The organism is Candidatus Desulfosporosinus nitrosoreducens (genome assembly GCF_030954495.1).
Lineage (GTDB): Bacteria > Bacillota > Desulfitobacteriia > Desulfitobacteriales > Desulfitobacteriaceae > Desulfosporosinus > Desulfosporosinus nitrosoreducens.
Genome location: NZ_JAVHUW010000083.1, coordinates 1 through 57671, shown reverse-complemented (window position 1 = coordinate 57671; position 57671 = coordinate 1). Strand labels below are relative to the sequence as shown.

57 protein-coding genes (1 of these 57 running past the window's edge) are annotated in these 57671 nt (G+C 46.6%); 11 read left to right on the top strand and 46 right to left on the bottom strand.

Annotated features, from left to right (window positions below; all coding sequences use genetic code 11):
- The 10 genes from REC12_RS24505 to REC12_RS24460 all read right to left on the bottom strand — a co-directional run.
- Positions 1-388 carry the 5' portion of a zinc dependent phospholipase C family protein gene (locus REC12_RS24505; protein ID WP_308898753.1) on the bottom strand. The gene continues 596 nt to the left of window position 1, outside the view, so the window shows 388 of its 984 coding nt (coding positions 1-388); its start codon is at positions 386-388; the stop codon falls past the left edge of the window.
- 128 nt (positions 389-516) lie between these two features.
- Entirely contained in the window at positions 517-1926 is a 1410-nt protein-coding gene (locus tag REC12_RS24500; protein ID WP_308898752.1) for a sodium:solute symporter family protein, read from the bottom strand.
- A gap of 85 nt (positions 1927-2011) precedes the next feature.
- Positions 2012-2878, bottom strand: a complete 867-nt coding sequence (locus tag REC12_RS24495; protein WP_308898751.1) for a CoA-transferase subunit beta — start codon at positions 2876-2878, stop codon at positions 2012-2014.
- Between the two features lie 15 nt (positions 2879-2893).
- Complete coding sequence (locus REC12_RS24490) at positions 2894-4009, bottom strand: CoA transferase subunit A (protein WP_308898749.1); 1116 nt, start codon at positions 4007-4009, stop codon at positions 2894-2896.
- 18 nt (positions 4010-4027) lie between these two features.
- Positions 4028-4267: a hypothetical protein gene (locus tag REC12_RS24485; RefSeq protein WP_308898747.1), complete on the bottom strand. Its 240-nt coding sequence runs from the start codon at positions 4265-4267 to the stop codon at positions 4028-4030.
- A 28-nt stretch (positions 4268-4295) separates the two neighbouring features.
- Positions 4296-4601 carry a hypothetical protein gene (locus REC12_RS24480; RefSeq protein WP_308898745.1) on the bottom strand — a complete coding sequence of 102 codons (306 nt, stop codon included), beginning with the start codon at positions 4599-4601 and terminating at the stop codon, positions 4296-4298.
- A gap of 359 nt (positions 4602-4960) precedes the next feature.
- On the bottom strand, positions 4961-5779 hold the full coding sequence (locus REC12_RS24475) for a biotin--[acetyl-CoA-carboxylase] ligase (protein WP_308898744.1): 819 nt from the start codon (positions 5777-5779) through the stop codon (positions 4961-4963).
- A 124-nt stretch (positions 5780-5903) separates the two neighbouring features.
- Positions 5904-7646 carry an acyl-CoA carboxylase subunit beta gene (locus REC12_RS24470; RefSeq protein ID WP_308898742.1) on the bottom strand — a complete coding sequence of 581 codons (1743 nt, stop codon included), beginning with the start codon at positions 7644-7646 and terminating at the stop codon, positions 5904-5906.
- 47 nt (positions 7647-7693) lie between these two features.
- Complete coding sequence (locus tag REC12_RS24465; RefSeq protein ID WP_308898740.1) at positions 7694-8851, bottom strand: acyl-CoA dehydrogenase family protein; 1158 nt, start codon at positions 8849-8851, stop codon at positions 7694-7696.
- 65 nt (positions 8852-8916) lie between these two features.
- The gene (locus REC12_RS24460; protein WP_308898738.1) at positions 8917-9126 is read right to left on the bottom strand and encodes a biotin/lipoyl-containing protein; all 210 of its coding nucleotides are present in this window, start codon (positions 9124-9126) and stop codon (positions 8917-8919) included.
- Between the two features lie 357 nt (positions 9127-9483).
- Here REC12_RS24460 and REC12_RS24455 point away from each other — a divergent pair, with 357 nt between their 5' ends.
- The 3 genes from REC12_RS24455 to REC12_RS24445 are packed head-to-tail and all read left to right on the top strand — an operon-like array spanning position 9484 to position 11235.
- Positions 9484-10608 (top strand): sodium ion-translocating decarboxylase subunit beta, encoded by a 1125-nt coding sequence (locus REC12_RS24455; RefSeq protein ID WP_308898736.1) that lies wholly within the window; start codon positions 9484-9486, stop codon positions 10606-10608.
- Positions 10608-10787, top strand: a complete 180-nt coding sequence (locus REC12_RS24450; RefSeq protein ID WP_308898735.1) for a hypothetical protein — start codon at positions 10608-10610, stop codon at positions 10785-10787. The genes REC12_RS24455 and REC12_RS24450 overlap by 1 nt, the downstream gene beginning before the upstream one ends.
- Positions 10788-10839: 52 nt before the next feature.
- Positions 10840-11235, top strand: a complete 396-nt coding sequence (locus REC12_RS24445) for a PaaI family thioesterase (RefSeq protein WP_308898734.1) — start codon at positions 10840-10842, stop codon at positions 11233-11235.
- Positions 11236-11462: 227 nt separating this feature from the next.
- On the opposite strand, the gene REC12_RS24440 is transcribed toward REC12_RS24445, so the two are convergent.
- From REC12_RS24440 to REC12_RS24385, 12 genes are all read right to left on the bottom strand, one after another.
- Positions 11463-13508 carry a sigma 54-interacting transcriptional regulator gene (locus REC12_RS24440; protein WP_308898731.1) on the bottom strand — a complete coding sequence of 682 codons (2046 nt, stop codon included), beginning with the start codon at positions 13506-13508 and terminating at the stop codon, positions 11463-11465.
- 415 nt (positions 13509-13923) lie between these two features.
- Positions 13924-16878 (bottom strand): PEP/pyruvate-binding domain-containing protein, encoded by a 2955-nt coding sequence (locus REC12_RS24435; RefSeq protein WP_308898729.1) that lies wholly within the window; start codon positions 16876-16878, stop codon positions 13924-13926.
- Positions 16879-17381: 503 nt separating this feature from the next.
- Positions 17382-18719, bottom strand: coding sequence for an NADP-specific glutamate dehydrogenase (gdhA, locus tag REC12_RS24430; RefSeq protein WP_308898727.1), 1338 nt, complete (start codon positions 18717-18719; stop codon positions 17382-17384).
- A gap of 438 nt (positions 18720-19157) precedes the next feature.
- Positions 19158-19487: a branched-chain amino acid transport AzlD family protein gene (locus REC12_RS24425; RefSeq protein WP_308898726.1), complete on the bottom strand. Its 330-nt coding sequence runs from the start codon at positions 19485-19487 to the stop codon at positions 19158-19160.
- A 46-nt stretch (positions 19488-19533) separates the two neighbouring features.
- Positions 19534-20247 (bottom strand): AzlC family ABC transporter permease, encoded by a 714-nt coding sequence (locus REC12_RS24420; protein ID WP_308898723.1) that lies wholly within the window; start codon positions 20245-20247, stop codon positions 19534-19536.
- The gene (aroA, locus tag REC12_RS24415; protein WP_308898722.1) at positions 20244-21530 is read right to left on the bottom strand and encodes a 3-phosphoshikimate 1-carboxyvinyltransferase; all 1287 of its coding nucleotides are present in this window, start codon (positions 21528-21530) and stop codon (positions 20244-20246) included. Before aroA ends, REC12_RS24420 begins: the two co-directional genes overlap by 4 nt.
- Positions 21531-21635: 105 nt before the next feature.
- Entirely contained in the window at positions 21636-22529 is an 894-nt protein-coding gene (locus REC12_RS24410) for a prephenate dehydrogenase (RefSeq protein ID WP_308898721.1), read from the bottom strand.
- The gene (aroF, locus tag REC12_RS24405) at positions 22523-23554 is read right to left on the bottom strand and encodes a 3-deoxy-7-phosphoheptulonate synthase (RefSeq protein ID WP_308898719.1); all 1032 of its coding nucleotides are present in this window, start codon (positions 23552-23554) and stop codon (positions 22523-22525) included. Before aroF ends, REC12_RS24410 begins: the two co-directional genes overlap by 7 nt.
- Before the next feature lie 351 nt (positions 23555-23905).
- Positions 23906-24271: a chorismate mutase gene (aroH, locus tag REC12_RS24400; RefSeq protein WP_308898718.1), complete on the bottom strand. Its 366-nt coding sequence runs from the start codon at positions 24269-24271 to the stop codon at positions 23906-23908.
- Positions 24272-24284: 13 nt separating this feature from the next.
- Positions 24285-24701 (bottom strand): HutP family protein, encoded by a 417-nt coding sequence (locus tag REC12_RS24395; protein ID WP_308898716.1) that lies wholly within the window; start codon positions 24699-24701, stop codon positions 24285-24287.
- A gap of 128 nt (positions 24702-24829) precedes the next feature.
- Positions 24830-25297: a hypothetical protein gene (locus REC12_RS24390; RefSeq protein WP_308898714.1), complete on the bottom strand. Its 468-nt coding sequence runs from the start codon at positions 25295-25297 to the stop codon at positions 24830-24832.
- A gap of 41 nt (positions 25298-25338) precedes the next feature.
- Positions 25339-26598, bottom strand: coding sequence for a BaiN/RdsA family NAD(P)/FAD-dependent oxidoreductase (locus REC12_RS24385; protein WP_308898712.1), 1260 nt, complete (start codon positions 26596-26598; stop codon positions 25339-25341).
- A 166-nt stretch (positions 26599-26764) separates the two neighbouring features.
- Here REC12_RS24385 and REC12_RS24380 point away from each other — a divergent pair, with 166 nt between their 5' ends.
- Both REC12_RS24380 and REC12_RS24375 read left to right on the top strand, forming a co-directional pair.
- Complete coding sequence (locus REC12_RS24380; RefSeq protein WP_308898710.1) at positions 26765-27034, top strand: carboxymuconolactone decarboxylase family protein; 270 nt, start codon at positions 26765-26767, stop codon at positions 27032-27034.
- A 15-nt stretch (positions 27035-27049) separates the two neighbouring features.
- The gene (locus tag REC12_RS24375; protein ID WP_308898709.1) at positions 27050-27940 is read left to right on the top strand and encodes a phosphatase PAP2 family protein; all 891 of its coding nucleotides are present in this window, start codon (positions 27050-27052) and stop codon (positions 27938-27940) included.
- Here the strand turns inward: REC12_RS24375 and REC12_RS24370 are convergent.
- The 6 genes from REC12_RS24370 to REC12_RS24345 form a co-directional block, all read right to left on the bottom strand.
- On the bottom strand, positions 27899-28969 hold the full coding sequence (locus REC12_RS24370; RefSeq protein WP_308898708.1) for a 4Fe-4S binding protein: 1071 nt from the start codon (positions 28967-28969) through the stop codon (positions 27899-27901). The genes REC12_RS24375 and REC12_RS24370 overlap by 42 nt on opposite strands.
- Before the next feature lie 226 nt (positions 28970-29195).
- Positions 29196-29915, bottom strand: a complete 720-nt coding sequence (locus tag REC12_RS24365; protein WP_308898707.1) for a FadR/GntR family transcriptional regulator — start codon at positions 29913-29915, stop codon at positions 29196-29198.
- Positions 29916-30282: 367 nt separating this feature from the next.
- Positions 30283-31572: a (Fe-S)-binding protein gene (locus REC12_RS24360; RefSeq protein ID WP_308898705.1), complete on the bottom strand. Its 1290-nt coding sequence runs from the start codon at positions 31570-31572 to the stop codon at positions 30283-30285.
- Positions 31573-31574: 2 nt separating this feature from the next.
- Positions 31575-32963 carry an FAD-binding oxidoreductase gene (locus REC12_RS24355; RefSeq protein ID WP_308898704.1) on the bottom strand — a complete coding sequence of 463 codons (1389 nt, stop codon included), beginning with the start codon at positions 32961-32963 and terminating at the stop codon, positions 31575-31577.
- A gap of 208 nt (positions 32964-33171) precedes the next feature.
- Entirely contained in the window at positions 33172-34824 is a 1653-nt protein-coding gene (locus REC12_RS24350; RefSeq protein ID WP_308898703.1) for an L-lactate permease, read from the bottom strand.
- A gap of 856 nt (positions 34825-35680) precedes the next feature.
- A complete protein-coding gene (locus tag REC12_RS24345; RefSeq protein WP_308898701.1) occupies positions 35681-36145 on the bottom strand; it encodes a hypothetical protein in 465 nt (154 codons plus the stop codon).
- A 179-nt stretch (positions 36146-36324) separates the two neighbouring features.
- Here REC12_RS24345 and REC12_RS24340 point away from each other — a divergent pair, with 179 nt between their 5' ends.
- Positions 36325-36840 (top strand): hypothetical protein, encoded by a 516-nt coding sequence (locus REC12_RS24340; RefSeq protein ID WP_308898699.1) that lies wholly within the window; start codon positions 36325-36327, stop codon positions 36838-36840.
- Here REC12_RS24340 and REC12_RS24335 read toward each other — a convergent pair.
- The 11 genes from REC12_RS24335 to REC12_RS24285 all read right to left on the bottom strand — a co-directional run bounded on the left by REC12_RS24335 (position 36837) and on the right by REC12_RS24285 (position 44947).
- Positions 36837-37655 (bottom strand): pseudouridine synthase, encoded by an 819-nt coding sequence (locus REC12_RS24335; RefSeq protein ID WP_374214250.1) that lies wholly within the window; start codon positions 37653-37655, stop codon positions 36837-36839. The genes REC12_RS24340 and REC12_RS24335 overlap by 4 nt on opposite strands.
- 59 nt (positions 37656-37714) lie before the next feature.
- Complete coding sequence (locus REC12_RS24330) at positions 37715-39118, bottom strand: ArnT family glycosyltransferase (RefSeq protein WP_308898698.1); 1404 nt, start codon at positions 39116-39118, stop codon at positions 37715-37717.
- Positions 39103-39891 carry a glycosyltransferase gene (locus REC12_RS24325; protein ID WP_308898697.1) on the bottom strand — a complete coding sequence of 263 codons (789 nt, stop codon included), beginning with the start codon at positions 39889-39891 and terminating at the stop codon, positions 39103-39105. Before REC12_RS24325 ends, REC12_RS24330 begins: the two co-directional genes overlap by 16 nt.
- Before the next feature lie 46 nt (positions 39892-39937).
- On the bottom strand, positions 39938-40477 hold the full coding sequence (locus REC12_RS24320; protein WP_308898696.1) for a spore maturation protein: 540 nt from the start codon (positions 40475-40477) through the stop codon (positions 39938-39940).
- The gene (locus tag REC12_RS24315) at positions 40474-41055 is read right to left on the bottom strand and encodes a nucleoside recognition domain-containing protein (protein ID WP_308898694.1); all 582 of its coding nucleotides are present in this window, start codon (positions 41053-41055) and stop codon (positions 40474-40476) included. The genes REC12_RS24320 and REC12_RS24315 overlap by 4 nt, the downstream gene beginning before the upstream one ends.
- A 156-nt stretch (positions 41056-41211) precedes the next feature.
- Complete coding sequence (gene ytfJ, locus REC12_RS24310; protein ID WP_308898693.1) at positions 41212-41646, bottom strand: GerW family sporulation protein; 435 nt, start codon at positions 41644-41646, stop codon at positions 41212-41214.
- 4 nt (positions 41647-41650) lie between these two features.
- On the bottom strand, positions 41651-42295 hold the full coding sequence (locus REC12_RS24305) for a DUF2953 domain-containing protein (protein WP_308898691.1): 645 nt from the start codon (positions 42293-42295) through the stop codon (positions 41651-41653).
- Between the two features lie 113 nt (positions 42296-42408).
- Positions 42409-43059, bottom strand: a complete 651-nt coding sequence (locus REC12_RS24300) for an HAD family hydrolase (RefSeq protein WP_308898688.1) — start codon at positions 43057-43059, stop codon at positions 42409-42411.
- A 148-nt stretch (positions 43060-43207) separates the two neighbouring features.
- Entirely contained in the window at positions 43208-43849 is a 642-nt protein-coding gene (locus tag REC12_RS24295) for a tRNA-uridine aminocarboxypropyltransferase (RefSeq protein WP_308898687.1), read from the bottom strand.
- On the bottom strand, positions 43833-44405 hold the full coding sequence (locus REC12_RS24290) for a GNAT family N-acetyltransferase (protein WP_308898685.1): 573 nt from the start codon (positions 44403-44405) through the stop codon (positions 43833-43835). Before REC12_RS24290 ends, REC12_RS24295 begins: the two co-directional genes overlap by 17 nt.
- 41 nt (positions 44406-44446) lie before the next feature.
- On the bottom strand, positions 44447-44947 hold the full coding sequence (locus REC12_RS24285) for a DNA-deoxyinosine glycosylase (RefSeq protein WP_308898683.1): 501 nt from the start codon (positions 44945-44947) through the stop codon (positions 44447-44449).
- Between the two features lie 396 nt (positions 44948-45343).
- On the opposite strand from REC12_RS24285, the gene map reads away from it, so the two are divergent.
- Both map and REC12_RS24275 read left to right on the top strand, forming a co-directional pair.
- Positions 45344-46093 (top strand): type I methionyl aminopeptidase, encoded by a 750-nt coding sequence (gene map, locus REC12_RS24280; protein WP_308898682.1) that lies wholly within the window; start codon positions 45344-45346, stop codon positions 46091-46093.
- Positions 46094-46232: 139 nt separating this feature from the next.
- A complete protein-coding gene (locus REC12_RS24275; protein ID WP_308898680.1) occupies positions 46233-46772 on the top strand; it encodes a hypothetical protein in 540 nt (179 codons plus the stop codon).
- Between the two features lie 95 nt (positions 46773-46867).
- On the opposite strand, the gene REC12_RS24270 is transcribed toward REC12_RS24275, so the two are convergent.
- From REC12_RS24270 to REC12_RS24240, 7 genes are all read right to left on the bottom strand, one after another.
- On the bottom strand, positions 46868-47803 hold the full coding sequence (locus REC12_RS24270) for a P1 family peptidase (protein ID WP_308898679.1): 936 nt from the start codon (positions 47801-47803) through the stop codon (positions 46868-46870).
- A 479-nt stretch (positions 47804-48282) separates the two neighbouring features.
- Entirely contained in the window at positions 48283-48822 is a 540-nt protein-coding gene (locus tag REC12_RS24265; protein WP_308898677.1) for a GNAT family N-acetyltransferase, read from the bottom strand.
- 374 nt (positions 48823-49196) lie between these two features.
- Complete coding sequence (locus tag REC12_RS24260) at positions 49197-51212, bottom strand: acyltransferase family protein (RefSeq protein WP_308899169.1); 2016 nt, start codon at positions 51210-51212, stop codon at positions 49197-49199.
- Positions 51213-51700: 488 nt separating this feature from the next.
- Entirely contained in the window at positions 51701-52612 is a 912-nt protein-coding gene (locus REC12_RS24255; RefSeq protein WP_308898675.1) for a DUF4850 domain-containing protein, read from the bottom strand.
- Positions 52613-52646: 34 nt separating this feature from the next.
- Complete coding sequence (locus tag REC12_RS24250; RefSeq protein ID WP_308898673.1) at positions 52647-53186, bottom strand: GNAT family N-acetyltransferase; 540 nt, start codon at positions 53184-53186, stop codon at positions 52647-52649.
- A gap of 58 nt (positions 53187-53244) precedes the next feature.
- Positions 53245-53856, bottom strand: coding sequence for a DUF1648 domain-containing protein (locus tag REC12_RS24245; protein WP_308898672.1), 612 nt, complete (start codon positions 53854-53856; stop codon positions 53245-53247).
- A complete protein-coding gene (locus REC12_RS24240) occupies positions 53831-54757 on the bottom strand; it encodes a DUF4830 domain-containing protein (protein ID WP_308898670.1) in 927 nt (308 codons plus the stop codon). The genes REC12_RS24245 and REC12_RS24240 overlap by 26 nt, the downstream gene beginning before the upstream one ends.
- A 519-nt stretch (positions 54758-55276) precedes the next feature.
- Here REC12_RS24240 and REC12_RS24235 point away from each other — a divergent pair.
- The 3 genes from REC12_RS24235 to REC12_RS24225 all read left to right on the top strand — a co-directional run bounded on the left by REC12_RS24235 (position 55277) and on the right by REC12_RS24225 (position 56939).
- Positions 55277-56389, top strand: coding sequence for an acyltransferase family protein (locus REC12_RS24235; RefSeq protein WP_308898668.1), 1113 nt, complete (start codon positions 55277-55279; stop codon positions 56387-56389).
- A 134-nt stretch (positions 56390-56523) separates the two neighbouring features.
- A complete protein-coding gene (locus REC12_RS24230; protein ID WP_308898666.1) occupies positions 56524-56691 on the top strand; it encodes a hypothetical protein in 168 nt (55 codons plus the stop codon).
- Between the two features lie 2 nt (positions 56692-56693).
- The gene (locus REC12_RS24225; RefSeq protein ID WP_308898663.1) at positions 56694-56939 is read left to right on the top strand and encodes a hypothetical protein; all 246 of its coding nucleotides are present in this window, start codon (positions 56694-56696) and stop codon (positions 56937-56939) included.
- Positions 56940-57671 lie beyond the last annotated feature (732 nt).

Below are 57671 nucleotides of genomic sequence, written 5' to 3'. Positions count from 1 at the left end.
CCTTCTCCCGTTCTGCGGCAGAATTGGCAAAATAATTTCCGCTCATATAGTAAACCATCGGATGAAAGGTGCTGTCCGCCACAAAATGAGTCAGCATACCCAGCAAAAAGGCCAATAGCGCTTCCGCCTCGTTCCGGCAAAGAGCTTTTTCCATCATGGCAATAAGGGGCAGCAACGTATTTTCTCCGTCAACGCCATGAAGCTGGTTGGAGATTCGCTCAATCCTCGCTTCCGGAGGCTGAGACAAGTCATAGAAAGCGATATCATGCGCTATGGCCCCCAGATAAAAAAGAGCCGGATTGCTCACAATCATTTTTCCAAGCTGAGCGGGAATTCCCTTTTGCACAGCCGCACCGGCTATATGCCAATGAGTCAATTCCTTCGGCACAAACTCCCTCCTCACTGCTTTGAATCTATTCTATATTAAGGAAGGAATCTCCTGCTCTTTCTTTGACTACACCCTACCTGAAACTAGCGTCGTTAGGCTATACCTTCATTTCCCCAACAAACTCTAAATCACCCTTTAAGCCCTTTCTCCAAAAGCGGGGTTTTCTTAGCCGGAAAGATGAGGGAACCAATGACCAGACAGATAATGCTGGCCAGTAATCCGGCATACAGCGGGTCCATACCCTTAGGATTCAGCAGTTTCCAAAGCAAGCAGGAAGCAGGACCGATCACAAGGGCGATTAAACCGGCTTTGTAACTCACTTTATTTTTAAAGAAAATAGCTCCTAAGAGGGGCATACATACGGTACATCCTCTGAGTCCCATGGACAGGAAAGACCACTGTAAAATCAAAGACTTCAAGTTTCCGGTCACAAATAAGAGATTTATGGCTGCAACGACAACCAAAAGGCCTCTGGAAACAAACAGGATAGTCCGGTCACTCGCTTGGGGCGAGATGAATCGTTTATAGACATCCTTAGTTAACATCGTGCTGATTCCCAGAACTAAACCTGCTCCTGTTCCCACCACGGCGATTAAAAGGGTCCCTAAAACAATGCCGCTGAACCACGGAGGCAGATAGTTGATAACAAAGGTCGGTAAAGCCTCGGCAGCATTCATCTTGGGAAAGTTCATTTTCATATACAAACCTACTAATATTCCCGCTATTCCGGTAGGGGGAATTAAAATTGCGGAAATCAGTGCCCCACGCCGCGCGGTGGCTGCATCTTTACCGGCAAATAAGGCTCCGAAATAGGTTTGCGTCGATATGACGCCAACAACCAGGGAAAAACCGGCTGCAAAGTCAACCGCAAAGCCACGTCCAAATAAGCTAAAGGTTGGGAAAGCCGGGAAGTGGCTTGTTATGCCCGCTGCTCCTCCCGCCATGCTATAGGCCAAAACCCCCACAACGATCAAAGATAAGTAGAGCAGCACCAGCTTGGCAACCCCTGTCATTCCTGAACCAGCATTGCCGCCGAAAAATACATATAAGACAACTAAGATTATGGCTATAATAGACCCGGTTATCGGACTAAGCCCAAACATGGAAGTTAATAAAGCATCGGCGGCCAGAATTTGAGCAACAACATTAAGGAAAATTCCTATGGAACTGAAAACAGTCGTTATCGGTCCGGAATTCGGGCCATAAGTCTCGACCAAAAATTGGGGGATAGTTTCTTTTCCCGACTCGCGCAAAGGCTTTGCCAAAAAAAGTCCCAGCACCAAACAGCCAATCCCCGCACCTAAAGTAAACCACCAAGCGGATATTCCGAATTGAAAAGCAAGCTGAGCCGTACCAACCGTCGATGATCCGCCCACCAGAGTCCCCATGATGATACCCGCAACAAGCGGGGCCGAAGCTCTGCCTCCTCCGGCAAAATCCTCGGCGCTCTTCACACGTGTTCCAGAATAAACACCGACACCTATGACAAAAATCACTGCCAACATAACGAAGATAATATGAACTGTCGTAAGATGCATACTTTGTTCCTCCTACCTTCTTAATTTAGGCACCGCCAAAATGGGATAGAGATCCTATAATAAATGACAGGAAATAGTTGTGGCCTTAGGTTTTGCGTTTACTTTTACGTCCAAGGAACAGACGATCAGGATCTACCAGCGTTCGCAGAATCCGGAGTTCCTCAAATGTCGGAGGCTCCATTTCCCGGGCCTGCTCAATCTTGAGAGACCAACCTGTATTTTCCCGGATAAATTCCGGACTCACACCGGGATAATACATATCCAATTCCAAAATACCCGTTTCCGGATTCGGGCGCAGGATTCCCAAGTCACTGATCACCACCAAATCCCCGCCGCGAAACAGGCCGTAATCAAAGCGCGTCTCACCTTGAGGACCGCGCATTCCGCAAGGCGATGTTAAATATTCCACTCTTTCGACCATACGACGCTTCTCGTGTACCATCGAAACGATAATTTTATCCGCCAGGGAAGCAATACTATTGGCTCCGCCACTCCCTGTCAAGCGAGTTGCCGGTCCTCGTCCCTGCCCGGAAACGCCTGCGGGCCAATATCCGCCTACGGCGCTGGAATTTAAGTTTCCATACATATCACACTCGGCGGCTCCCAGCAACCCTAAGGTACAGAAGCCGCGGCAGGCAATTGTTCCAAAAGCGTCGGCAACCGTAGACAACACCGAGGCCTGATAAGCTGCACGTGTATCCGCTACGGACACAGGCAAATGTTTAATCGTCGGTCCCACGGTCCCCGCTTCAAGGATCATGGTCATGTCCGGCGCGGCGGTATGTTGGGCCAACATGCCCGCAAGCAAGGGCAGCCCGGTTCCCACAAAAATAAACGCTCCGTTGGGAATCTCCCTTTTGGTGGCAACCGCAAGCAGCTCCATTTGAGTACATTCCTCAGCTTTTAAGCCCGTGCGGTCCAGATACTCCAGATAAGATTGGTCAATGCTCATTTTTTCTTCACCTCCTTACTTAAAGCGTTCGATGGTTGGATTATAGTGATATTGCGGATCGGCTCTTAAGGAAAAGAGCTTATCCAAGCCCACAACCCGAAGCAGATAATCCCAATCATCCTTGGTTGAACCAACTGTTTCCGACCAATAGGCTTTGACTTCCGACCTTGATTTATGGTTGACTTCCTTGACATAATGTTTAAACCAGCCGTAATCATAATCATAATAATTGGGAACTGCGGAGGGATAGCAGCCGAAGGGGGCTTCCACGATAGCATGAACGGCGTGAGCAGCGATCTGATTTTTCTCCGGGCTGTGACGCAGCTCTTCAGGCGGGCAAATCCGCTCACATTCCACGATTAAGATCCGGCCGCACAATGATTGATCAATATCCGGCCCCACGAGACCCTCAAAACGCACTGTCCCATCCAGCGCCACACGTTGTGCATGTACCACACAGACCTCCGGCAAAATAGGCGGTACTAAAGCAACCTTAACTCCCGCTTTTCCTGTATAGTTGCTGGAGGCCACGCCGCCCTGGCGATAGCTATTTGTCTTGTTGCCGCAGGTGTCTTCTCCACTGCGGAATTTATGAGGTCTGAGCCCCCAGCCCTCGAAGGGATCGTCTAAGATCGCATATTTATGGGGAGGAATTCCCGGATGAATCCATTCGCCCTGTTCATTTTTTCCTCTCAGTCCGGCCTTGCCAAATACGTCATAATTGACCAAGTCACTTCCTATATCCCCTAAACAAGGCATAAAGGGCAATCCGTACCGGCCGGCTACCGTGCGCAGGGCAAAACTCCAATTGGTATAATCTTCGAGCAGTTCTATTTCGCCTTCTTCGATAGCTTTGCGCATTCCATAGGCGACGGGCATACCGCCTTCTAAGCCTAAGTAGGTGCTTTCCAGCCATTTTACTAAACCCGCTCCCGCAAGCATCTCTTCACACAAAGTTCCGCCATTCATCGTCAGATAGAGCTCCCCTACTCCTTGACGAAGGATTTCACGGGCAATAGCCATCGGCCTGCGCAGAATGGTAAAGCCGCCAAAGGCAATATGTGTTCCCGGCGGTATAAAGCGCTGGACCGCCTCTTGGGCCGACATCACTTTTGACTTCCAATCAGTCAATATGGTCCCCTCCTAAAATCAGCTCATTCCAAGCCATTGTTCCAATCTTTCGATACAATCCTCTCGCTCGAACAGATCAAGTCCGGAAACCGGCACGTCAATTGAACCATTCTGATCAATATAAATGGGCGGAATCTGCAAATCTGCGGGAATGAGGCGAAGTGTCCGCTTATTGATCCTGGCGACATCCCCCCATTGTCTGAGATGTTGTTCAAGCACGGCCAGCAAGGGTATGTTTTCCCAATAAAGCCTCAGCATAGTTCCCTCTCTTTTCCTTTTTACTTTGTTATTTGCCAACCAATTGTTGACGCTCTTCACGAAATTGTTTTAACACCAGAGTCAGCGCTGCCATGAAGTTTTGCAAAACTTCACTTTTGTGATCCCATTCTTTTTGCAGAGCTTCCAAATGAGCCGGAACTTCACCCAATTGGCCTAAAATTTCCCGGCTCTTTGGCGCTGTGTTCATGATTTGCTCCAAATTTCCCCGCACTTCTTCCAGACCACTTAAAAGAGAATTGTCACACCAAACTCTTGGCATGATTTGTTGAAAATTGGAGACTAATTTCTCAGCGACGATTGACGTATTTTCCATCGGATTCACCTCACCGTTTCCTAATATCCAATACCATTTTCTAATTCATTTATGGCCATAATTTTTTTCCTTTAAATACAAATCCATTAGAGTTAGAGTTAAGTTATCACCTCCTTTGTCTTGGCAATTCTACTTTTTAGAAGTGCAATTCCCATGCCAATTGATTGACATATTCAAATTTTCTGAAATCAACAGTTGGACTAACTCTTTGCGGCTTTTTTAGTGGTGCAAAATGCAAATCTGCATTTTCCTTAAGAACACTATTGTCAGAAGAGCTAGTCTATTGGCTTTGGTTCCCGTAATGCCTAAATGCATGGTTAAATGCATTCAGGCATTATCTCAATGAGGCATGTTCTCGGCTAGCGGCCATAATAGGAGCTGCCTAAACTTAGATCGTCTGCCAAAAATTCCTTCTCTGATCCGTCGGAAAAACTCACAATAAGCCCGCCTTTGGCGCTGATATCAACAGCCAAACCCTGCCTGAGCTCACTTTCTCCGGTAATGCTCACTTCACGCCCTAGAGTGACATTGTTAGCTAACCACATCGGCTTAAGAAATGAATGCCCCCCTTTTAAAAAACCCTCATAATGCTCATCCCAAAGCCTAATAAACTTCTCCAGGACTCTTTGACGGGAAACCTTTTGGCCGAGTTCCAACTTGAGTGATGTGCTCGTGTCCCTGCACTCCCGGGGAAGTTGATCGTAAGTCTGGTTGACATTAATTCCCACGCCCATGATAACGTACTGGGGCAGACCACTGGAAAAACTGCTTTGCGCGAGAATCCCGCAGATTTTTTTGCCATCTATAACAATGTCGTTGGGCCATTTGATTCCCACTTCACATCCCGTTGTTTGGCGGATTGCTTCCGCTACTACAACTCCGCACAGAAGGGTAAGCTGAGGAACGAGTTGAACGTCGATCTCAGGTCTTAAAACCATAGACATTAAGATTCCCTGCCCTGCCGGACATGCCCAGCGGCGTTTCATCCTGCCTCTGCCGGAGGTTTGCAGGCCGCTCAAAACGATCGTGCCTTCCCCGGCTCCTGAACGCGCTATAAGCTGGGCGATGGTATTCGTAGAGGATACTTCACGATACAGGAGCAGATCATTTCCTAAGAATCTTAGATGTTTGTACCGTGAAGCGGCTTCAACGCCAACGTCAAATTTAATGTCCAACACCCCCGCTCTCCCCTCTTGTCCAAAAATCTTGTTTTAAAAACCCGGGGCAAAATGCTAATCCGAATATTGAAAAAACCTTTCCTGCTTCTCTCCCTGGACTAAGTCCTAATAACTATCCTAATAACTATCCTCTGATAACTCTTGGCGTCAGCATTTGATGCACGGCGCAAATAGAAGCCGGATTCTGATAATAGGACCCTACAAAAGCTTCACAGTATTTGCGCAGCTTCTCAAGATCCACAATTTCATCAACCCAGCCCTTTTGAGCACAATAGGCCGGTCTGGACTTAGCGTAGTAATCCTTAATCATATCATTCATCTTCTGCATCGTCGGCTCTAAGGATTTGCCTTCGTCCTTATCTTTGACCAAACGCCTGGCATAAGATGCCGCTGCCGCTGTTTCGCCATGCATCACGTAAACTTCCGTAGTGGCGGTACCAAGAGTGAAAACGTTATTATTATTGGCTTGCGGACCACCTAACACATAATGAGCCGCTGCCGTACCTTTCCGCAAAATAATTCCCATCATCGGGAGATCGGATTGTTCTATAGAATAAATTAAAGACATGCCCAATCCCAGCATCTCGGCCTTCTCAGCGGTGTCCCCAACATCAATGCCGGTAGTGTCTTGCAGCCAAATGAGGGGAAGCCGGTCCCGACCGCAGAAGGTTACGAACTCGCTCATTTTGATGAGCCCTTCCCGGTATAACTTACCGCCGATTCCCTGATAGTCGGCGTAGTTCGGATAACCCTTGCCCAATATCCCCTGATTGTTGGCAATAAACCCGCATAAGAAGCCGTCAATTTTAGCCAATCCGCAATACACTTCAGGACCGTAGTCAGGTTTGAATTCCATATGTTCACTGTTGTCAAAGAGTCTGGCCAGTACTTCCGGCATGGGGTAAACTCTTTTCTGATTAAAGGGCACTAAACTGTAGAGATCCGAAGCCGGAAATTTCGGTTCAGCAGGCTCGGCAACTCTAAAAAATGCCGGAGCGTAAGCGGGTAGATCCTTAACGTATTTTTTAATATCGTCCAGAACTTCTTCTTCTGTGTCGCAGACATCCCGCATAAAACCGGTTCCATAATGATGAATTTCCACTCTGCCGGGAGGAGTCGCCTTAAATTTACGGGTTTCTTCAATTAAACTTGCGGCCGCCTCGTCATCGACATATCCTTTGGGGTTCATGCCGCCGACGATGCCGCCGCCGCCAACAGCCATATTGGCATTTTTGTGAGCGATCAGAACCGTAGGGCTTATGGAGTGATAACCACCCCCGGCCGGGTTCGTGCCATAGATGCCCACGATAATCGGTATTCCCAGTTTTTGCAGCTCAGCATGCCGGAAAAAGGGAGTACCGTTTCCCCTCCGGTTGGCATAAAGCTCTTCCTGTTCCATTAACTTGGCGCCGCTGCAGTTAAGCACCCACACTAAGGGCAGGCGCAGCCGCTTAGCTATATCCGTCACCCGCAGTATATTGTCAGCCTGCCCGGCAAGCCAGGCACCGGCCATCACTTTATTGTTCGAAGCTATGATCACCGTCCATTTACCGGCTATTTTGCCTAATCCGTCGATAACTCCGGTATTCCTTTCTTCGTTATGGGCGGGGTCATAAATGGTATGCAAGGGACACCAAGTGCCCGGATCTACCAAATACTCAAGGCGCTGCCATGCGCTCATTTCTCCTTTTTGGTTCAATGCTTCCGTGGACTTACCCGAATTTTTAACGCGTTCAACCTCTTTAGCGATCTCTGCTTCCACGTTTTTAATGTCCTCAATATTTTGTTGGGCAACCCGGGCTAATGGTTTGCCAATACCGGGCATTTCCTTAAAATAAGGGTGCATCGCATATCCGTAGTCTCCCATTTCCAATCCTCCTTTTAGGCGGCAACAGCCGGATCTCCCCAGCCATCCTAGCGGTTTGGCTGATAGCCAAGTTCAATTTTCGCTATAATCTGCATATGGATATTGGAAGTCCCTTCCAGAGTCTCAAACTGTTTGGCATCACGCAGCCACCTGCCGCAAGGATATTCTGTCGAATAACCATAGGAACCGTAAAGCTTCATAGCCACATTGGCGGCATGTACCGCTGCATTACAACTGAACAGCTTGGCCAGGGAAGTCGCTTGCTGGCTGGGCAGTTTCTTCTCTTTAAGCCAAGCGGCATGATAAACCAGATATTTAGCGGCCTCATCCTCAAGTTTCATTTCCGCAATCTGCTGCTGAATCATCTGATATTGACCAATTTGCCGGCCGAATTGGGTGCGTTCCTGGGCATACTGGACCGCTCCCTCCAGACAGGCCGCTGAAAGTGCCGCCGCACCGATTGCACACCCCATGCGAGTGTTATTTAACATCCACATACAGATTGGAAAACCCTTATTGACAGGCCCTAAGAGGTTTTCTTTCGGAATCACGGCGTTTTCAAAAACCAGTTCCGAGGTCGGAGCAGGCCACATACCTACTTTTTTCAAGATCGGAATTCTGGTAACGCCTGGAGTATGATTGTAATCAACGATTAAGCAGGACAGCCCCTTGGCACCCGCGCCTTTTTCAGTGACGACATAGAGCAGTCCCACATCGCAAGTGTGCCCTCCTGATATCCACATCTTAGAACCATTGACCAGGAAGTGGTCACCTTTATCCTCGGCAAAGGTTTTCATGCCGGCTACATCAGAGCCTGTATCAGCCTCGGTCATAGCAAAACTGCCGACGTGTTTGCCACTTACCAGGCCGGGAATATACTTTTGCTTTTGTTCTTCCGTACCCCATTCATTGATGGTCAGCGCCGGTCCCCAACAATTGCCGCTGACACTGAGCCTCCAGGAAGTATGCACTTTAGATATTTCATAGAGGGCCGTGACCGCTTCCAGCCAACCCATGCCGTTACCGCCGTACTCTTCCGGTATACTCCAGCCTAACAGGCCCAATTCACCCATTTTAGTCAGAATCTCCCGGCGATAGTAATGGTTTTCTTCATCCTCTTCCACATAAGGAGCAATTTCCTTTTCGGCAAAATCCCGTGCCATCTCCTGAACCATTCTTTGCTCATCCGCTAAACTAAAATCCATAAATTCTCCCCTCCCCATCATTCCGAAGCGCCCCAAGGCATAAGATTGAGGGCTATTTGACTTTATTACTCAATGACCACTAACACATCTCCTTCCTGTACACGATCCCCAACCTTAACCATGATCTCGCGCACAGTCCCGGCGTCGCCATAAACTGGATTTTCCATCTTCATAGCCTCAATAATGAAAAGTTCATCATCCTCCGTAACTTGTTGACCTACTTTAATATTGATCTCGAGAATTTTACCGGCGATAGGACTATCTAAATTTGCCATTTGTCCAATCCCTCCTCACATTAATTTGGTGTGGCGTTAACCTTTTCACCTCACTTACTTCTCAGCTTGAAAAAGGGCACGCTAACTATCGAAATTATGCAAATAATATGCCAGATCATTGCAAACCTTTGGTTTTTTATTAATGATAACTCTTAAGCAAGGGAGTTTTCTGAATCTTGGCACAAAACTTGCTTAGCTTATTCAGGCAGAATGCTAATGTTACTTTAGTCCCGGCGACAAATACTGATCTATTTAACAAGGTTATACTTTCGGACAGTACAAAAGGAGGGGTGAAAAAGGTTTTAAAGAGCGAGCTTCCTTTGATAGTCTTGCAAATATTTCGAAAGGAGACGAGTTATGGAAATTCTGAGCATGCTCAAGGCAATGGGGCAAGGAACAGGCCTCGCTCATTTTACTCCGGCTTATATTGTCATGTTGCTTTTGGGAATCTTATTCATATGGTTTGGGATTGTCAAAAAATACGAACCCTTTCTGCTGGTTCCCCTGGGGGTCGGATGCATGCTGGTAAACATTCCTGGCACAGGTTTAATGGGGCCCGGCGGACTTTTGCATTTTAATTATCAAGGCATAACTGCCGTTATTTATCCTCCTCTAATCTTTCTGGGAGTTGGGGCAATGACGGATTTCGGGCCTTTAATCGCCAACCCGAGCACTATAATTCTTGGGGCTGCCGCCCATCTGGGCATCTTTATCGCTTTGATCGGCGCTAAACTTTTAGGCTTCAGCATCGCTGAGTCCGGTGCCATAGGCATCATCGGAGGCGCGGACGGGCCTATGGCTATCTACGTGGCAACCAAACTGGCGCCCCATTTGCTCGGACCCATCGCGGTTGCCGCCTACTCCTATATGGCCTTGCTGCCCCTGATTCAGCCGCCCATTATGAAAGCGCTGGTTCCTCCGGAAGAACGAAAAATTGCTATGGAGAAGATGAAACCTGTTGCCAAACGCGAAAAAATTATCTTTCCCGTGCTGATGATCATGATCGTTTTAGTTTTATTACCGCCCATTGCGCCTTTAATCTCCTGTTTGATGCTGGGCAACTTAATCCGGGAATCAGGGGTTATGGATAGGGTTTCGGCCACCATAGGCGGAGTATTTTTAGATATCATCACAGTTTTTATTGCCGTTGCAATTGGCTCAACGATGAGTGCCGAAAACTTCGTCAACTTTCAAACCTTAAAAATTGTAACTCTTGGCCTGATTGCCTTTTGTTCCGGTTCGGCAAGCGGAGTTTTATGGGCAAGACTGATGTGTAAAATGAGTAAAGGGAAAATTAATCCCTTGATTGGTTCCGCCGGTATAGCCGCTGTTCCCATGGCGGCGAGGGTATCTCATACCGTGGGGATACAATACAACAAACGCAATTACTTAATAATGCACGCCATGGGCCCAAATCTGGCGGGTGTTTTAGGAACTGCGGTAGCAGGCGGAATTATGCTGACATTATTGGGGGTGTTTTAATGGCCATCATTCAAGATACTCTTTCAGGAGCACTCATTCTAAGCCTTTTTGATTTTGTCGCTTGTTTTTTTGTGCTCTGGGGAATTAGTTTTCTGATCAGAGGTCTTGGTTTTATCAGCACTAGACTCCCTGAAGCTAACGACACTGCTAAAGCTCCCATTAATAAACCTCATTCTTGAAAATTTACCTTTACTATGCAAAAATAATCTGGTAAAGAGGAGGTCGGAGCTGATGGTCAGAATCGCAGATTTGAGTAACGGAAATTATTGGAGGCATATGGGGATGTCCACGGTGGAGAAGGAGGGAAAAATCCAGGTAATTATGGAAATCAAGGATAATCTGAAGCAATTCTATGGCAATGTCCACGGAGGAGCTCTTGCCGGGCTGATTGACGGCTCTATTGCCGTGGCGGTAAATCAAGCGTTAGATCCGGGTGTGGGAGCTTCAACCGTAGAAATGAAAATCAATTACCTGCGTCCGGCCAACACCGGAACCCTTCGGGCTGAAGGGAAAGTCATCCAGAAAGGACGGAATATTATCGTCGGACAAAGTGAAATCAAAGATGATGAGGGCAATCTGGTGGCCTTTGGCACGGCAACGTTCATGGTTACACAACTTAAGCGCTGAGTCTCTGAATTATGCTCAATACATGTCCAGGCAATAAAAAAACCCGCTGTACAGTGGGTTTTTTTATTGCCTGGACATGTATTCAACTTTCTAAATCAATGCAAATAGGCATTCTTTAAGTAATGCTCTTTAGTGAGATCCTGGAACCTGCCTGTAAATCAGGTTATAAACAGGTTATAAATAAAAAGGCTGCCATGCACTTATGCATTATTTCATGCATATTGACATTAATCAGTCACAGCAATACCTAAACGCTGAAGCTTACGGACAACGGTTGATTGATTGACTCCCAATAACTTTCCCAAATCATAGGTATTTCGGGTTTGTTTTAAAGCTAAATTAAAAATTTGCCGTTCCATTTCCCAAGCGGCTTCCTTGAGCGGCATGATTGAATTGACATGGATAACTGAAGTATCCTTTTCCTGCTCTTGAGCCAACTGGTTTGCCGTAACTCTGTAATCAGGGCAAGTTACAATTAATTGTTCCACAGTATTTTGGAGCTGACGAACATTACCCGGCCATTTCCCGTAGAGAAACCATTGCAGGACTTCCGGAGCAAAGTCTTTATCAAGACCGTATTTTTGATACACACTATCTCGAAAACTGTGAACTAAAGGCAAAATATCCTCTCGACGTTCACGCAGGGATGGAATGTAAAGAGGAACTACATGAAGCCGGAAAAACAGATCTTCGCGAAATAATCCTTTCTCTACCATCGCGGAAATATCCCGATGGGTTGCCGAAATCAACCGCACGTCTATTTTGCGGATCTTTGTTCCTCCGACACGCACAAATTCACGTTCTTGAATAACGCGCAATAATTTGCTTTGCAGAATTAAGGGCAGGTCCCCGATTTCATCAAGCAGCAAAGTCCCTTGATTGGCTAATTCAAACAGACCCGGCTTTCCTTCTTTTCTGGACCCTGTAAACGCTCCCCCTTCGTAACCGAATAGTTCTGATTCCAACAGATTTTCCGGAATCGCGGCACAGTTGACTTGAATAAAGCGGCCGGAAGAACGCTTGCTGTTTTCATGAATGAACTTGGCAATCACCTCTTTGCCTACTCCGGATTCTCCCCTGATAAACACGGAGGAATCGACAGGGGCGACACGTTTGGCTAAGTCGAGAACCGACAACATTTTGGGGGAATGGGCTATTATGTTCCCACCTTTGCGCAGTGAGTTCAATTCTTGACAGTACTGGTGCGTAAGCTCTTGAGAGGTTTTTAGCTCATCACGCAGCTCATGAAGCAAACTTAAATCCCGTAAATTGAAGATTACCCGCCGTAAAGTACCATCTTCTTTAAACACCGGATTTCCAGTGATAAGGAGGTGTCGGGTACTCACTTCCTTCGTTACTGCTTTCCGCCCACGGAGAATGCTCTTCCAAAGAGAAGGCCTCTGCATTTGTAAAACATCGTCAATAAACTGTTGCAGTATATCCTGTTCTTCCAGACAGCAAAGACTGCAAGCGGCCGAATTTGTCCGCAGGACCCGCCCCAACTCATCGGTTACCAATATTCCGTCATAGGATGAATTCAGAACGGTGTTCAATTCAGCGTTTAATTCATTTAGAACCTTCAACTCATGTAAGGCGCTCTCAATTTCCGAGATATCCTGAAAAACTCCGACAGCTCCTACCACGTTTCCGTCTTCCATTATCGGCGTGCGATTGCTGATATAAGCTCTATTGAAGGCCTCAATGCGGAAATCAAATTGGGGCAACCCTGTTTTTACAACGTCGAGAAGGCCTGTCGGAATAATCATGTCTCCCAAGAAACCCCCTAGGGCTTCAGTCTGTTTGCGCCATGTTAACTTTTCCGCAGCTTTATTAAAGGCGGTGATCTTGCCGGATGCGTCGATAGCAATAATTCCACTGGTTACGGAATTAGCGACGGCATTAAAGGTTTTAACCCAAAGTTCTTTTTCCCTAAAAATCGTCATTCCTACATCGCAGCGGGTAACCATCCCCACGAGTACTTCCTGATTAAGGACAGGCGATACCCCCGCTCCAAAATCCCAGACCCTTTGCAGACTGTCTTGCAAATTAACGATCAGAAAATCCGTCTGCATGATATCTGCCGCAGTTATTTCCGGATTTAAGAGTATTCCGGGCTCTGTGAGCCGCCGGCGTTCTATGACTCCAAGTACCTCACCTTGTGCTGCGACTAATACCCCTTCAGCATCAAATTCGGATAGTTTCAGCGCAATATCGATCAGCGTTTGATCCGGCCGAATACAAATTGGGTCAATCATAATTTCTTCAACCTTCATACTCCATGCCACCTCTTTATTGCCGAGATTCCACCTCTTAAAAATACCTGATTTATTTGTTAATTTCGTATTGCGTCCCCGGAATCCTCCTAATTTATCTAAATATAAAGAATATTAATAACTATGGCATAATGCTCATTCTCCTAAAGAAACTTGGCCGGCTAATTGCACTAATAACTTATGCGCTGGCCATGAGGATAAGCGGACGAGCTTTTCGCCGCACTGCAGCTCATTGCGCATACTCCTAGTGTGGATTGGCCAAGCGTCCCTGAGTATGCAACGACGTTTTCTGACTGTCTAAAAAAGGCAGGACACTTAGTTATCCCATATTAAAATGAGACAAACAAGTGCCCTACCTTTATCGATCCCTTAGCGGTAGAGAAAGTATATCTTGCGAGATATAAGAGATAGAATATCAGTGTTCACTGGGTTTGAGAATGACTCCATGGCAGCTTCGGCCGTCAATTTTCACAGACAACGGTTTTCCCAAGCGAACCAGCCTGACATATTCGGTCTGCTTGAGAACCGGCGCTTCCTTGAGCCAGGCCCAGTCAATAAATTCGGACTCATTCTCCTTCCCTACATGAAAGTAACCCATTCGCAACGACATGAGGTTGTGATGAAAATGACTGCCGAGGGAAGGTTCTACCTGAAGGGTCTCTCGATATGCTTCAACCACCACTTTCGCCTGGGACATCTGTGACCAGGTCAGAGGGATTCCCAGCCAGGGATCTGAGGACCCCAGACGCCCGAATCCCAAGAGAAGGCAGTTGCGGGTTTCATTATGCAGCAATTGATTCAATTCACCAATTTCCTGACCAATAATGCGCGTTTTACTGCGGTCAAAGGTGTCCGGGTCAACGAAAATAATATCGTAAATAGGCTCGAAAATTCCATTACCAATGGCATGACTGCTTTGGCACATGACTTCTTGGCGTGGATAATCATGAACCTTAACGTCTTGCAATTCCCTCCCGGAAACCAACGGCCGAATTTGGAGAAAATAAAATTCGATCTCCTTTTGGCGATTGACCGGAATATTGATGGCAAACTCAATTTCAATATCCGAACTGAAGGCATTTTTGCCAAGAACGAACAGATCCTTGATAATATTGGTCAGCGGAAAAAGGCCAAATTTTAAAACCGGAGCAAAGGAGACAACTCGGGGGCCGGAAATTTGCAGAGTGTCCAGAATGGTGCCATTTTCCCTGGAATACGTGCTGCCAACAAAGCCCAAAGTGCCATCTTTTTCCGCCCGCTCTAAAGGATATAAGCCCAAAGTGCCAGCTGTATCCTGGGAAATTCCGAGCGAGTGATCCGCTAACTGTAAACCATAAAACTGATTCTGCGACTTTTTCAAAAAATCGTCCGCAGATGCTAAATCGGGATTCATCTTGGGATATGCCGGGGAAAAGCGGTATACTTGCTCGCCGTCAACCACTGCCTTGCCAAAACCTAAAGCCAAACTGACAATTCCCTGTTCAGGCTGCATATAAGAGATCGGGTAAAAGTTATAGGATTGGGCTACCCCGGATATTACCGGGTAAAAAATCTCTCCATGCGCTTCTCCGACAAGCTGCTGAATCAAAATCGCCATTTTCTCCTCTTCGATGCGCAAATCCGCATTTTTAACATAGCGCTTGGGAGACTGATAAAAAACGCAAGCGTACACAAGCTTTACGGCATCAAGGAGCTGCTTTAAGCGGATTTCGGGGTCTTGATGGTTATTGGGCAGCATATAAGTGCTGTAAATTCCGGCAAAAGGCATCATCTGAGAGTCTTCCAGAATACTTGATGAGCGCACGGCTAAAGGATAGTTTATTTTATTAATCAAGATACGAAGTTCATCTTTGATTTTGGGAGGGAGTTCGGAGTCCAGGAACCTCTGAGCAATCGCTTCTTCCTCTTCTGTAACTATGGCCATTTCCTGCAACGAGTTTCTTTCCAGAAATTCCTCAAATACCTCACTGCAAATGACAAAGGATTGGGGGGTTTTGATCCTGATGTTGTTATATTTCTTAAAGACTTCAGTCTGAGAGAGCAGAGAGTTAAAGAAGGCAATTCCCCTGCCTTTTCCGCCCAGAGAGCCGCTGCCCAATTTTTGCAAAGAATTGTCCATATCTATTTTTGTTTGTCCGAAATCCGTGATGACACCTTCCTGGATACTCTTAAAATACATTTGAATAACTTGCAGGATATAATCCCTCAACTCCTGTGGGCTATGGAAATCGGAAACATCCACACGTCTGATTTGTTCCGCGCATTCAAATTCTGTTCGCGCCTTAAACCATTTGGAAAAATCATAACGGCTGGCATGATATATCAAGCTTTCTTCAGGTAAGACACGCAGAGTTTTCTCAAATTCATCAATAATAGATGCCCTGGCAATGATACTTCCATCCTGATTTCTAAAGATGAAATCACCAAAACCATAGTTCTCCATAATATAAGTACTCAGGTCTAAAAGCATATTGGGCGAGTTTTTATTGAGAAAATTGATCCCGATCTCCTGCATCCTTTCTTCAGCCTCAGGTTCATTGGATTGGATCAGATAGGGCAGGTAGGGAATTTCCTCCTTGATTTTTTTCGCCAGAAGCAGGCCTGCCAGCGCATTGAGCTGCCCGTCTTTCGGATAGCCCATATCCGATATTACGCCCAGCAAATTGTGTCGGTATTTTTCAAAAATCTCCACAGCCTCCTCATACGTCTCTGCCAGTAATATTTTAGGCCGGGCCCGCATCCTCAATAAGCGATGCAGATTATTGATACCCTTCGAAATGAGGTAGCTTGTCTGTTTCATGATTTCCGTATAGATAATAGGCAGAAACTGAGAATACGCCCAAATCGAATCTTCAACCACCAAAATGGCTTGAACACCCTCCCGGCAATCAGACTCCAAATTTCCCAGATCTTCCACATACTTAACGATAGCTAAAAGAATTTTACTGTTTCCGGACCAGTAGAATATCTTGTCGATAGCTTTGCTTTCCCGTATTTGTTTAATCAAGTCGTTATTCAGAGTATCGTAAGTAAGCATGACAACGGGTTTCCCCGGGTAAGTTTCTTTAATTCGTTTGCCAAATTCCTGAGGATTCATATCGCGAATTCTCGCCATAGTAATAATTAAATCATAGGTCCTTTCCCTCATTGCGGAAAATGCTTCCTCTGCCGAAGAAACTCTGTGGATACGAGGGACGAATTGAAGATTCATATCCAAGTATTCCCCAAAAATTTTCTCGGATAAACGGCCGTCTTCCTCAAGTACAAAGGCGTCATAGGGGCTGGAAACCAGCAATATCTCCCTGACACGAAATTTCATCAAGTCATGAAAGCCTGAGAATTGGGCTTTGTGAAAATTCGAAGTCTCCATATAATCCTCCCCCGAGAGTTACACTCGACACTGTCTTCGCACGAATTAGCATTCTTGCAGCCTCTGGCGCAAGCGACTGCCTAATTGCCCTGATCTGCAGTCAGATAGTATTAACGAAGTTTATTTTCTTCCCCAAAATCTAAAGACCCATAAGGAAGGCAGCATCGCCCACAAAAGTGAACTCATTTCATGGAGAGGCGGTAAAGCTCACAAGGTTGCGAGGGGAAGCGGAGCCATTGGTTCACCTCAGGTATTACCCTGAGGTTTGGCGGAGCTCCCTCGCAAGCGAGTGGGCGAGCCACGGAATGTTGAGTGAGCGATGTGGGTGATGCTGCCCGACCCAAAGGATCTATTTTATAAGTCAAAGCGGGGCTATCAATTTAAAGACAGCCCCTTTTCCATTCCTTATAACGTCTTATTCTATATAACGACATAACGACTTAATCTGTCTTTGACTGCACCGACCTTACTGAGACCATATGCCGCTACCTTCAAACCAAGGTCTAATAAATACCCAGAGCCATCATCGCCGCGGCAACTTTCTGGAAACCGGCTATATTGGCACCGGCAATCAGATTGCCTTCCAGGCCAAATTCTTGGGCAGCATTTTTGCTCATTGTATAGATATTGGCCATGATCTGATGAAGCTTTTGATCGACTTCCGCAAAGGTCCAAGAGTATCTCATGCTATTTTGCGACATCTCCAAGGCTGAGGTCGCAACTCCTCCTGCATTAGCCGCCTTGGCGGGACCGAACATGACCTTGTGCGCTTGAAATAATTTTGCGGCTTCGGCCGTAGAAGGCATATTGGCACCCTCGGCTACTGCAATCACCCCATTTTCAATGAGGACCGCCGCTTCTTGCTCATTCAGTTCATTTTGGGTAGCACAGGGCAGTGCCAAATCACACTTAACAGACCAGATAGCCCTGCAGTTTTCACTATACTCAGCCTCCGGATGGTAGTTCTTGTATTCTTTAATTCTTTTGCGCTCTATTTCCTTCAGCCGTATCATCAAGTTTAAGTCAATCCCGTTTTTGTCATAGATATAACCGTTGGAATCGGACATGGCAACTACTTTAGCCCCATATTCCTGGCATTTTTTACAGGCATACAAGGATACATTGCCTGAGCCGGATATAACGACAGTTTTTCCTTTCAACTCCAGACCTTTGTCTGTCAACATCTCGTTTAAAAAATAAACCGTTCCATATCCGGTCGCTTCAGTCCGCGCAAGTGAGCCGCCGAAAGGAATTCCCTTTCCGGTCAAGACTCCCGCTTCGGTGGCATTCTTAAGCCGCTTATACTGACCGTACAAGAAACCGATTTCTCGTCCGCCCACCCCAATATCTCCGGCCGGTACGTCAACATCCGGACCAATATGCTGAGCCAATTCACTCATGAAGCTCTGACAAAAGCGCATGATCTCCCTATCGGATTTACCTTTAGGATCAAAGTCCGAACCACCCTTGCCCCCGCCAATGGGCAAACCCGTCAAAGAATTCTTGAAAATCTGCTCAAACCCCAAAAATTTGATAATTCCCAAATTAACGGAAGGGTGAAATCTCAGCCCGCCTTTATAAGGCCCGATTGCGCTGTTAAACTGAACCCTGAATCCCCGGTTAACATGAATATTGCCGAGATCATCTTCCCAGGGAACTCGAAAAATTATCTGCCTTTCCGGTTCAACGATCCGATCCAACAAGCGGAACTCACGATATTCCGGATGTTTATCAATGACCGGCTCCAATGACTCCAAAACTTCGGCCACGGCTTGGTGGAACTCAAGTTCCCCTGGGTTACGCCTTTTGACAGTTTCGAATACTTCTTGTACGTACGACATTAAAACATCTCCTTAACTTTTATGACCCCATCACCAATGCTTGTACTTTCAACCTTTCTGCTTTTTCTGTCGCAATGTCTGCCCTCCTATAATTAGGCAATAAGTATATTTAGGCCGGTTCACAATAATCCAAATATTTTAACTAGTATATTGTATACATTATACTCTATTAATAATGCCTTTACTACGTCCGGAACAATAAGTTTTCTTGTTACCAGACAATTTATTATAAACCAAGTGTGCTTTCCAGCAACCGATGTGCTGCCGCTTGCCGGATACTGTGCATCTTCTTTTAGGGCGGCATTCGCCCCGTTGGGGACTAACTGCTTCATTTTCCTCCTGATACAGCGAAAAACCGCTGAATCTGACGATTTACAGCGGTTTTCTTAGGTAGTGTTTTTCTTTTTCATTACAACTCCATCATTGTTCTGATTTTGTTTAATGTATTAAAAGCAATAGCTTATCCATTCCCCAAAAAACAATCATGCCAAAGAGAATTCCCAGAAAAAGATTGGGAACCCGGCGGGCAAACAGGAAGGTTAAAATTCCTGTCCATAAATAGGGATTGCGGCTAAGCATAATCGATCCACCTGGAGTTACTAACTCCGGGATAACTAAAGCTGCCAGCAAGGCGATTGGAACAAGCTCAATAAAGTTTCGGGCAAAACCTTGCACATTCTTGCCCTTAAATAACAGAAACGGTAAAACCCGCGAGCCATATGTGACTAATGTCATTAAAAGAATGGTGGCAACGAACTGAATGGACATAATTCTCCTCTCCCGCCTAAATAGAAAATTCCTCACTCATAATTCTTTATGTATCCTTTCGCCCTTCCCATAAAGCCCCAATCCCAGCCGCAAGGGCTACACTCAGGATAAGATAGATTTTTCCCGGCAGGAGCAATTTGAAAACAAGCGCTAAAAAACCTGCGAGCAGATAGGTCATGAGATTTTTTTTCGACAAGGAGGAAGCGGTCAGGATAATAAAGAGCCCCAGAAGGGCAAATTGAAAACCGGAAAATTGAACGGGCAGCCACTTCCCGATCAGACCGCCTAAGATTGTAAAAATAACCCAGGAAGCAAAGGCACCCGAATTAATGCCCAACATAATCCGGCGCCGCTGTTCTTCTCCAACCACTTCTTTGAGAACCCTGGAATTAAGGACAAAGGTTTCATCGGTCAATCCTTGGGCCAGCCCTAAGGACCAAGGAAGACTTCTTTCCGGGAAAAAATGCACAACCGATAAACTCATGAGAACGTGACGGATATTCACGATTAAGGTTGTCAGGCCTATCATCCAAGCGGTTGCCCCTTGGTGAATCATTTCAATAGCAATAAACTGGGAGGCGCCGGCAAATACGAAACAGGACATCAGTCCTGCTTGCCAAACGCTGATGCCAAATTGAGTTGCCAGGATGCCAAAGGTCACTGCAACCGGAGCATAGCCGATTGCGATACTCAAGGATTGGCGCAGCCCATAGGCAAAACCTTTGTTGGGATCGCTATCTGCTCGATTCGCAATGCTCATACCGCTGCCTTCCTTATAACCTCCAGGAATTCCGGATAGGAAACATCCGCTGCAGACATATTTTCCACGCTGACCCCTTCTTTCGACAGCATACCCGCGACCGCCCAGGTCATAGCTAAACGATGATCTCCGAAACTGCTGGCCTTACCGCCTTGCAAACTTGGTTGGCCGAAAATTCTCAGTCCGTCGGGAAGTTCCTCAACCTGTGCTCCCAGAGCCTTTAACCCTTCAGCCACTGTTCGAATGCGGTCAGTTTCTTTTACCCGCAATTCCGCCGCGTCCCGAATCACGGTTTCCCCTTCGGCAAAACTTGCCGCCAAAGCTAAAATTGGAATTTCATCAATTAAACGCGGGATCATTGCGCCGCTTATTTCAATACCTTTTAGCTTAGAGGGCTGAACTCGCAACGTTGCCCGTGGTTCACCGCATAGTTCAGAGCTCTCTAAAAGCTGGATATCCGCTCCCATAGTCCGCAAAACATCGAGAATCCCCGTTCGTGTCGGGTTAATTCCCACCTCGGGCAAAAGTATCTCACCCCGTTTCGCTAAGCTGCCCAAAACGAGGAAAAAGGCGGCTGAAGAAATATCACCGGGAACGGAAACTTTTTGCCCGCTGAGCTGCCCGCCCCCTTGAATTTTCACGAAAGTTTCAGCGCACTGAACCTCAACGCCAAACCCTTTGAGCATCCGTTCAGTGTGATCCCGGGATAAAGCAGGTTCCTGAACACTGGTTTCTCCCTCCGCCCGCAACCCTGCTAAAAGCAGCGCAGATTTTACTTGCGCTGAAGCGACTTCCGTGCGAAACGCTCTCCCTTGAAGTTTCCCGCCTGACATGGTTATGGGCGCTAAGTTACCGCCCGACCGTCCCAGAATAGCAGCACCCATTTGCTTTAAAGGATCAGTGACACGTTTCATGGGGCGGGAACGCAAAGAGGCATCTCCGCTCAGAGTAACAGAAAAGGGACAACCCGCCAACACGCCAAGCATCAGCCTGAAGGTCGTCCCCGAATTCCCCGCATCTAAAACATCCGTCGGCTCCTGCCAAGCTCCCATCCCTTGCCCTTGCAGCCAAACCTCATTCCCCTGCCGATCCCAGGCAACCCCAAGCTGTTGTAAACAGCGAAGCGTGCTCAAACAGTCTTGACCTAAGAGAAAGTTCGTAATCTGAGTTTCTCCCTTAGCCATGCCCCCAAAAAGCGCGGCCCGGTGAGAGATGGATTTATCTCCGGGAACTCTGATTTCTCCCCTGACGCCGGCTACGGGCTTGATATAGACGCCTTCCATTGGCATTCCTCCTTATCCCTTGTATCATACCATAAATCCCCTATTCCGTTAAAATAAGTGCAGCTTAAATCTTAACTGCGCAATACAGGGTAACGACTATCCTGATCAGAGACCGTCGCGAATCGAGTGGGCTATTCTAAATCCCTCGGCGATTTTTTCTCCCTCCCCAATTTCCAGATATTCTCGAAACTCCTGAATTCTCTTCTCCCACATTGTCAGTCCTTCGAGGATCGCCGCGGAATTCCTGACCATGATTTCTTTCCACATCTCAGGCGAACTGTCGGCAATTCGGGTCAGGTCCCTGAAACTCCTTCCGGCTAAAGACAGTACGGATTCTCCGTTTTGCGAGGCATCCTGGGCGGCTAAAGATAAGGTAACCGCCAGGATATGGGGGATATGGCTAACTAAAGCAACCTCCCGGTCGTGAACCAAAGGTTCCCGGAACTCGACAATAGCCCCTAAGCTTTGCAGAAGTTCAACAAGTTTTTGAATAACCAATTCCGGACAATCCGCCGCAGGGGTCAGAACATAGGGATAACCGCGAAAAAGGTTTTGATCCGCCGCTAAAAATCCTGACTGTTCCGAGCCTGACATGGGATGGCCGCCAACAAAATAAACGTCTGAGGTTAAACAGTTTTCCTGCCATTGACGACAAACTTCAGCCTTAATGCTTCCTACATCCGTGATGATGGCCCCTGGGGGAAGCCTCTTAAGCCAAGGGGCAAAACCTTTGATTAATTCGTGCAGAGGAGAGGCTAAAATGACAAGATCAACATCTAAAGAATCCGGGACATCCGGCCGGCCTTCCTGAATCCAGCCTCGTCGTATTCCTTCTCTAAGACTCGCTTCATCGGGATCAATGGCTGTAACCTCCCAGCCGAGGTGGTGCAAGGCGCCTGCCCAAGACCCGCCAATCAGCCCCAAACCAAAGATGCAGGCCTTCGGCACCCGAAGACCTGACCATCCCGCTGTCAAACTCTGAACAGGATGTTCTAACACAAACTCACATCCCCAAAAGGACGGCCCAGAGCTTGGCTTAAACCTGTCAGATCGTCCATCATTACCTTAAACTTCTCAGGTGTCAATGACTGCTTGCCATCTGAGACGGCCTTTTCCGGCTGGGGATGAACTTCGACGATCAGGCCGTCGGCTCCGGCCGCCAGGGCGGCTTTGGCCATGGGATGGACCAACTGCCACCGGCCGGTACCGTGGCTGGGGTCAACAATGACCGGCAGGTGCGAGAGAGCATGCAGGGCAGGCACCATACTTAAATCAAGGGTGTTGCGCGTATAACTTTCAAAGGTGCGGATTCCCCGTTCACAAAACATGACTTGGTAGTTTCCGCCATCCATAATATACTCCGCCGCCATCATCCACTCTTCCAGGGTCGCGGAGGGCCCGCGTTTGAGAAGGACGGGCTTTCCGGACTTAGCCGCTTCTTTGAGCAGAATAAAGTTCTGCATATTCCGGGCGCCGATTTGCAGAATATCCGCATAGTGGGCTACGAGGGAAACATCCCGGGCGTCGATAACCTCCGTGACAACCATAAGTCCGGTTTCTTCCCGGGCATCAGCCAGATAGCGCAAGCCCTCTTCCTCTAAGCCCTGAAAAGAATATGGGGAGGTACGTGGTTTGAACGCTCCCCCGCGCAAAAATGTCGCCCCGGCTTCACGTACCGCATGAGCCGTTTCCAGGATCTGGGCTTTACTTTCCACGGCACAGGGGCCTGCCATCATATGAACCCTGTCACCGCCGATTTCCTGCCCTCCAACTTGAATAATGCTGTCTGCCGGGTGAAATTCACGGCTAACCAATTTATAGGGCGCCAGAATGGGCACCACTTTTTCTACCCAGGGCAATGCTTCTAAATCAAGGGCCTTGATCCGAGTCCGGTCTCCAACTGCGCCGACAATAGTTTTTTCCACGCCTTGAGAAAGATGCACTTTGAACCCTTCCTCCACTAAGCGTGTGGAAACCTCATCAATCTGCTCCGGCAAAGCACCTTTTTTTATCACAATAATCATGTTTCCTACCCCTTTCAACCATACTACTTTATTGTATAACCGTTTTTCCGCCATTCTACTAATTAAAGACTTGCCTGCCTGTTTAGAAATTCCCCGCGCTTAAAGTTTTAATCTCTCCCCCCTTGTAAAGCTATAAAAAAACACCCCTAATAGAGGGTGCCTTCATCTCATTATTGCCCCCGTCCTACTATCCTACAATGACTTTATTAACATATTACCAACCACAATTTTAGGAACACACCATCCTGCACAGGCTTTGCCGAACAAAGCCAACCATTGGTCCTTAAAGGTATAAATTGAAACTATCTTACCACAAGGAAGGCTGTCTTTACAACCCCCTGACAATAAAAATCAAATGGTTTCCAAAAGATCTTTGCGCAAGCCCGCCGCCTCCCGCAAAAAAACATGCCGGATTTCTTTCTGCGTACACGTACTGTTGGCCTGAATCAAAACGCGGATACAACGCGGCAGAGAACCGGGCACCGGTATCTCCGTGGCACACAGTAACGGAACCAGCTGCCAGCCGATGGCCCGGGCACTTGAAGCCGGAAAATCCGCGTTCAGGTCCGATGTCACTGTAAAAATCGCGCTGACCAAGTCTTCAGTGCTTAAATTATTTTCAACAAGGATCGCTTGCAGGAGCTCTTTCGTCGCTGCCTGAATTTCTCCCGCATCATTGCAACTTACGGTCGTTGCACCCCGAATTCCACGTACCATACAGGTTCCCCCTTCATTCTTTGGGAGCCACGCGATGTCCCAATCCTACGGCCACTTCGTCTAAATGCAGTAATCCGATACCAAAAAAGACGGCAACACTCAAATGGTCATCCTGACGTGCAATTCCGATTTTACCACCGATGTTTAACCCCATAGCTTTATTCATAATTTGGCTCAAGGCTTCGCGTGTCGCACCTGCTACCGCACCCTCATCTCCATGCGTCTCGTGGATAGCCCCTTCGCGTTTGGCCGCCACGATCGCCCGCTCAACAATCTTACGTACAGAATTGATATACTCTCCGCCATAATCCACAGCAGCTGTTTTAACGCCTTGTCTTTGATAAGCCTCTTTTAAATGAGCTTCTTCTTCCCTGCTCTCGGTCATTGCCATTTTCAAAGCTGCGAGAGCTATTTTTTTGCTTTGTGCCATCAACCGTTCTTCCTTTCCCCATCACTGCCTGTAATTATTGCCAATTCCTACCATTCTACCCTCCTTCTCTTGAAGAGCAAACTCTTCGGATGATTGAATTATAGTCCTCCGCTTCTTAATTTGCAACATTAGGGGCTAACTGTAAAGGCCTGAACAGTCCCCGCCGGAACCGCTATTTGAGTTTGCCGCGGCTCCGCCAGGCGCTGATCATTTTTAATAACCTGCACCGTTATGGTCTGGGAGACATTGGTACCATCCAATTGAATTTGACCGCTATGAACAAGGACGCGCTGCTCCCCTTTATTTAAAGTTGCCAGGACGTTGCCATTTTGAAGAACCCGTATCTGAGCCGCAGGGACTGCTTTTAAGGTCAGCTGCCAAACAGCGGACTCATTCACGGCCAAGGAAGGCAAGTCAAGAGGAGGAGATTCCACTTTTGAGGCCACGGACATGTAAAATTGCAGAGGATCGCGCACGACACTAAGCTGCATAACCACAAGGATTACTGAAGCCAAAACCATGACCCGAATAACCCGGCGCTCTCCCTGTTGCACACTGTGCCAAAGCCATTCTACTAAACCAACTCTTCGACGCACAAACACCACCTCGGAAAGAGTTTATGCACAAAGCTGCACTCTCAGACCTGTGAAAACTCCTCCCCGGCTGCGGCGCGTCCCGCCCGGAAACCCATGGCAAAAGCGGCCTGCAAATTATACCCGCCGGTTATGCCATCGACATCCACGACTTCCCCGGCCCAATACAAGCCTTTAACGCATTTGGAAGCCATTGTCTTGGGATTGATCTCTTTGACATCAACTCCTCCGGCAGTGACGATGGCCGCCTCCAGGGAGAGAGTATCCGTTATCGTCAGGGGCAGCCCTTGCAGCAGGGCGGTTAAACCTTTCCGTTCTTCGCGGCTGATCTGGTGCACAACTCCATCCGGGTTAATCCCGCTTAAGCGGATCAGCACCGGAATCAGGCTCTGGGGAAGAAGGTCGTCCAGGGCGTTTTTAAATTGCTTATTGCTGTATTTCTGAAAATCCCTTTGGATTCGGGCATCTAACTGCTCAGAGGAAAGCGCCGGCTTTAAATTAAGCTCCAGTTTTACCGGCTCACCCTTGCGCAGGGCTTCCCCCGCCTGACGGCTCAAGGTTAAAATAATCGGACCGGATACTCCGAAATGCGTAAAGAGCATCTCCCCAAACTCCGCAACTTTTTTCTTACCGCCGATCCACAATGAGGCTTCAACATTTCTCAAGGACAGCCCCTGTACTTCTTTGACCCAGGCTTCAGCCGTTTTCAGGGGGACTAAAGCGGGTCGGGGCGTAATCACTTTGTGCCCCAGCTTGCGGGCAAAGCGGAAGCCATCTCCCGTTGAACCCGTAGCCGGATAGGAGGCACCTCCCGTGCAGATAATCACAGCCGGAGCGAAAAACCGCCTTTGCCCGAGTCCTTGTACTCCTGTTACTCTCCCATCTTCAACCAGAATTTCTTCCACTGTAATCCCGCTGAGTATCGTAACTCCCCTTTCCGCCAGATAAGCGAGCAACGTTTCAACCACCGTTTCAGCGTCATCGGAAACGGGAAAAACACGCCCGCCTCGTTCAACCTTTGTCTCTACTCCGTAATGAGCCAGGAATTCCCGCAAAGCGACATTGTCAAATTCCCGCAAGATACCATGCAAAAAGCGCCCGTTGCCCGGATAATTGCGGATAAAATCCGAGACATGCTCTTCATTGGTTATGTTGCAGCGGCCCTTACCCGAAATCGCAATTTTTCTGCCTAAGCGTTCCTTTTTTTCCAGCAGCAACACCCTCTTGCCTCTCTGGGCCGCCTGCCCTGCCGCCATCATGCCGGCTGCTCCGCCGCCAACGACAATCACCTGATAGTCTTTCATCCTTTATTCCTTTCTTTTTAGCCTGAACCGCTAAGATTTTTATTAACCGGGAACTATCTTCACTGTCCCGGAGGTTTGGATTTTTGCCCTTAAAACTCAGGTATGCTAAAATTAACCCTAACAAACTAAACTTAACCCGAACTTTAATTTCAGGAGGAATGATTCCATGAGTCTTGACCCACGGACAACCGCCCTAGCCCAAATATCAGCAGCCGTAGCCTGCAATGCCCTGGCCTCACTGCGAGTGGCCATCACGGAAGCCTTAGAAATGGGCCTTAGTTCAGATGAAATTCAGGAGGTCATCAGTTTGGCCTCGACAATTCAACAGCAGCCTATCACGCACGCAACCCATTTAGCAGAGCAGCTTTTGCGTGAACCCAAGAAAAACACTCATGAACATAGTGCTCATTGCGGCTGTGGCTGTCACCATGCGTAAGTTGGCGCGGCCTTCATGCTAGCCTTCTATCAAAGCATTCAGGCGATCCATACTCCGCTTAGCGATCGGTTTTTTATTCTTTTAAGCTTTTTAGGCAGTGAACCGACTTACATTTTTCTCATTACACTTCTCTATTGGAATATTGACAAACGCTTCGGCTTTCGACTCGCCACCCTTTTCCTGACCTCCATGGCCTTTAACGCTGTGCTTAAAGATCTCTGGGCCACACCGCGCCCCATTGGCCAGCCAGGTATTCGTTCCCTCTATCTTTCTTCCGCCACGGGAAACTCTTTTCCCAGCGGACACAGTCAAGGTGCTGCTACCTTTTATCCTTATGTTTGGAAGCGCTGGCGCTCTCAAAAGCGCTGGCTGGGAATCGGAGCCTTCATGATTCTGGGCATTGGTTTTTCCAGACTCTATTTAGGCGTTCACTGGCCTGGCGATGTCTTAGGCGGGTATCTCATCGGAGGCTTGATGGTCTTCAGCTTTCAGCGTCTGGACGAGCGCTTGTTAAGACTTCAAGCCCCGCTGTTTTTAAAGCTTGGCTTTTCCCTTACACTGCCCTTATTATTTCTGCTCATTTACCACACCCATCAAGGGTTCCAAATGGTAGGTTTTGTTATAGGCTTCACCTGCGGCCATTTTTTAGAGGATTATTATCTCGATTACCGGGAACGCACGGCCTTTGTCCCCTCCGCTCTCAAAACGCTTTTAGGTCTCGGCATCTTAGGACTCTGGGTCTGGCTTTGGCATCCCCTTAACCGTCTTTATCCCTGGACTTACCTTCCCCTGCTCGCTTTGGGGGGATTGTGGACCTCCCTGGGCGCACCTTATATTTTTCGCCGTTTTAAGTGGGAAAAACCTTTACAGAAAGAAAGAACTTCTTCCTTGGGGGTCACTCGTTGAACAAACCAAGCATAACTCGGAATTGTCAAAAATGCGTTTCCCGCATTGTTTGCAGTATAAAGGGCTGCCTTCGTGAATCAGCACTTTACCCGCCAGAAAGCGACGGCTTAACATTTTGGTCTCCATAGATAACGCTTGAATCCGGCAAACTTCCACGCAGCGATTACAGTGCACGCATTTCTGAGGCTCAAGAATAAGTTGCAATGAGCTGATTCTATCTTCTTGCGCCGACTCTTTGGCCTTGGGGTCAGAATCCCATTCCTCTGTTTTTTGCAGAGCATCCTGCGGGCAAATTGCCGCACAAACTCCACAATTCGTACATAAATCTGTGACGACCAAAGCGGGGAAGGGTACCTTCTCCTCCGGATATTTTTCCAGGACGTTCATCAGTCCCTGGCGGCTTTTAGGCAGGGAATAAGCCTGATCGGCCGTCAAGTTAGGCAGCCATTCCTCAACTTTTTTCAAGCCTTTTTGCCGCCAGTTTCCGCTACCCTGAACAGCCGGTTTAGGAACCTGGGGATTAGCCGTCTTGCTTTCAGCAGCAAGACCTGCATCCGGACGCACTTGGATACGGACTTCCCCATGACCCGGCCAGGACGAATGCACTTGCTTGAAAGCCTGTACGCTTGCGGCGCAGGCCGCACGATCTCCACAGTCTGCGCAAACGCCTGTAACAATCGTTACCGGCTTTTTCTTGGCCCAAAGCATTAACGAAGTCCAGCTATCTCTATCAAACATGCCGAGACAGGGAATTTCAAAGCCTGAAGGAACTGCTTGGGGGCAATTCAGCAGGATCTCCTCAGTCTCAGCCAGATAGTCCTGAAACTTATCAATCATGACATCCACAAAGCCGTCACTTGGGCAGACGGCCATGCAGGCGCCACATTCGGAACACTTCCGGACATCAATCTGATGATAGTCCGAGATTGCCTGATAGGGGCAGATATCGAGGCACAAGCGACAGCTATTGGCATATGGTTTTTTGGTATTCAGGCAATTTCCATTATGGTACACCATTTGACATGTCATAATTAGACCCTCACTCTTCTATCCTTTTCATAACGTCGGCTGCTCTTCTTTGACGTACAAGCAAAGAAGGCCCGGCCAGCATGAAAACATTGCCTTACAATTATTAACTGACAGACAGGTTGCGAAGTGGGCCGCCTCATTTCCGACAACTTATCTTTTTAAAAAGCAGAGGTAATTGTCTTGACTAAAAAAGGCGGGAAACACCTTCATAGTGTTTCCGCCTCTTCTATTTATAATTACGAAGCAAATCTTTTGCCAACTCACTCTCCACGCCAACCAAATGATCCAGCATTAATTTTTGAGCATTCTCCACATCGTGAGTTTTAATCGCGTCATAAATTGCAAAATGCTCATCGTATAATCTCTGCGGCTTATTTTTATCCACGGCAAGCTTATCACGGCTCGTCTTCAAGGTGATACGCATCGTATCGGAAATCGTATTCATCAGCCGAATCAGGATTTTGTTGTGGGTAGCCTTAGCGATAGAGTAATGAAAGTTATGGTCGGCCTCTTCTCCGGTTCGCTCTAAAGCGAGGTCCATACGCATCAGCTCCAGGTATTTGTACATTTCCAGAACCTCGTCTTCGGCCGCCCTCTCCGCTGCCAGCCCTGCCGCCTGAACCTCAAGAATCTTCCGGGCCTCATAAAGTTCCATATCCGAGTCTTTTTCAATGAACAACATCCAAGCTAAAGGGGCTACCACCGAGTCGACGTTTACTTGCCTAATGTACATGCCTTCACCTGAGCGGACTTCTATCAGGCCCATTAGCTCCAAGGCGCTGACAGCTTCGCGTATTGATGAACGGCTAACTTGAAAACGATCGACTAATTCTCGCTCCGACGGTAAGCGATCGCCAGGTTTTAAATGTCCATCTATGACTAACTGGCCAATTTGATCAACAATCTGTTCATAAATCTTCTGAGTTTTTATGGGTTTTAATATCACCCTAGTCACTCCTTGTAAAGGTTTCTCCTCCAAAATGTCAAAAAAGTCATTATATTATATAGAATATATTTTATCATACTTTTTCAGTTTAGCACGTGTCTAAAGCAAAATCCATAATTTTCATTTCTGATAAAGAAGCAGTATAAGATAAAAGATGGAAACACAAACAGTGCTTCCATCTAATCCCTACTGTCAGACATACCCGCCGCGAAGTGGCGCAGCTGACGAATAGATCTTTGGGGCCAGAAAGCAGAGCTCACGCTCTCCACTTTCTGAGCCGGGCCGGCTAACAGCTTCTGCTCCCGCCAGCCCGGCTCAAGTCAAATTTCTTCAGCGCTCAGCAGCATTAATTATCGCAATTACTGTTTCAGCCCTTCTTACCTGCCCGGTAAGACTCGGCCAAAATCTGAACCGTATGCATAACCTGCTCCTGAAGCCCTGCATTTTCTACCCCGCTCTGTAACTGCAGACGACAGGCAGGGCAGCCGGTTGCCACCGTATCCGTCTTCGTTTGCGCAATGTCGGCCGTTTTGCGATCGGATATTTGAACCGAGAGATCCGGGTGAACAAGGCTGAAAGATCCAGCCATTCCACAGCAGCGGCCCGGTTCTTTCATTTCGATTAGTTCCACCCCGGGAATACTCTTCAGAATTTCACGGGGCTCTTTATTAATTCCTTGGCCGCGATTTAAATGACAGGGATCATGATAGGTTACTTTCCGGTTAACTCGACCTAAGCCTTCTTTTTTAAAGGGCACTTTGTGAATTAAGAATTCGGAAATATCATAGGATTTTTCGGACCACTTCTTAGCAAGGGCACTAAATTCCGGATCATTCTCCAGCAGCTCTTGAAAAACATGCTTCCAAGCCGTCCCACCCGAAGAACAAGCCACTACCAGAGCGTCAGCCCCTTTTTTCTCAAAGGCGCGCAGGTTGCGTCGGGCTAAAGCACGCGCCGATACGACATCACCATTGACGGAAGCGGGAATTCCGCAGCAGCCTTGTCCACGCGGGATAATCACTTCGATATCGTTTTCTGTCAAAACATCAACGACTGCTTTACCGATATCGGTGTAAAAATAGTTAATCATACAGCCGGTAAAAAAGGCCACCCGCATTTTGGGGTTTTTAACCTGTATCACTTCAGGCAACTCTGAACGTAAGGGATGTTTGGCTAACATCGGAAAGACTTTTTCCGTCCCGATCCCAATGTCAAAGCGCATGCGCGCCACCCGGTCACTTTTATGCGGCAGATGCTTTAAGGCTACGCCCTGAAAAACGCTGCCCGTTTTCATGCCAAAATCGAAAAGCCTCTGCATTTTTAAAGCCGTAAAAGCGATCTTTTTCACGGGATGCAATCCCTTTTTGCGAACCGCTTCTGCTCGGGCCGCTAAAATGATTTTATCAAACCGGACTCCACAAGGACAGTTATTATTACAGGCCATGCAAGTGGTACAGAGGGAGAAACGCTCGGCCATTCCTTCGGTCATTTCCGCTTCACCTGAGAGAATCAGCTCAGCTAAACTGATTTTCCCCCGCGCGACGCCAACCTCTCTGCGCGTTTCCTTATAAATTGGGCAAACAGCCTGACAGTTGCCACATTTCATGCATTTATGGAGTTCTTCGGTAATCGAATCCAAAGTATCGTATACGGACACGATTAGTCCCTCCTCACGATTTTGCCAGGGTTCAACATATAGTTGGGATCCAAGGCTTCTTTAATGTGTTTCAAAACCTCTACACCGGCTTCTCCAAATTCCAATCCTAAAAAGCCCATTTTAGCAATGCCAATACCATGTTCACCGGAAAGAGTTCCGCCCAAGGCAATAGCGCCTTGGAAAATTTCATCGACAGCGAGATGAACCCGTTGCATTTCATCCTGGTCCCGCTCATCGGTTAAAATTGTAGGATGAAGATTTCCATCTCCGGCATGGCCAAAGGTAGCAATCTGCAGGTTATGCTTGTCCGCTATTTTACGGATGATTTTCAGCATATCAGGGATTTTGCTGCGGGGAACCGTGGCGTCTTCCAGAACTGTCGTTGGCCGTTTCTGGGCCAGAGCAGGAAGGGCACTGCGTCGGGCCAGCCATAAAAGATCACGTTCCTGATCGTTCTTGGCTACCTTTACTTCCACCGCACCTTCTTCTTGGAGAATTCGTTCCACCAACACGGACTCACGCTCGACAACTTCCTTATAGCCATCTACTTCGCACAAAAGTACAGCTTCGGCATTAAGCGGCAGACCTGCATGAACAAAGTGTTCCACGGTTTGAATCGTTACCTTGTCCATGATCTCCAGAGTCGCCGGAATCACCTTGTTGCGGATGATGGCAGCAATAGCATTGCCTGCTTTGTCAAGGTTATCAAAGACGCCTAAGACGCTTTTTCTCGTCTCGGGAGCCGGGATTAGTTTAACGATCATTTCCGTGATAATTCCTAAGGTTCCTTCCGCCCCTGTGAAAAGTGCCACCAAATCATAGCCTGTAACATTTTTAACCGTTTTGCCGCCCCAGCGAATAATCTTGCCGTTGGCCAAAACAATCGTTAAGCCCATGATATAGTGTTTGGTAACTCCATATTTTAAACCCCGTAAACCGCCCGAACATTCCGACACCGAACCACCCATGGTGGCTGTGGTCACTGTTCCGGGATCGGGAGGATAAATCAAGCCATGTTTGGCTGCTTCGTCGTTAAGCTCCTGAATAATCACACCGGGCTGAACCGTCGCGGTTAAATTGTCCTGATCCATTTCTAAGATCTTATTAAGGTTAAGCATAGAGAGAACAATGCCGCCTTGCACAGGAATAGTTCCCCCGCTGAGATTCGTTCCTGATCCACGCGGATAGATTGGCACTTGGTAGCGCTGGGCAATTTTGACGACCTCGGCAACCTGTTCGGTGGAAAGGGGCGAAACCACAACATCCGGCTTTTGGTGTTTCATCGCCGCAGTTGCGTCGTATGAATAGGTCAGTAAGTCTTCCTGCTCTGTAAGAACATTTTCACGACCGAGCACTTGCACGAGTTCCTCTAAGACTTCACGAGCTAACATTTTATTGTATCCCCCTTTGTTGTTTGTCTGATTGTCAGACCACATAATCTATAAAATAATCGTTTTTGCTCTACTCTTATAATAATCCGATTGTAGAGAAATTTCAATATGAGAATTTATGTAATATTTAGGAATCAAAAAAATGGCGGGAAGGGTTAATAAATGACCGCTTCCCGCTATTTTTTATTTAAGTTTCAATTACACACCATTAGTGCATGAGGACAGGAATCATGCCAGGCACGAGGTAGGCTTGAATCAAGGTAATGCAGCAAATGATGAGCAACATGATCAAAGAGTGTTTAATTGTAAAGCGGAAAAGGTCTGACTCTCTGCCGATTAAGCCTGTAGCTGCAGCTGCAACTGCGATGGATTGCGGAGAGATCATTTTTCCTACGACACCACCGGAACTGTTGGCAGCAACTGTCAGAACCGGGTTGAGGTGAAGCTGGGTAGCCGTAACGTTTTGTAATTGGCCGAAGAGCGCGTTGGCCGAAGTATCGGAACCTGTCAGGAACACGCCCAACCATCCTAAGACCGGGGCAAAGAAGGGGAACGCTTTTCCGGTCAGAGAGAAGAATAAGCCAAGAGTGTAAGAAAGACCGGAGTAGTTGGCAATATAGGCAAAGCCAAGCACCGAACCAATTGTGATACACGGATAAATGAGGCTCTTAAGGGTAGTACCGGCAACCTTGCCAACTCTCGCCGGGCTGATGCGCAGAATGAACATGCTGATAATAGAACTGATTAAGATAACTGTCCCAGTGAAGAGGAAGAAATCCCATTTATAGCTGGCAGCATACAAGGTTGGTTTGGCAACAATCGGAGCCGCTTTATAAACCAAACCGTCTAAGCCGGGCCAGTGCGGAATGTTGACAAACCATTTGAGTTGACTGGTAACATAGCCTTTGAAGGAGTTGGTTCCCCAGAGTCCAACCAGAACAGTCAGAACAATAAACGGAGACCAAGCTTTGAGAATTTGACCGCCGCTATATTTCTTATATTGCTCAACCTTCTGTCCATGCTCGTGCGGGAAACGCCAGATATTTTTAGGTTTCCAGACTTTAAGCAGAATAGCTGTGCAAAGGAGGGAGAAAATTGAAGCGATAACGTCCGGCAGCATAGCTCCCAAGTAGTTGGAAGACCACCATTGCGCGATAGCAAAGGTGACACCGGAGCAGATAATTCCTGGCAGTACTTCTTTAACATTTTTCCAACCAGCCATGATAACGACCAAATACAGAGGAACAAATACCGAGAGGAACGGCAGCTGACGTCCGATTGCGGCAGCAATGGTGTCGGCCGGAACTCCGGAAGCAGCGGCAGCCGCTACGATAGGAGCACCGATTGCTCCGAATGCTACAGGTGCCGTATTGGCAACTAAGCAAATTCCTGCTGCATAAAGCGGTTCAAAACCTAAGCCAATCAAGATGGAAGCGGTGATAGCAACCGGAGTACCAAAGCCGGCAACCCCTTCTAAGAAGGCACCGAAGGAGAAGGCAATTAACAGGGCTTGAAGTCGGCGGTCATCGGACAAGGAAGCGATAGAACTTTTAATAATATCGAATTGACCGGCTTCTACTGTTAAGTTGTATAAGAAAACAGCAGCAACAATAATCCAGGCGATTGGGAATATACCATTTAAAATCCCTAAAATACTGGAAGAAATTGCGAGTTCAAAAGGCATTTTATAGACGATCATCACATCAATAATTGTAAATAAGAGCGTCGTCACACCGGCAATATGCCCCTTCATTCGCTTAATAGCGAGTGCCCAGAACAAATAAAAAATTGGCAGCGACACGGCAAGCGCGGTCAACGGTATGCTATTCCCTAGGGCGGCATAATTCTGTGTCCATGGCATTTCATAATTCCACCTTTCAATAAGTATGTCTAGAGCGTTTCCAATTCGCTGGCTACTTATTCAGTTTCTCTCAGAACCTCCTTTTCTGTATAGTTTAATATAGTTTAATGAAGTGAAAATAAACTGACAGTTTGGCCATCAGACCATCCGCCCGTCTCCTAATATAGTAACCCCAGTAAAAGAAAATTTCAATATGCCAATATAATTCTTTGTTTCACAATTATCGCTATTTTTTAATAATACACTCACTTAAAGGCAACGGCAAAACACGAAAAAGCCTTTATTTACGGGCTTTTTGTCTTTTCAAGGCAAGAATCTTCCAACGTTAGCCTTTAATTGTGAAAAAAAACATTATGTTTGTCTAAGATTGCGATATAGCTTTCTAAGTTCTGCAGATTGTTAAATGTATGCGTAAGGTTTCTATCTACCAGGATAAGCCAAAGCCTGCAAGTATACCTAAATAGTTTATGGTCTTCCTTTCCTTCCGCTAAAAAACCCGCTTGAATCATTCATCTTTGAAGATTTCTCAGCGTATTGTCGCTGTTCATAGACCACCTCCCGCAAATTTGCCCCTTAGATCCGGGAATTTTGTTCAAACACCCTAATCAAAGGCAATGATTTGAAACTGTGTTTCACTCTTCAAGTAAGTCTAACCTGCTGTCTGACCACTTAGTCTTATGTTAATCCAATATTGAAAAAATTTCAATATGTTTTTGCTATTGCGAATAAATTATTTAATAATTTATGCAATAACCCCCTGTCTTATCTCCAATTAGTTTCGATTCCCTAAGCAAAAACAGTGAGGATGATGAACCCGTTCCCCACTGTTTTATTCCAAGCATTTAATAGTTGTAATTTAACGCAAATACTTTTGCTCCAATGACTTTAGCTCTTGCTGGAAGGATTGGCTCAAGCGGAAGAGCAGCCGCTCCATGTCCAAACGGTGGAGGGAAATATTTTCAGGGCTGAGAAATTCAATTTTACGAAATTCCGGTTTAATTAGCAGGGGAAGCAAATCGTCAAGATTTTCCACTCTCAGCGTCAAAACAATCGGAGCATAGGACCACTCATGGCTTCGTTTTCCCTCTCTTTGACTTACCGTATAAACATCTAAGCTCAAGTCCACATCTTCAATCATAATTCCTTGCAAGGGAACGTTGCGCAACACCGCTACTTGTTGTTCCCGGGTTAATTCCGCCACTTGCTCTTTACTTTTACCTCCGAAAAAAAAGCGGCCACTTCGCGCTTCACCGCGATAATCCAGACGAATCTTCACACGGACATGTTCCGTGAGGAGTTCATCTCCAATCCGAATTTTCATGTCTCCCACTCTCTCCGTTTCTATTTTTAAGCCTTCCAGCCTTCTCATCTCCTTCCCGAAAAATATTCTCCAAAGGCACGATTTTCTCCTGCCAACTTTGCTTTAGGCTTGTAGTTTATGGACATACTAACACCAATTTGGAGCTTATTTTAGGGAATGCTGACAAAGGAGATTAAGACATGAGAAAAACTGTGGTTGCAATTTTTAAAGGACCTCAACAAACGAAAGAAGCCATCGAAGAAATTCAAGGAGAATCTCTGGCCAACAGTAAAATTTCTGTTGTGGTTCGAGCTGAATACCTGCATCAAGGGGAATTTAAAGAAGAAATCGCTAACGAGCTGGCCTACTACCCCAGCGAAATAAATTTAGACAAATTCAATGCCTGGCTTGTTCAAGCCCCACCCGTTGAGGTTCCTGACCTGGGCCAAGTAGTCGTCGCGGGACCTCTGGCCGCTCAACTCATGCATCAGCCACAAGGACGGGGACTTACGGAAGCCCTCCTGACCTACGGCCTCTCCGAAGAACGGGCCCGGCATTATGAGCATGAGGTGAGAACGGGGCATTGGTTAGTTATCGTGCCAACCAGCAACGATAAACAGAATTCTGTCGCCAATGCTTTAGGCGCCTTTGGCGGCAAAGACATTGAGAAGTGGAATACAGCTATTAATCATCCCATTTATCCGCTTAATAATTAAGTCAAGCCCACCAAAGCACGGAGCTTTTGAACTTCCTCCTTTGTCAGGGATCTGTAATTTCCCGGCAGGAGTTGTCTTTCTTGATTCAAGGGGCCGAAAGCGATCCGTTCGAGCTTAACAACCGGATAGCCGACAGCGCCAAGCATCCTGCGAACTTGACGATTTTTCCCTTCGTGAATCGTCACCTCTAAAACTTCAAAAGAATCACTCTTCTGATCCACAGCTACAGTTCTGCGTTGCTGTAAACCGCTTCGGCGTACAACTTTGGCCGGAGCGGTTTTTCCATCGCTGAGATTTACCCCTTGCCGCAATTGTTCGAGGGCATTAATTCCGACCGGGCCGTGTACCCAAACCCGATAGGTTTTCTCCACTCCATAAGAGGGGTGCATCAAGCGATGGGCTAATTCGCCATCATTGGTCATAACTAATAATCCCGCTGTGTCAAAATCCAGCCTGCCCACCGGATAAACCCTGGCAGGAACACCTTGCATAATCTCAACAACCGTACTGCGTCCCTGAGGATCACGGGCAGTTGTCACAACACCAACGGGCTTATTCAGTAAGTAATAATATAGTTTATCCGACCGCTCTATCAAAGCTCCGTCTACACAAATAGCATCACCGGAGCTCACCTTAGTTCCCATGACGGAAACTTTTTCACCGTTCACTGTCACACGCCCTTCTGCAATTAAGCGTTCAACTTGGCGGCGGGAGGCGACTCCGGCTTGAGCCAGCACTTTTTGCAGCCGTTCTGCTGTTTCTCCAGCGAATTCTTCATTTAAGTCCTGATGTAAGTCTTTATGCTCAACATCCACAAAACTTCAATCCCCTTCTCTTTTATCCTCTGCAAATTTGGCAAGACTCAGTGCTTAGACTACTTAGATTTCTTCAGGCTGAAAACCCCCGGTCCAACCTCAGGGTAAGCAGCCTGAACCTTTTTCCAGAAGAGCTCATCCTGATGGCTTTGGGGCAGACGGACAAAATAATCCGCAGGAAAATGTGTCAGTACCCCGACCGGAGATGCTTTATCCGTCCCCTCAAGCACTGCCGTCAAACGAAAACCCACGCGATGGGCATAGTAAAAGGTCATAGGTGCAGGGTCACTTAAGACAAGCACACTTGACGATGGAGTATGGTCCTTGATCCATTCCGCCTGAGTTAAATATTCCGGATTCCAGCGATACTTTGGTTTTAAGTAACTATAACAGTTTTGGTTTACAACTATCAAGATCATCACCACTAAAGCGATATTTTGCCAGGTCCCGCAGCCGTCCAGGGCATAAGCCCCCAGCAAGGCCACTAAGGGCAGAAGCGGGACTAAATAATAATCCAGCGGGATTCGCACGCAGACAATCCCCAGATAAGTCAAGGCAATTCCCACCCAGACTAAGAGAGCCGCCCGTCCCGGAAAGCGATTCAAAAGCGTTCTGAATAAACCCAACCCTGACAGAAAGATTGCGCTATCTGTCAAACCTCGCTGTAAATTTTTACTCAATATATGCCAATCCAAATTCCCGGAGTTCACGACTTGGTTTGTGAGGATTCCTGACACAAATTGACCGGATGAGCTGACATTCATATGAGCCCATAAATAGTATACCATAGGAAAACTAACTGCAACCAAACTGTAAGCAAGGAACTGACCCAGCCGTTTAGGTTTGAAAGGATAGAAGGCCAGGCACAAGGCTACCGGGAACAGCATCAATTGTGGCAATTTGGCTAAAATAGCTCCTGCCATGACCAGGCCAATTTTCCAGACACCTTGTTTGTTCTCTGACTTCCTCCATCTCCAGACAAGCGCCAGAGCCCAAATGCTCAAAGCTTGGGCCATAGGCTCCGGCATCACTACCCGTCCATAATATATTGACAAGGGCATCAAGGCATAAAGCGCTGTGGCCAATAATCCGGTTCTGTCGGAAAAAAGGTTCCGTCCTAAATCATAAATTCCCCACAGAGACATGAGAGCTAAAAACACAGCCCACAGGCGTCCCCATATATCCCCCCATCCGAACAGTTTCCAGGTCCAGGCCAGCAGATAGGGGAACATTGGAAACTCCAGTTCGACATTTTGAGGAACAGTTCCATCGTAATTTAGCTGAGGCAGCATTACTTTGGGGAAATCCGCGAGATGACCAAGCATGTGCACAGCTATGCTTGCCGTATCCGCTTGTCGCCATGCTTGATCATCCAGCAAGGGATTGTTGATCCCTTTTAGACGAACAAGTAAAGCGGCCAGCAGAATCAGCCCTAATAAACACCGCCTTACTCTTCGACCCATTCGACAGGACTCCACCTTTGACGTTTGATGTGATAAATCAATTGAATATAGCCCCAAATTGTAGCCAGAACTTTCATCTTACTGGCTCCCTTTTTTAACTCATAGTGAAGTTTTAAAGGAATTTCTGTCACAGTATCAGCCAAGGGCGCTATTTTCAAAAGCAGCTCAACCATGCCCGAAAAATTGCGGCTTTGAATAATGTCCGGACCATACTGCCGGGTTCCTTCAGCCAGTAAAGAAAGGCGGTAAGCCCGGTATCCGCAGGAATAATCGCGCACACCACTGATGGGAACAAAATAACTCATAACTTTTCCCGCTCCCCAGGAAAGCATTTTACGCCCTAAGGAAAGCCCATGCTGTTCTCCGCCGGCGACAAATCTGGAGGCAATCACAAGGTCGGCTCCTGAACAAATGGACTGGTACAACAAAGGGATATGGTCGGGCGGTTGTGTGTTATCCGCATCCATAGTTATAACCATGTCGGGCGCCGCCGAACCATTCCGGTCATAACTCAGGGAAGAGCTGTAATTTAAAACATACTGAAAACCGCTGTTAAGAGCGGCTCCAAGGCCAAGATTTTGCCTATGCTTTACTTGGTGAATCGCCGGATAAGTCCCGGCACAATTTTCAATAACTTCAGAGGTGGCGTCTGTGCTCCCGTCATTAACCACTGCAATCACATGGGGAAGATCCGCGCAGACTCCTTCAATAGTTTCGAGCAAAGTGGGTAAAGAAGCGGCTTCATTATATGCGGGCAAAACGATATAAAGCATACTAACCATGCCTCCTTTCGGCAATGTTAGTATGCTCAGAAATAAATCAATAAAACGTTTTTGTGACAATCCAAACTGAAACAATCAGCCCGATAAAATCTGCTAATAAACCTAATTTCAAGGCATAACGATACCTCTTTATACCCACTGAGCCAAAATAAACTGTCAGCACAAAAAAGGTCGTATCCGTACTGCCTTGCAGAGTAGAAGCTAACCGCCCTATATAGGAATCGGGACCGTATTGATTGATCAGTTGGGTTGCCACGCCAAGGGCTCCCGATCCACTCAGCGGCCTCATTATAGCTAAAGGGATAATCGCCGCAATATGAGAATCCAAGCCCAGAAAAGCAAAAAACGGCTGCAGCCAATGAGCTAGTATTTCCAAAGCCCCGGAATCGACAAAGACTCGAATCGACACTAACATTCCGATTAAAAAGGGAAGTATGCGCACGCCAGTCTTAAATCCCTCCTCTGCCCCGGCTACAAATGACTCATATACCGGTACTTTCCGCGCATAAGCGATAAGCGGAATGAGCAGTAACAGCAGCGGAATGGCCCAGCGTGAAATCTCGGCTATTATCTTCATTTTGCTCTCCTCCGCCGTATAAGGTAGTCCACAAAAATTGCCGCTGTCATAGCGCATCCGGTGGCAACAATGGTTGTCCCGATAATTTCAGTTGGATTCGCCGAATTAGCTTTCAGTCTTACGCCGATAATCGTTGCCGGTATCAGGGTTATACACGAGGTATTTAAGGCCAGAAAGGTTATCATAGCCGGGCTGGCCACATCGGGGGTAGGGTTTTCTTTTTGCAGTTCCTGCATTGCTTTGAGGCCAAAAGGAGTCGCCGCATTCCCCAAACCTAAGATATTAGCGCTCAAATTCATGATAATAGCTCCCAGGGCGGGACTGTCCGGTTTTAAAGTCGGAAATAGCCGGCGCACAACGGGGCCAAAGAGGCGGGCAATCCCTTTGACAAGGCCTGCTTCTTCCGCCAAATTCATAAGTCCTAACCATAGACTCATGACCCCAATGAGCTCAATGGCAACCTCCACGCCTAATTCGGCTGCTTTCATAGCCGATACCGTAACACTCTCAATATGCCCGTTGAGAGCGGAAACAACTATGCCAATCACTAACATTATAAGCCAGATGAGGTTAACCATCGTCCGTCCCCCTCTGCAAAAATCTATGAACAGGATAAATAAAAAAGAACGAAATTTACTCGTTCTTTTTACTGTTCTTTATATCAGCTAACCTTCCCGTTAGGTTTAAGGCGCTTAAATGTTTTCAGCCGAATATGTATCTCTGTAATCCGCTGTTTATTCACGTGCCAAAATAATTTCGTCCGAAGGTCTCTTCTTTTTGTGCAGCATTCCGGACAGTTTATCCATCAGGTCCGGAACCGTGTCCAAAATCCGGTCAATAACCACATTGCTGTCCACGGGCAGCAGGCGGATCGCTCCGTTCCCGACCACCAAAAAACCTACGGGCTGCACGGATACCCCCGCGCCTGCGCCTCCTCCAAAGGGCAGCGGGTTAGCGGACCCTCCGGAATTCCCTTGCTCTTTTTGGTTATCAGGCGGGGTAAATTCACTGCCACCTGCCGCAAAACCGCAAGATACTCGTGATATTGGAATAATGACGGACCCGTCATGAGTTTCTACCGGATCACCAATAATAGTGTTTACATCGACAATTTGTTGAATACTTTCCATGGCTGTCTTCATCAACAACTCTATCGGATGATTCCCCATGTTGCTACCCCCTTCTACCCCGTTTGAATATGCGGACAACATTAAATCCGACAAAAATAATATGGCCGATTCTCAATTGGAATATGCATCGAATATCGCACAAAAAGCCTTCTTTTTTAAATTGCGGTACAACCACCAGCTCAGGACGGTCAGCCTCCACGATAACTTGTTTGTAAAGCCGGGAGAGCGCAAAGCCAAACATGCTCCAGAAAGCGCCGGCGGCGATAGCCGTCTGTGCCGCATCCTTATAACCGATTTCCACACGCCAGCTTATAGCTTTGCAATGTATGCCCCGATAAAATTCGCTTTTTACCCAGGTAAGGTGACGGAGATGATTCGGTATATGGGGCCAGAGCCGGTATAGCCACCTTCTGCGGATATAGCGAAAACGCACGTTCGATTTCGCTTTGCGAACTCCTCCCTTTCCTTCAGCTACTTGATCAACCTCTACTTGCGGCCCTTTTTCCCATTCCAGTTGGAGTGACGGAAGCTGATATTGAGTATGCCAAATCCCATGCAGCGCTCGAAAATCAATTTCCAGGTGATCTTCTTCCTCAATTCGCCGATAGCGGAAATCCACTTCCGCTTTTATTGCCAAGCTGACAAGGAAAAGAATAGTTAACGCGAGTAAAAAGGCTAAAACTCGCACAGTAACCCCTCCGTACGTTCCACTATCATCTAAATTAAATGATTCTCTAAATAATTAAGATGCCCGCAAGGAGAGAATGTTATGCTAAAGATTCCTTTTATAACAATTATTTCCTATAACAAAGAAAGCAATTCCCCAGGCTGACTTATTAAACTTTTGGCACCATTAGTTAAGAGCTCCTCTGGCGTACGGTACCCCCAAAGGGCGCCCACGGCATACATATTGGCGGCGGCGGCGGTTTTCATGTCCACGCCGGAATCACCGAGATAGAGGATATCCGCTTCAACTAAACCCAGTTTCCGGCTAATTGCCAAAGCACCCGTAGGGTTGGGTTTTCTCGGGATGTTCGCGCTCGGCCCCATCACAACTTCAAAGTTCCAAGCCGGCAATAACTTGGCAACTACTTTCTGCGTCAGTTCATCAATTTTATTGGAAAGTACATTGAGTTTTATTTGACGTTTAGTCAGTTCGTCAAGCAATTCGGGAATACCAGCATAAGGTCTTGTTTTAGCGAGACAGCGCTCGCGGTATTCTTTCATCATTAAATCAAAGCACTCGCTGACCAGAGGCTCTTCCCTGCTTCCTTCCGGCAAAGCTGCACGCACTAAGTTTTTTATACCATTGCCAATAAAATATTTGTACGCTGCCAGGCTCTGGGATTTAAATCCCAGAGCATATAAAACCCGGTTCATGGAATCAGCGATATCCTCCAGAGAATCTACTAACGTTCCGTCAAGATCGAAAATCACGGCTTTGAATTTCATAATCCTTTAAGCGCCTCCTGCTAAATTCCTGCCGAACCCCCATGTCTTCGGGCGTTCTCTTCAGCTTCAATAGCCAGCGGACATTCCGCCATCTGTGGTGTTCTTTTAAATCAATGCCCTCAGAAATGACCCCTTTAATTTAAAAAACTTACTCTTTGGGCAAATGCGAACTGGCTCCAGCCTGGTAATGCTTAAGAAACAGATTAAAATATTGCCTGATCCCTTGTTCTTGCTCTGCTTCATCATTTATTTTAAGAACTTCCATTGCGGTTTCAATAGTACACAGTGTCCCCTGCCTGCCTCCCCTGCGCAGGCAAAATCCCGAAAGGTAATCCGTCTCAAGAGAAACAAGCGGCAATTCACTTAAATAATCGCTCTTTCGCAATATCCTGCCGGCTTCTTTCCATGTACCATCAATTAAAATAAAGGCGTTCTCACCGGCATCAATCTTACTCGCTGTTCTGAGGGCCAAATCCTCAGTCAGGGCCGGAAATAAGAGATAGGTTCTTCCCTGGTAGTTCCTGATGTTTTCGATTAATTTTAAATTGGGACTGGTTCTTTCCCACAAAAAAATTTCCGTTGAGCCAGGATTCAGCAGCTTTAATAGTCTTCCCGTACTTGAGGGCCGATAAAACTCTCTCTCACTGGTTATAATCCAAAATTTCGCTTGAGTGTTTAACGGGGAAATGAGTTCACATATACAGGTCAGTGTAGGCAACCCACACTGAGGGCAGCTTTCATATAAGCGCGTAATTTGCTTAACCTTAAACGCCTCACAGGTCTTGTTCATTTTTTACCTGCTTTATGCCAGCCATACCTTTGCTGATAGTATTCCACTCCCTTTGCAGCATAGAATAATGAAGCTGATCAAACTTTTCATCTTCAAGCCAATAGTGCTCCCTTAAGCGCCCGTCAAGGGTAAACCCTATCTTTTCCAATAACCCAAAAGAAGGAAAATTATGCGAAGAAGTCGTAGCGTAAAGTTTGTTTAATTCATTTTCCGCGCAAAAGACCATATTTAGCAACAATGTAACCATAATCGAGCCCAAGCCCTTTCCACGCAGATCGGGAGGAATATAATAGCCAAATTCTTTACTGTGATTTCTTGGATTATGGTCGAAGGTCATGATCCTTCCCAAAGGGTTGGGCAAACTTCTCTCCTCAACTAATAAAAAAACTTCTTTTATTCCGCCGTTAATTTTCTCAAGGTTGCTTTGCACATAACTCTCGAAAGAGAGTATAGGATGTAAGGGCCGGCAGGTATAATGCTCCCGGTTCTTCTCCATCCTGTCCCATTCATATAACACCGGAAAATAGCTATCCTCTAAGCGCACAAGCTGATACATCGATAATCTTCCGCCTTTCTTTAATCCTGAGCCGCTAATCCTTAACCCTCTCCTTCCAGAAAGCTGAGAATTATCGCCCATTGCTTTAACTTTTCTGCAAATCCCAGGGTATTGGCCGGGCTGGTCGAAGGAAGTTGTTTGTATATTAGATTGGGTAAGTTAAACCCTACTCGTTTTCTGTAAGTTTCATAAGCCTTCGTCCCGTTAAAAACAACTGCTGTCAAATTCGAGCAGGTATTAAACAGAGTCGGAAAATCGTTGACTGTCTCATTTTTAATATTAGTATCGAGGCTGCCCTCCCGGTTGCAGGCCGCAATGACATCCCAGAGCGCGATGCCCTTATCCTCAATAAATTTAAGCCGCCTGGAATAATCCAAATCTAGCGGCGAGGAAAATAAAGTGTATAAAATTCGCCAAAACTGATTGTGAGGATTAGCATAATATTGTTGTTCTCTGAGGGATTGAACTCCCGGCATCGAACCAAGGATTAAAACCCGCGCTTGGCGATCAATAATCGGCTGAAATGATTGCACTCTACTCATGCTGTATTCCTTTTCCAAATTTATCAAGGCTTATTCCTTTTCTTAAGCTAATGATAGCATAATATACAATTATTTATCTTATTTGTTATAATAACTAAACAGTATTTTTAGAAAGTGAACAGCAAGACACTATGGTGCCCCTATTTTTTATGGCGATTCAGAAAACGTCTGCCAGGAGTTCTTTTAAACGTCAGTTAAACCAGTTATTAATCTCGGACCTTATTTTAAGGGGCAGAAAAAAGTTGTCGCTTTGAAGCGCTATCTCATAAATTCCTGAGAATTTATGAGATAGCGCTTGCATAAGCAACTGCAAATGAGCGAAAATAACCTTTGGGAGAAACTAAAAAAGCTTTATAAAAAACTAAAAACAAGCTTATCTTAGGGAGGAACAAAAAATTGGTTAAAATTAAAACCCCGCAACAAATTGCCCTGATGGCTGAAGCGGGTAAAATACTAATCGCCTGTCACCGGGAGCTTCGCAAACTGATCCGTCCAGGTATAACGACAATGCAAATCGACTCTTTCGCAGACGACTTCATTCAATCCCATGGGGCAAAAGCCGAGCAAAAAGGCTATAAAGGCTATCCCTTCGCAACCTGTGCTTCAGTCAACGATGAAATCTGCCACGGGTTTCCAACTCAGACCTCTCTTGGCGAGGGCGATATTGTGACTATTGACATGGTTATCAATCTCAACGGCTGGCTGGCTGATTCAGCTTGGTCTTATGCGGTGGGGCAAGTATCTGATCAAGCAAAAAAGCTTCTGAGGGTAACCAAGGAATGCCTCTATATCGGCATCGAGAAAGCCGTCATAGGCAACCGGCTCGGCGACATTTCTCATGCGATTCAAGTTCATGCCGAAACGCAGGGCCTTTCGGTAGTCCGTGAGTTTACAGGCCATGGCATAGGGCAGGACATGCACGAAGAGCCGCAAGTTCTTCACTACGGCTCCCCCAATAAAGGACTCAGGCTTCGGGAAGGGATGGTTTTCACCATTGAACCGATGATTAATCTAGGAGCTCACAACCTGACGATTGATCAGAATGGCTGGACAGCCCGGACTGTCGACGGCAGCTTGTCGGCTCAATATGAACATACCTTGGCTATCACCAAGGACGGTCCGCTGGTTTTAACTGAACAAGACTGAAAGAACCTTAAATCCATAGGCCTTAGCGGTCTATGGATTTTTCTCTGTAAAGAAATCTGTTAAAGGAATCTGCTAAAGAAATCCGTTATAGAAATCAGCTCCGCTCCATAAGATTTATAAAGCTTAGGGGAGGGGTTAGATGAAGAAGCAGATATTTTTAGGCATAATCCTCGGCATTGGTCTCTCGCTTATTTTCTTTAATCTTTTAAGTCCGGCCTACAGCACCAATTCCAAGGTTATTAAACATACATTTAACAACCAACTCACCTTACATCTGCCGCTCTCAACCAGAGCGACGGAAACCAAGGTCATTGAGCAAGGGCAGCTTTCCTACAGTGTCTACATAGATGATCCGACACTCTTGATCCGGGGATATATTCAACTTTGGAAGTTAAACGACCTGGAAAAATACTTAGTGGATAGCCAAAAAATCAGTACCTTTGATTTTAACTCTTACACGCTGAAAGGAATTAAAGTGGCTAATTTTGACGGCTATTTATCCGAATGGACGGCATCCTTTGGCCAGAATTACAAGATTTCCGGGATGGAGTACTGGCTGAAGCAACCGGGTTCGGACAATGTATTGAGGATTTCTTTTTTCACAGACACAAACACCTTCACAAAAGAGCAACATGACTATATCAACGATATTATCCGCTCGGTTAATTGGAGTATTTAGATAAACGAAACCCATAAGTTGGGCGTGTCGCTTTAGCCGCAAAGATGAAGCGACACGCTCCTTTGGTCTGGAAAAAGGCTCAGATCAAGATTAATTTACTGAGCCGCCAGTGCCCCGCGAATAATAGCCTTTTCCAGCACTACGGCGGCGGCTGTACCCACCACCGTTATGGCGGCGTCACCTTTATAATAGCTGGTATCTGAACCTGTCGCGAGACAGAAAATCGTATCGCCATCCCATTGGGTATGAATTGGTGAGATGGCCCGCGCCATACCGTCCTGCGCCAGTGTCGCAACCCGGCAGGCCTCCGTTTTGGTAAGCTGTGCCGTGGTGGCTATGACGGCGATGGTGGTGTTGCCCTCAGCAAATATCGGCGAAGGCACACCTGCCAACATCTCCTTGGTCTGGTTAACGAATTTCCCGTCAGGGCGCAATGCCCCGACGACAATCCGGTCATGGTCCCAAACGTCCCCAAGCGGATTAACGATCACCAGGGCAGCGACTATAGGGCCGCCGGGAATATGAATGGAAGCAGTCCCCTGTCCCCCTTTCATTGGCCGCCCGTAAAATTTTCCTACGGTTGCTCCTGCCCCGGCACCCACATTTCCTTCCGCTACCAGACCTGCATGTGCGGCCCGGCAGGCTGCGTAACCCAAGGCAGCGTCGGGAGGTTTGGAGCCCCGGGCATAAAGCAGGTCAAAGATGACCGCCGCGGGTACGAGGGGCACTTCGGCAATTTTATGCTCATAAAGCCAGCGCATCACACCGCTCTGTGCAGCCAACCCGTATCGGCTGCCGCCGGTGAGCAGAACGGCCTGTGCCAGTTCTTCTTTAGTGCCCGGGCGGATCGCGTCTGTCTCCATAGTGCCCGGGTTGCCGCCGACTACGGATACGCCGGGAACTGCCCCTTTGGGACAGAGGATTGCGGTGCATCCCGTGCGGCCTTTTCTGTCCTCCGCTGTTCCAACCAGAATGCCGGGAACATCGGTGAGCCCACCTGCTCTTTTGCAATTGTCTTCTTCATTTTTCAATAATCTCACCCCATGCCCTATTAATAAACATAATGAGCGGAATAACACATCGTTAACCTCTTTGGACCGGAGAGATACTTTTCAGGAAGTGAGAAACCTTTCAAGAGTCATATTCGGCTTTCACTTGCGTCGGCCTGGGCAAGCTATTTCTCCATAATATTCCATCGGCTGGTTTTTTGCTAAAGAACCTGGATATTAACGCAGACACCACCTGTAATTAAGATATACTCTCTGGAAAGCCTCCCCCCAGCGTATCCAAGGGACCGCATTGTCCAATCGGTTCACCTGAGAGGTCGGATACATATGGTTTTGCATTTCCTGAAATAGATTTTAGCTATAGCAAAAGCCGCCACAACTTCTGTGGCAGCTCTTAGTGAGAGATCGCTTTATGATTAATAGCTGAGCCGGGGAACGCAAACTACTTTTCTATATTAAATAAAATTTCAGATGTCTGCCTCTCGCTCGAATCCTGGCAAACTTCAGTCATCAATTTCCATCCCCATATGAATAGAATCATAAAAATTACCGTTAATAAAAAACTCACGCGTGATAGTTCCCTCAAATTTAAAATTCAAACGTTTATATAGATTTAGGGCAATCTGATTATCACTTCGGACCCTTAAGTTGATTTTACGGATAAGGCGGGTTTCTTTCGCCCAATTAATCATGTACTTTATGAGCTCTGTCCCAATACCAAACCCCCAATATTCTTTTAATACCGTGATACTAAACTCACCAGTATGCCTGATGCGCGGTCTATGGCCTCCGTTAAACACCAATTGCCCAACCAATTCATCGCCGATCAAAGCAAAAATCATGAGCCCGTTATCAGCTTTTGCAAGACTTGCAATGAATTCCACTTCTTTCTCCTCGGTTATGCCAAACTCGCCTTGACCAAATGTCAGATTTTCAGACTCAGCACAGACCTTGTTTATGTAATCCAGAAATTTCGAGGACTCTTCTTTTTGGGCCTTTCGAATAATAAGTGTTTTTCCATTCTTAAGCCGGGAATATTCCACCTCTGATCTCTCCTTTTCAAGCTTAAGCTACCATTTGAGGGTTTTTATCCGCTGACTAATCCGCTCTAAGACTCCCGCTTCGGCAAACGGTGAGTTAAGAGCGGCTAAGTCTCTGGATAAGGGCGACTAAGATTCAGATGGAGTTAAAACGCCATCTGAATCAAGTCTGCTTTATCGTGCCTCCTTGAACCTGTTCAAGAGCGAATCATGCAAACTGACTCCTATTGCAATTTAGGCAATAGGAGCCGGGGACCGCCAAAACAACTTCCAGGGATACTATAATTGCTCGACGCTATATTTGAAATATTTGACATAACTCCTTTATTTCCTTCTGAAACAGCTAAAAATTATTCTGAGTCCGGAAGGTCAAGTATTTACGGATTAAGTGCTTTCGTCACAAGGGATGCGTAAGCTTGAATTCCTGTCTGAGTGAGATGAACGCCGTCCGGATAAAAATAGGCGTTATGGCCGCTGCTGGCTTGGTGCCAATCGACAAGAGTAGTATGCGGATAGCTTGCCGCTACTTTCGCCAGAGTCTGGTTAACCACGTCCTCCCATGGCCGCGGGACACGGGTATTCACCAGCACAATCTGCCGAACTTCTCCCAAAGAACCAAGCAGCGCCGTCAGCTGTTCCTCGGAAAAGGGGCCGTTCGTTCCCAGCTCTATAATAACCCGATCTCCTAAATTGCCTTGCGCTTTCAGCTGATCAACTACATTCTGGGCTTGATACATCTGACGGCCAACCTCCGCGCTAACCACAAGGCCAGGCAAAAGCTTTTTCAATTCCGGTTCCTCACCGACCATGACAGAATCTCCGATAACTGTAACTCCCTTGCCGGTATCTGAAGAAGTTGCGGCATTAGGCTCGGTTTTAGATCCCTGCGCCACCCCGGAAGGTGTATTGACATCAGGTTGCGCTGGCGACGTTGAATTTGAACCTTCACTCTCTGAGGCGGGTGCATTGGCCTGAGAATCTGACCCCGGTTCTGATGTGGAACTGTTCTTCTGGCCCGGATCAGGAGACCCCAATACAGCCGGAGACACGGCCCCTGAGCTGCCCTCGTCTGGAACTTCACTTGCAGTTGAAACGTTCGCCGCGGAAGGTGCCGCGGAAGAAACATACGTTTGCTTGGAATTCATAAAGATAACCCCTGCTATGGCCAGACAAGATATACCAAGAATCAACAATAAGCCCACTATCGTAGCCCAGCCCCTGACCGCTACAACTTTCTGGCGGCGGTCCGGATTGAGTATCCGCCCACGCCACTTCTTCCAGGCGCCATGGCGGATAGGTTCCTCGATGAAGTACCAGGAGAGCGCAGCAAGGACAATGCTTATCGCCACTTGCCGGAGAGCAAGCATAAGATCAAAACCTCCCGTATTTACGACAGGGTTTGTCAAGGCAATGACCGGATAGTGCCAAAGATAAATGCCGTAAGAACGTGCGCCAAGCCAGCGTAAAGGCTGCCAGCCAAAAATCTTGCCCAGACGGCTTGCGGGATGGGCCAGAACAGCCACTACTACAGCCGCGGCCAGAGAGAAAAGCAGAAGTCCGCCGCGATAGAGAAAGGATTCATATTCATTGGTTTGCCAAATCATCAGCAGCACAACAAACAGCCCTGCTCCTCCAACGATATCAAGTACCCGGCGGGCTTGGGATGAAAGTGCGGCAGACAGTTTTCGGCTGGGCCACACCAGAGCAAGCGCGGCTCCTATCAATAAGGCAAATGCTCTCGTGTCCGTACCGTAATAAACGCGGCTGGGATCTGTACCAGGCTGATAGATCAGAGCCATGGCAATGCCCGAGGCTAAAACTCCGGCCAGGGGCAAAACAACCAAACGTCCCCACTGTGGTATATAGCGCAGACCAAATTTCGTATCCTCTTGAGAATTGATTTTGTAAACTTGCCTCCGCCGCGGTACATAGCGCAGACCAAGCCAAAGCAGCAAGGGCCAGATTAAGTAAAACTGTTCTTCCACCGCTAAAGACCATAAATGTCCCAAGGGAGAAGGCGGGCCAAAGCTTACGAAGTAGGAGACCTGGTGAAATATCAGCCACCAGTTGCTGACATAAAACACCGCCGCCAGCACATCTTCCCCAAGGGATGTCAAGCGTTCAGGAGCAAATAGCGCTACCCAAGCAACAACTCCCGCCAGCATGACAAATAAAGCGGGCAACAGGCGGCGGGCACGCCGCAGCCAAAAATCTTTCAGATCGATGCGTCCTGTCGAGCTCCACTGAACGGCCAGCAAGTCTGTAATGAGGTAGCCGGATAAGACAAAAAACAAACAGACACCCAATAGCCCTCCCGGAGCCCATTTCAAGTTGAGGTGATAAGCAATCACAGCAAACACTGCCAGGGCCCGCAGCCCATCCAAACCGGGCATGTAGCGTTTGGATTCACAGCGCTGAGAAGACTGGACAGTTTCAGGAGTGAAGGTATCCCCTTGCCCGGTTTCAGCATCACGGATATTCCTAAGTTTGTGCTGCCCAAACCCGGCATCAACAAGGACGGGCCTTTGCTTACTTTCCATTTGTTGTTTTCTTTGTCTCATTCCATCATTACGACCCACGTCATTTCACTCCCCAGCCCTACATTAAACTTTCATCTTCTCTCTCCCATAAGCGCTTGACAGTCGCTGAATATACGGAGGATTTATTTTTACGATACCAAGTTTTTAGGGCAAATGCTTTACAAAATGATGAAGAATTAGTTATGGAAAAGTTACATGAAAAATAAGCTCGGATTAGAGGGCAAAAAAGAAACCCCTATGTCAGTACAGGGGTTTTTGCTAATCATTTTCGCGATTATAAGCAGTTTCGGAAATAAATTCTTTAGCATCTGACTACGTCCTTGATTCTTCTTGCTTTTTACTTAGTCATTAGAGCCATTGTTGCTGTATAACTTAACAAAATAATTTAAAACCGTTGTAGCCAGCCGGTGGTTTGCAGCCATACTACTCATTTCTTCCCTGCGAAACCATGCATTTCCTTGTTCATGCTGTTGATAGGCTACACCATTAATCTCATAATTTTGATCTGCATGCTCCTTAGAATAAGCCATGATATAGGGATTCAATAAAGTCTGCTGCTGAAATTTCATCCCCTCCCCAGGGAAACCCTGATCTTCCGCCCACTTACGCAACGAGGGGAAATAAGCGGCGATCTGAAAAATTGCACAGCCCTGGCAGCCACCGTAAGTATCACTGTATGTTAATGTTTCTTGGGAATCCTTGGGGTTTTCCAGAGTTATACCAACTGAGCCATCCGCTCCCACCCCTGCTTCCACGGGACGCCATCCTCGCGGTCCTATTAGCAAAAGTCCGTGTTCTTCTGCTATTCCCACATTGACCCAAAAGGCCGCTAGTTGATCTGCCTGATCTTTCGGAATGAAAAAAAGGACCTCAGGCAAAGGGGAAGAAGGCAAAACCGGAGGAGTAAAACCCGCTGTTACGCCATATTTAGCGGCAATAGCTAATAGAGGCAGTTTCACTTCCGATCCGCTCTCTGCGGAATGAAACGTGACAGTTCCATGCTCCACCATTTTAGGCAATTGGCTTTCTTCAGGACTAGCTGCAATTGAACCGACAGCGTCACCGTTTGCCTCTGTTTTGGGGTAATCTGCTGCTGGTCCTTTCAATTCAGGCTTATTAGCTTCAGTGATGCCGTCATGTGTCGAACAAGCAGCAAGTAAGGTACTGACTAAGGCAAGTAAAATAGATATCGATACTATATAAATTTTCTTCCTCACCATGATTCTTATAAAATTCATAACTCTCTTTTTCACTTTTCCGGCCCCCAGGATTGGAATAAACATAATTTTATGGTTTCGCTACGCAATTCGTTATAGTGGGAACGAAACCGAGCGCCCGCCAGGTTTGCTCAGCCTCCCTGTTATTAACAACATAATTTAGGGTGAAATTTTTGATGCCTTTTTCAGCAAACCTGTTGCGTAAGTCTGTTAGCAGTAATGAACAGACTCCCTTTTTTCTATGCTCCGTGTCGACCCAAACATCGTCGATTTTCACCGATCTCTCAATCGTAAAATTCGGATGTTCGACAATGACGCCAACCATCATTCCCACAATTTCATGATCTTTCTCCGTGATCGCCTTAAGAATAAGGACGTTTAAATCATCAAGCAACTTATTGTAAAAAAGGGGCAGCTCATTTTTCCAATCGCTATTATAACGCAGGATTAATGCGTTAACTTGTTCCATATGCTCTTGTAACAGCAGACGCATGCGAACTAGCTCATGGATATCCTGTTTCGCTGCGGTACATACCAAGTATTCACCAATGATTTTCTCTTGCTGCATAGTAGTCCCTCCGGCAATGAATTGGCGTAATTCCAGCTGCAAAACGAAACTTCCTTTTGGCAAAGCCTCAAATAACGGCAAAGGTTCAAAAGGTTTCTTTTTATCCGGCGTTGTTGCAACGGCTATTTAGCCTAAACGCTCTCCAGATGTAAATGCCTATCGTTCCAAATACTAATAATAAGCTTATTATGAGAAACGCTGAACCAAGGCCCACCCCTTTACCCATTGCGCCTTTAATACTTATCCATTCAATATAAAAGAAAATCCAGATAACTTCTGCTTTAAGAGCCTGGACCATTAACCTCGCTAAATGATATTGCACTCCCGCATTTTGCTCGGTAATGTCAAATGGATAATTAAAGCGGTGTGGATAACGGTTTAATGTGGTCAGGAATATGTACATCAGAACGATTACAGGTACCAGCAGGAAGAGTTCTCCCTTCGATCCCCAGCGGTCAATCTGCCCGGATATATTGTAGTGGGCCGGTATTTTAGCGGGTAAGGAAGACCATACCCAAATAGGACTAACGAATGAGGCCAAGACACCTATTAAGGCAACTGCCTCAAAGACATTTTCTCCAAAAGACCGCTGAATTTCTGCATAAGGACGTTTTTCTTCCGTTGAATTTTCAATCGTAAACTCACTCCCTTTTTGACCTGGCAATTTTAAAATAGCCGCCTCATGTTTAAGGCCCTGTTCCCAGACCTTCAAGTTTCCATCCCTTATCATATTTAGTAAGGACCGCAAATCGAACACTCTTCCCGTCAGAGCTGTTAAAAGCAGAATCTTTCCATTCAAGTTCAAGATTGACCTCAATCTCAACTCTTTTTCTCTGTCCTATATCTTTGATCTCTAGGAAATTGTCAGGATCAAAGACCCGCAGATATTGAATAGGCTTACCTCTGACTATGTTATCAACGATTGAATTTACTTGGTTAAAACCAGCATTATAAAGATGTCCGGGTTCCAGATTAACCGTTAGCGATTGTAGTAATATTTGAGGGGAAAGACAGGAGTATGCTCTGGTTTTATCTCCTTTATTAATTGAGTCAAAAAAGGTATCGATCACCTGAGTGGGAGTAAGGCTCTCTAGATCATTATCCGTACTGGAGTTTTCGAAATAATGCTTGCTTTTAAGCCATTCTTCAAAATTCAGTCCCGTTATCTCCGTTAATGTACGCCTTTTAACTGAAGGACCAAGGCCTTGTATGTTAAAAGCTAACCATGCCCCTATAACCCGCCTGTTATCTATGATTAAAATAACATTTGATGGGTAACTAAAAATCGCTTGTTCCCCGCTTCCAGGTAAGCCATCAACTAATTCATAAATATGAGCCTCTACTCTTTTCCCTTTAAAAGCGGTAAGGTCTAGCCCAACGTCCTTCGAATACTCATTTGCCAAGCCCCAATACAGACCTATTGGGTATTCGCCCAGCCGAACTTGCCAGTCCGAGGGGATCATCAACTCAAGAATAGTTGGGTTTTTATTGACACTTAAGTTGTATCGTTTCAAAAAGCCCATCTCGCTGGAAACAGAACTAATTGCGACTTGGTTACAAGCCGCTAGCCCAAGAAATACAATTATTATCAAGCTGGAGACCTTTCTGACCACGCTAAAACCTCCCCCAAGTATCCCCCGAGATATTTTACCTTTATCTCAAAGGGTTGGATAGCGTTCAACTATTTCCGACCTAACCACATTAATATCTTCTAAGCGTGAGGAGCTCTGTATAAACTCCTCCCACAAAAATGCTTTGTATACTAACAATCTCCCGCCACATCCAGGCAAAGATGCCCGGTTCCGCATAGTCTGTCGCCTGAAATTCCGTAAATTAATATTAATGCTACTCTTCGTTGCAGGATGCCAAATTACCTCCTACTTCCGCAAAATATTTACGCTTATCTCCACTTAAACCATGATTTAGGACTTCAGGGATATAATACATCAACTGAGCCCTTTCAAATGACTAACCGGCTCTGACAATTGCCTCAATCCTCTCCTTGTCCTTTAAGAGATGATGCGAATTAGCCGAAATGGCGAAAAGATAAACAACGATCAAGAATTAATTTGCATACAATCTGATAAAATAAACTAAATAGGTTATTCGTTAATAGAGTTGGAGGATGCAAAATGGAGGGTGAAAAAGCAAGGTTGTTTTACATCGACAATTTAAGGCTGCTGATGATCATACTGGTCGTCACGCACCATCTGTCAATAACCTACAGCGGAGGCGGTAGCTGGTACTACATCGAAGGAGGGCATTTGGACGCATTGTCCACCCTTTGGTTTATAGTTTTCAAGTCCTTCAATCAGGCATACTTCATGGGAATCCTCTTTATGATTGCCGGTTATTTTGTTGCCGGAGGCTATGACCGGAAAGGTTTTGGTCGATTTATAGGAGACCGGTTCAAGCGGCTGATGATTCCAACGCTAATCTACATAGCGGCAATAACGCCATTTATTGAACTTGTAGAGCTTAAAAATAAATGGACAGGTTTCAGTATAGCCGGCTTTCTTTCAGGCACCGGGGTATTGTGGTTTGCAGCGGCGCTCTTTATCTTTTCGCTGGTCTACGGGTTGGCACGCCTGATTATCAGCAGGCCCGCTACTGTGACAAATGAGAAGCAACTCAAGCCGTCATTTGCCCAAGCAGCTCTGCTGATCCTGATTATTGCCGGCTGCGCTTTCCTGATTAGAATCGTCCAACCGATCGGTACCAATATCCTTAACATGCAGCTTTGCTTTTTTGCCTCGTACATCGCTCTTTTTACCGTAGGCATCATTGCTTACAGAAACAACCTATTCGCCAGAATCAGCTATAAAGCCGGAAAAAGATGGCTTATCTGCGGCATCGTCGCGGGGTTAGCCGTCTTGCTGGTGTTGGTGATAGCAGCCGTTAAGAGTGGAAATCCATCTGCCCTTAAGGGTGGTTTCACCTGGCAAAGCGCTGGATATTCACTGTGGGAATCCTTTGTGGCGGTAGCTATGAGCATTGGTCTGGTAACAGTTTTCAGGGAAAATTTCAACCATCAAAGTGAATTTATCAAAGCAATGTCAGACAGTTCATTTACCGTTTATATGTTTCATCCTCCGATTATTGTCGCAGTTACCCTTTTGCTCAAGCCAATTGCATTGCTGCCGATTATAAAATGGCTTATGCTTTGCCTTATTTGCATTCCTCTATGTTTTGCAATAGCCTATTTTGTTTTACAAAGAGTTCCAATTTTAAACAGAATTCTATGAAAATCTAAAGATTATTTCCTGCAATTTTTCTGTAATTGTCATGCCCTGTTTATTATTGGCTCCAAACGTCTGCACCTGCATTTTGAGATACCGTCCTATAAACCTGAATATATGGGCAAAGCGAATGGCCGGTAATGAAGAACAATAGCTATAAGATCACTGAGCTGTTTTTCTATGTACTTATTGTGATTGTGGGCTTGGTCCTGCTCATCATGGGAAAGGCCAAAGGACCGGAGCTGCCGAGGGACGCTACGCCGCCGTCCGCACAGGCCACCCTGCAACGTGTGGAAAGGGTGGAATAATCATGCTGCTATACTTAACTGGAAAGGATAGGGTAAACCTTCTGGACTTCATAGAGGACCAAATCAGGATAATCCCCAAAAAGATGACGGGCAAATTTTCCCTGATGCAATTTGTAGTACGGGATATGCGCAATTTCGCCCACATAAAATATTTTGTTGTCGACCGGATCGCCGTAAGTGAAGATGAAGCTGGTTTTACTGCGGCGGTCAGTTCTTTTCAAACTATGTTCAGTGCCCGTATTCTATAAAGATTGTTATATATTATGCCGAAATGTCACTATTTACAAATCGAACTAGAGACGTGAATCGGCTGCAAAAGTAGCTGATGGAACCGATTTAGTTTTTTCAAATCATGATTCCCCATAATTTCCTCAACCCTCAACCCACTCTTTAACTCAAAAAGCAAAATGCGCTGGTGTAAGAATTTCTATCTTCTCAACCAACGCATTAAATATTTTGCCCCTGAAATTCTTGAAAATAACAAGTCATGTAGTATTGTAAGTATTATTAATCTCAGCACTTGACAAGGAACTGAATTTAAGTATAATAATCTCATAATCACTTATTAATCAAAAGATTCAGTGTTAAAAAATTGATGGTAGCGTGCTAGGTAAATTTCGATTCATCGAAGGTTTCAGCAGTGCAATCAGTTAGGACGATGCTGAATTTCGAGGAATCGAACCACCTAAAAGGGTGGTTGTTGTTGTTTAGAAAGAAAAATTTCCCGCGAGGTTCCTCTTTGTTAGGTCTGTATGAGTCAGGTTAGTTAGTCGGGTTCGTATGAGTCAGGTTCGGTTAGTCGGGTTCGTATGAGTCAGGTTCGGTTAGTCGAGTTCGTATGTGTTAGGTTCGGTTAGTCGAGTTCGTATGTGTTAGGTTCGGTTAGTCGAGTTCGTATGTGTTAGGTTCGGTTAGTCGAGTTCGTATGTGTTAGGTTCGGTTAGTCGAGTTCGTATGTGTTAGGTTCGGTTAGTCGAATT

Bases quoted from the DNA above. Each gene is read 5' to 3' on its own strand.
- REC12_RS24235 (WP_308898668.1), top strand. From the start codon at position 55,277: ATGGAGGGTGAAAAAGCAAGGTTGTTTTACATCGACAATTTAAGGCTG.
- REC12_RS24320 (WP_308898696.1), bottom strand. From the start codon at position 40,477: ATGAAGATAATAGCCGAGATTTCACGCTGGGCCATTCCGCTGCTGTTA.
- REC12_RS24420 (WP_308898723.1), bottom strand. From the start codon at position 20,247: ATGAGCATTGCGAATCGAGCAGATAGCGATCCCAACAAAGGTTTTGCC.
- REC12_RS24500 (WP_308898752.1), bottom strand. From the start codon at position 1,926: ATGCATCTTACGACAGTTCATATTATCTTCGTTATGTTGGCAGTGATT.
- REC12_RS24470 (WP_308898742.1), bottom strand. From the start codon at position 7,646: ATGGGAGACTACGGATATGCGATGCACCCTTATTTTAAGGAAATGCCC.
- REC12_RS24495 (WP_308898751.1), bottom strand. From the start codon at position 2,878: ATGAGCATTGACCAATCTTATCTGGAGTATCTGGACCGCACGGGCTTA.
- REC12_RS24375 (WP_308898709.1), top strand. From the start codon at position 27,050: ATGCTAGCCTTCTATCAAAGCATTCAGGCGATCCATACTCCGCTTAGC.
- aroF (WP_308898719.1), bottom strand. From the start codon at position 23,554: ATGATTATTGTGATAAAAAAAGGTGCTTTGCCGGAGCAGATTGATGAG.
- REC12_RS24440 (WP_308898731.1), bottom strand. From the start codon at position 13,508: ATGAAGGTTGAAGAAATTATGATTGACCCAATTTGTATTCGGCCGGAT.
- REC12_RS24300 (WP_308898688.1), bottom strand. From the start codon at position 43,059: ATGAAATTCAAAGCCGTGATTTTCGATCTTGACGGAACGTTAGTAGAT.
- REC12_RS24345 (WP_308898701.1), bottom strand. From the start codon at position 36,145: ATGAAAATTCGGATTGGAGATGAACTCCTCACGGAACATGTCCGTGTG.
- REC12_RS24315 (WP_308898694.1), bottom strand. From the start codon at position 41,055: ATGGTTAACCTCATCTGGCTTATAATGTTAGTGATTGGCATAGTTGTT.
- REC12_RS24230 (WP_308898666.1), top strand. From the start codon at position 56,524: ATGAAGAACAATAGCTATAAGATCACTGAGCTGTTTTTCTATGTACTT.
- aroA (WP_308898722.1), bottom strand. From the start codon at position 21,530: ATGGAAGGCGTCTATATCAAGCCCGTAGCCGGCGTCAGGGGAGAAATC.
- REC12_RS24465 (WP_308898740.1), bottom strand. From the start codon at position 8,851: ATGGATTTTAGTTTAGCGGATGAGCAAAGAATGGTTCAGGAGATGGCA.
- gdhA (WP_308898727.1), bottom strand. From the start codon at position 18,719: ATGTCGTACGTACAAGAAGTATTCGAAACTGTCAAAAGGCGTAACCCA.
- REC12_RS24325 (WP_308898697.1), bottom strand. From the start codon at position 39,891: ATGCTTTATATCGTTTTGCCCGCATATAATGAAGCCGCTTCTTTACCC.
- ytfJ (WP_308898693.1), bottom strand. From the start codon at position 41,646: ATGGGGAATCATCCGATAGAGTTGTTGATGAAGACAGCCATGGAAAGT.
- REC12_RS24485 (WP_308898747.1), bottom strand. From the start codon at position 4,267: ATGCTGAGGCTTTATTGGGAAAACATACCCTTGCTGGCCGTGCTTGAA.
- REC12_RS24340 (WP_308898699.1), top strand. From the start codon at position 36,325: ATGAGAAAAACTGTGGTTGCAATTTTTAAAGGACCTCAACAAACGAAA.
- REC12_RS24395 (WP_308898716.1), bottom strand. From the start codon at position 24,701: ATGGCACAAAGCAAAAAAATAGCTCTCGCAGCTTTGAAAATGGCAATG.
- aroH (WP_308898718.1), bottom strand. From the start codon at position 24,271: ATGGTACGTGGAATTCGGGGTGCAACGACCGTAAGTTGCAATGATGCG.
- REC12_RS24480 (WP_308898745.1), bottom strand. From the start codon at position 4,601: ATGGAAAATACGTCAATCGTCGCTGAGAAATTAGTCTCCAATTTTCAA.
- REC12_RS24370 (WP_308898708.1), bottom strand. From the start codon at position 28,969: ATGACATGTCAAATGGTGTACCATAATGGAAATTGCCTGAATACCAAA.
- REC12_RS24350 (WP_308898703.1), bottom strand. From the start codon at position 34,824: ATGCCATGGACACAGAATTATGCCGCCCTAGGGAATAGCATACCGTTG.
- REC12_RS24355 (WP_308898704.1), bottom strand. From the start codon at position 32,963: ATGTTAGCTCGTGAAGTCTTAGAGGAACTCGTGCAAGTGCTCGGTCGT.
- REC12_RS24385 (WP_308898712.1), bottom strand. From the start codon at position 26,598: ATGAAAGACTATCAGGTGATTGTCGTTGGCGGCGGAGCAGCCGGCATG.
- REC12_RS24445 (WP_308898734.1), top strand. From the start codon at position 10,840: ATGGTCAGAATCGCAGATTTGAGTAACGGAAATTATTGGAGGCATATG.
- REC12_RS24290 (WP_308898685.1), bottom strand. From the start codon at position 44,405: ATGTATCAGCTTGTGCGCTTAGAGGATAGCTATTTTCCGGTGTTATAT.
- REC12_RS24260 (WP_308899169.1), bottom strand. From the start codon at position 51,212: ATGCCCGGTTTGGATGGGCTGCGGGCCCTGGCAGTGTTTGCTGTGATT.
- REC12_RS24295 (WP_308898687.1), bottom strand. From the start codon at position 43,849: ATGAACAAGACCTGTGAGGCGTTTAAGGTTAAGCAAATTACGCGCTTA.
- REC12_RS24285 (WP_308898683.1), bottom strand. From the start codon at position 44,947: ATGAGTAGAGTGCAATCATTTCAGCCGATTATTGATCGCCAAGCGCGG.
- REC12_RS24330 (WP_308898698.1), bottom strand. From the start codon at position 39,118: ATGGGTCGAAGAGTAAGGCGGTGTTTATTAGGGCTGATTCTGCTGGCC.
- REC12_RS24460 (WP_308898738.1), bottom strand. From the start codon at position 9,126: ATGGCAAATTTAGATAGTCCTATCGCCGGTAAAATTCTCGAGATCAAT.
- REC12_RS24435 (WP_308898729.1), bottom strand. From the start codon at position 16,878: ATGGAGACTTCGAATTTTCACAAAGCCCAATTCTCAGGCTTTCATGAC.
- REC12_RS24425 (WP_308898726.1), bottom strand. From the start codon at position 19,487: ATGTCCATTCAGTTCGTTGCCACCATTCTTTTAATGACATTAGTCACA.
- REC12_RS24455 (WP_308898736.1), top strand. From the start codon at position 9,484: ATGGAAATTCTGAGCATGCTCAAGGCAATGGGGCAAGGAACAGGCCTC.
- REC12_RS24450 (WP_308898735.1), top strand. From the start codon at position 10,608: ATGGCCATCATTCAAGATACTCTTTCAGGAGCACTCATTCTAAGCCTT.
- REC12_RS24275 (WP_308898680.1), top strand. From the start codon at position 46,233: ATGAAGAAGCAGATATTTTTAGGCATAATCCTCGGCATTGGTCTCTCG.
- REC12_RS24380 (WP_308898710.1), top strand. From the start codon at position 26,765: ATGAGTCTTGACCCACGGACAACCGCCCTAGCCCAAATATCAGCAGCC.
- REC12_RS24225 (WP_308898663.1), top strand. From the start codon at position 56,694: ATGCTGCTATACTTAACTGGAAAGGATAGGGTAAACCTTCTGGACTTC.